Origin of the sequence: Pseudomonas danubii, assembly GCF_042980055.1 — a bacterium.
Classification (GTDB): Bacteria; Pseudomonadota; Gammaproteobacteria; order Pseudomonadales; family Pseudomonadaceae; genus Aquipseudomonas; species Aquipseudomonas danubii.
The window spans coordinates 2,235,515-2,290,229 of record NZ_CP116502.1 but is presented as its reverse complement, the minus strand read 5'-3'; the positions used below and the strand labels follow the sequence as shown (position 1 = coordinate 2,290,229).

The window sequence follows — 54,715 nt, the reverse complement described above, 5'->3', positions numbered from 1 at the left end:
CTGCAAAAGATGATCAACGCCTCCAACGACGGGATTGTGGTCGCGGAACAGGAAGGCGAAGACAACATCGTGATTTACGTGAACCCGGCTTTCGAGCGACTGACCGGCTACAGCGCCGACGAAGTGCTGTATCAGGATTGTCGTTTCCTGCAGTCCGGAGACCGTGACCAGCCGGGGCTGGAACGGATTCGCCAGGCCCTGAGCCAGGGGCAGCCTTGCCGCGAGGTGCTGCGCAACTATCGCAAGGACGGCAGCCACTTCTGGAACGAACTGTCGATCACCCCGGTATTCAACGACAGCGATCAACTGACCTATTTCATTGGCGTGCAGAAAGACGTCAGTGTGCAGATCAAGGCGCAGCAACGCTTGCTCCAGCTGGAGCAGCAACTGGCCGCAGTGCAAGCCGAGCTCGCGGCCCTCAAGGCGACCGACGGCTCTAATAAGTCGCAGATTTAGTGGTCTGTAGGGATATTCCCCACCGATTTGTCCTTCACCCTTCGAGCAACATCATGCAGCGTGACGCTCTCCTCACCCAGGATGAACTGGACTTCATCCAAACCATGCAGCACAACCCGCAGCTCAATGTGCGCGATGCCACATCGAGCCTGCTGGTCAATGGCGGCTCGCAGATCCGTGACCTGCTGACCCGTCTGGCTGCCAATGAAAAGGTCACCATCCAGGCCCATTTCGACAACCAGCAGATGACCTTCCCCCTGCATCTGGTGGAAGATGAATTCCATGCCCTGCATCTACGCCTGGGGGTGCCGAGCATCTTCGAGGACGGCCCCATGATCCGGCCCTGGCGCCTGACGCTGGAAGAGCCGGTGGCCCTGGAAAACTCCAGGGGCCAGCCTGGACGCCTGTGGGTGCGGGAGGTGTCGTTCAAGGGCGTATTGCTGGAGATCCGCAACCGGACCCGGCCCCCCAAGCAGTTCGCCCAGTGGTTCAGCCCTTCGGGATATGAACGGATTGCCCTGCACGGGCGCTTCGAGCGCCAGACCGAAGCCGGTTTCTATGCCTATCGCCTGGATCAGAGTGACGCGGAAGAAACCGAACGCCTGCGCCAGTTCATCCTCCAGCAGCACCGCCATACCCATCCGGCCCTGCACGCCTGAAGCTGACCGAGAGCCGTTTCAGGTATCCAGGCGACCGCTGAGGAACTGCCGCAGGCGCTTCTGCATCAGACGCCCCTCATTTCCCAGGCACGCCACCGGCGAACCGCTGAAGCTTTCCTGAGCCAGGTCCGCCGCATCTCCGGCAAGCATCAATGGACAGTCCAGAGTCAGCGCCAGACGCTTGAGGCGCTTGGGCAACTCCGCCGTCGGCGCGTGATTGGAGAACACCACCAGGGCCACAGGCTTGAGTTTTTCGCAGACCAGGGTCAGTTCATCCAGCGGTGCTCCCGGCCCCAGCAGGCGGACACCGACCTGGTCATGCCCGAGCATCAGTGCCGCCACCAGCAGCTCCAGTTCGCGGCACTGCGGGCTGAGCGCCGTCAGCAGCAGTTGCCGGTTCTGAGTGGCACGCTGCAACAACAGCCTTTGCGTGATCCGCGCCCGCAAAAAACCATCCAGAAACAACCACTCGCTGGTCTGACCGAAAGTCTCCCGGTCCTGCAGCAGTTGCTTCCAGAACGGCAGGAAAATGTCCTGGAACACCACCGGCAAGGCGTAGCTGGAGAAGACCTGGCCGTAGAGACGCTCCAGTTGCTCTTCATCGAAAGCGCTCACCGCCAGCTTCAACTGATCGCGCCACTGGCCATATTCACCTTGCAGGCCGTCGTCCACCGACACCTTGGCCTGAGCCTGGTCTGCCCGGCTCTTGGCCAGAATCTTGCCGACCTTGCTTACCGCCACACCGCGCTCGATCCAACCCAGAATCTCCCGCACCGCCTCAACATCGTGCATGGAATACAGGCGATGCCCGCTTTCGGTGCGCGTCGGCTGGATCAGACCGTAGCGTCGTTCCCAGGCCCGCAGGGTCACCGGGTTGATTCCAGTCAGGCGCGCCACTTCACGGATCGGAAACAGCTCATCCTGACGGGCAGGGTCAGGAGCCGGAGCAACAGGGACAGGTTCAGTCATGACGGGCATCTGGGGAGAAAACACCAGTAAACAAAGTGGCGGCCATTCTACTCTCCCCAGGTGCAAATGCTTCAAGCGCGAGAAAAACCGACCGGTGTCATTGGTAGCCTCGCGCCAATCAGGAATAATCCTTGCTTGATTCAGGCGCGGCCCACTACCCCGGTGCCACGTCAGCGACTGCCTTACCCAGGCCGCGCATTGGTTTACGGAGATACATAATGTCTACCTCACCCGTCACCCTGATGGTTGCCCGGCGCGTTGCCGACGGCCGTTACCAGGACCTGATCGCCTGGCTGCGCGAAGGCGAACAACTGGCCACCGACTTTCCCGGCTACCTGGGTTCCGGCGTTCTGGCCCCACCACCTGACGACGACGAATTCCAGATCATCTTCCGCTTCGCCGACGAACAGACCCTGCACACCTGGGAACACTCCGCCTCGCGCACCGCCTGGCTGGCCCGGGGCAGCGACTTGTTTGCCCACCCATCGGAACATCGCGTCAGCGGTATCGATGGCTGGTTCGGCGCAGTCGGACAACGACCACCGCGCTGGAAACAGGCCGCGGCCATCTGGCTGGCGTTCTTCCCGGTGTCGCTGCTGTTCAACTTCGTCTTAGGTCCCCTGCTCAGCGACCTGAGCCTGTTGCCCCGGGTGTTTGTCAGCACCCTGGCGTTGACCCCGTTGATGGTCTACCTCTTCATTCCGATGTCCACCCGCCTGCTGGCTAACTGGCTCAACAGCACACCTGCGCGCCCGCTGCCGACCAGCGCCTCGACGCAGAATCCGTGATTCGCCGGCAAGCCGGCTCCTACATCGCCCTGTAGGAGCTGGCTTGCCAGCGCAGCCCCCGAGCAACAGGCACAACCCATCCCGCCGCTGGTATAGTTTTCCCCTACCCGCGACGCGAGCCCTTCATGAACACCTCCTCCGCTCCGATCCTGATCACTGGTGCCAGCCAGCGTGTCGGCCTGCATTGCGCCCTGCGCCTGCTGGAAGACGGGCAGCCGGTGATCGTCACTTACCGCAGCGACCGCCCGGGCCTGCAGACCTTGCGGGAAAAAGGCGCGATCCTGCTGCATGCCGACTTCTCCAGCGAAGCCGGAATCCTGGCCCTGATCAGCGAGGTGAAACACCACACCGACCGCTTGCGGGCCATCGTCCACAACGCCTCAGAGTGGCTGGAAGAAAGCCCAGGCGAGGAAAGCGCGGCCTTTACCCGGATGTTCAGCGTGCACATGCTCGCGCCCTACCTGATCAACCTGCACTGCGCAGAGTTGCTGCAGCGTTCGAGCCCGGCGGACATCATCCACATCAGCGACGACGTGACCCGCAAGGGCAGCAGCAAGCACATCGCCTACTGCGCCAGCAAAGCCGGGCTGGACAGCCTGACCCTGTCCTTCGCGGCAAAATACGCCCCGGCAATCAAGGTCAACGGCATCGCTCCGGCCCTGCTATTGTTCAACCCCGACGACGACGCGGCGTACCGCGCCAAGACCCTGGCCAAATCCGCCCTGGGCATCGAACCCGGCAGCGAAGTGATCTACCAGAGCCTGCGCTACCTGCTGGACAACCCCTATGTCACCGGCACCACCTTGACCGTCAACGGCGGGCGGCACGTCAAATAAGCCGGCCCCCACGAGGACCTTGCATGAGCCTTTCCCTGCCCCAACACTACCGCGAGATCCTCAAGGGCCTCGGTGAAGACCCCGAGCGCGAAGGTTTGCTCGACACCCCCAAGCGCGCGGCCAAGGCCATGCAGTACCTGTGTCATGGCTACAGCCAGTCGGTGGACGAGATCGTCAATGGCGCACTGTTCGCCTCCGACAGCGACGAAATGGTGATAGTCGCCGACATCGAGCTGTACTCCCTGTGCGAACATCACCTGCTGCCCTTCATCGGCAAGGCCCATGTGGCTTATATTCCTACCGGCAAGGTGCTGGGGCTGTCGAAGATCGCCCGGATCGTCGATATGTTCGCCAGACGCCTGCAGATCCAGGAAAATCTCACCCGGGAAATCGCCGACGCGGTGCAAAGCGTGACCCAGGCCGCGGGCGTCGCGGTGGTGATCGAAGCCAAGCACATGTGCATGATGATGCGCGGCGTCGAGAAACAGAATTCCACCATGCACACCTCGGTGATGCTCGGCGCCTTTCGCGACTCGAGCACCACTCGCCAGGAATTCCTGCAATTGATTGGACGGAGCAAGTAGCAATGCCACAACTTCAGCCAGGAATGGCTCGTATCCGAGTCAAGGACCTGCTCCTGCGGACCTATATCGGAATCAACGAGGAAGAGATCCTCAACAAGCAGGATGTGCTGATCAACCTGACCATCCTGTACCCCGCCCATGATGCGGTGCGCGACAACGACATCGATCACGCGCTGAACTACCGCACCATCACCAAGGCAATCATTGCCCACGTCGAAGGCAATCGCTTCGCCTTGCTGGAGCGCCTGACCCAGGAACTGCTGGACCTGGTGATGTGCAACCTCTCGGTGCAGTACGCCGAAGTCGAAGTCGACAAACCCCACGCCCTGCGCTTTGCCGAATCGGTATCGATCACCCTCGCGGCCAGCCGCGCTGGCTCATAGAGAACAGCCATAGCGGCAAGCGCCTGTCTTGGCGCTTGCCGCTGCATTGGAGAGTCACATGACCGAACAACAACGCCTGGAACTGGAAGCCGCGGCCTTTCGCCGCCTGGTGGCCCACCTGGACAACCGCAAGGACGTGCAGAACATCGACCTGATGAACCTGGCCGGGTTCTGCCGCAACTGCCTGTCCAAGTGGTACAAGGCCGAGGCCGACGAACGCCAGATCGAGGTCAGCCTCGATGACGCCCGTGAAGTGGTGTACGGCATGCCCTACGCCGAATGGAAAAATCTCTACCAGAAAGAAGCCAGCGCCGAGCAGCAAGCGGCGTTCGCCAAAGGAAAGTCCCATGACTGATCTGAACACCCTGCGCGCCAGCCTGAACAGCGGTGAACACGCTTTTGCCGACACCCTGGCCTTTGTCGCCGCCGGTTACGACTACCAGCCTCAGGCCTTCAACAACGGTGGCGTGGAAAACGCCGCCGGGCAGAACGAAGGCTCGTGCAAGACCCTGGGCCTGGCCCTGTTGGAAGGCCTGAGCGACACAGAAGCCCTGCTGGCCTTCGGCGAGCACTACCGCTCGGTACTGGCCACCCCCGAAGGCACTGACCACGGCAATATCCGCGCCCTGATCGCCCACGGCCTGGCCGGGGTCAAGTTCGCCGCCCAGCCGCTGACTCGCCGTTGAACCGTACTCTGTAGGAGCGGGCTCGCCAGCGAAGGCGTCAGCACAGGCGGCGCAAGGCCCGAAGGCCTCTTCGCCGGCAAGCCGGCTCCTACCGTGCAATACCCATAAAAAAACCGGCTTGCGCCGGTTTTTTTATCGCCTGGAAATCAGTGTGCAGCGTTCTGCAGACCGTCCAGGTAACGCTCGGTGTCCAGTGCCGCCATGCAGCCGGCGCCGGCCGAGGTGATGGCCTGACGGTAAACGTGGTCAGCCACGTCGCCAGCGGCAAAGATGCCCTCGACGCTGGTGGCCGTGGCATTGCCGTCACGACCGCCCTGCACCACCAGGTAACCGTCCTTGAGGGTCAACTGGCCTTCGAACAGCGAGGTGTTCGGGGTGTGGCCGATGGCGATGAACACGCCGTCGACTTTCAGCTCGTCGAAGCTGCCGTCGTTGTTCTTCAGGCGCGCACCGGTCACGCCCATGTTGTCGCCCAGGACTTCGTCCAGGTTGGCATTGAGCTTGAGGATGATCTTGCCTTCGGCCACGCGGGCGTTGAGCTTGTCGATCAGGATCTTCTCGGCGCGGAAGGTTTCGCGACGGTGGATCAGGGTCACGGTGCTGGCGATGTTGGCCAGGTACAGGGCTTCTTCGACAGCGGTGTTGCCACCACCGACCACCGCCACCGGTTTGTTGCGATAGAAGAAACCGTCACAGGTAGCGCAGGCCGATACACCCTTGCCCATGAACGCTTCTTCCGAAGGCAGGCCCAGGTAACGGGCGCTGGCGCCGGTGGCGATGATCAGGGCGTCGCAGGTGTAGGTCGCGCTGTCGCCGGTCAGGGTGTAAGGCTTGGCAGCGAAGTCCACGGCATTGATATGGTCGAAGACGATTTCGGTTTCGAAACGCTCGGCGTGCTCGCGCATCCGCTCCATCAGCGCCGGGCCGGTCAGGCCGTGCACGTCGCCAGGCCAGTTGTCGACTTCAGTGGTGGTGGTCAGTTGGCCACCGGCCTGCATACCGGTGATCAGCAGCGGCTTCAGGTTGGCACGGGCGGCATAGACGGCGGCGCTGTAACCGGCAGGGCCGGAACCGAGAATAATCACACGCGAATGGCGTACTTCAGACATGACTCACTCCTATCGACCGGCCCGGGTGCCCTGGCGCGGAACGCCGGATTGCCGGCTGGAATAAAAAAGGACGGCGAAACCTTGGGGAAGGCTTGAACTCGACCGTCCAAAAAATAATGGGTGAAGCGTATAGAGGGGGCGAAGATTAAGGAAATACGGTTTAACAATCCAGCTCATAGGCGGTCTCTATCCTCAGCAGGCCCATTTGAAAGGGTCTTTGTTACCGTTGATGTCGACCTGTTCACGGTGCTTTCGCCCCCCGGGCAAAGCCGGTAAGGTCGGCGCGTTTTCCATCTGCTCGGAGCGTTCTATGCCCGCCCCCGTACTGTCAGGCCCGCAATACCTGCGTGAAGGCCTGAAGCTGGTCCTCAGTCCCGGCCTGCGCCTGTTCGTGCTACTGCCCCTGGTGATCAACCTGGTGTTGTTCGTCGGATTGATCTATTTCGCCGGCCACCAGTTCAGCCTGTGGATCGACACCCTGATGCCGACCCTGCCGCAATGGCTGAGCTTTCTGAGCTACATCCTCTGGCCGCTGTTCATGGTGCTGGTGGTGTTGATGGTGTTTTTCACCTTCACCATGCTGGCCAATATCATTGCCGCCCCCTTCAACGGCTTTCTATCGGAAAAAGTCGAGATCGTGGTCCGTGGCACCGACGATTTCCCGCCCTTCAGCTGGGGCGAACTGATCGCCATGATCCCCCGCACCCTGTCCCGGGAAATGCGCAAGCTCGGCTACTTCCTGCCCCGGGCCATCGGCCTGTTCATCCTGTCGCTGATCCCGGTGGTCAACCTGATTGCCGCGCCGCTGTGGCTGCTGTTCGGCGTCTGGATGATGGCCATCCAGTACATCGACTACCCGGCGGATAACAACAAGATGAGCTGGCAGGAGATGATCGTCTGGCTGCGGCAGAAGCGCTGGCAGAGCCTGGGTTTTGGCGGCATCGTCTACCTGGCGCTGATGATCCCCTTCGTCAACATCCTGATGATGCCGGCCGCCGTGGCCGGGGCGACGCTGTTCTGGGTGCGTGAGCGCGGGATGGAGAACCTGCCGGCCAAATAAGGCTGGCGTGTCATAAATCCATCATCCAGGCGTCACAATGACGACATGGCCTCAGTCGACACTGAGGTCATGACGACAGCTCTGCACATCACCCTCATCACTGAAACCTTCCCACCGGAAATCAATGGCGTGGCCAATACCCTTGGCCGCCTGTGTGATGGCCTGCGTGCCCGTGGGCATCAGGTGGAACTGGTGCGTCCGCGCCAGGGTTGTGATCAGAGCCGCCCCAGCGACGAGGCCCTGATGCTGTGCCGCGGCTGGCCACTGCCGGGATACCCGGGGCTGCAATGGGGCCAGTCGTCGATGCACAAACTGCTGCGACGCTGGAAACGCCAACGCCCGGACGTGCTCTACATCGCCACCGAGGGCCCGCTGGGGCTGTCCGCGCTGCGGGCGGCGAAACGTCTGGGGATCTCGGTGGTCAGTGGCTTCCATACCAACTTCCAACAGTATTCCAGCCAGTACGGCCTGGGTTTGCTGACGCGCTTGCTGACCCATTACCTGCGCTGGTTCCACAACCGTTCGAAGCTGACCCTGGTGCCCAGCGCCAGTCAGCGCCTGGAGCTGGAGCGTCGGCACTTCGAACGCCTGGCACTGCTGTCCCGGGGCGTCGACAGCCAACTGTTCCATCCGGCCAAACGCCTCAATGAGCTGCGCACCCGCTGGGGCCTGGGCAACGATGATCTGGCGGTGATCCATGTCGGGCGCCTGGCCCCGGAGAAGAACCTGAGCCTGCTCAAGCGCTGCTTCGAGCAACTCAAGGCCACTTATCCACAGCGGAAGATGAAACTGATCGTGGTGGGTGACGGCCCACAACGCGCCGCCCTGGAAAAAAGCCTGCCCGAGGCCCTGTTCTGTGGCAGTCAGCGGGGTGAAGCCCTGGCGGCCCATTACGCTTCGGGGGATGTGTTCCTGTTTCCCAGCCTCACGGAAACCTTCGGCAATGTGGTGCTGGAAGCCCTGGCTTCCGGGCTGGCGGTGGTGGCCTACGATCAGGCCGCTGCAGCCCAGCATATCCGCCATGGCTACAACGGCGTGCTGGCCATGCCCGGGGATGAAGGCGCGTTCTGTGAGGCCGCCGGCTGGCTGCTGGAGGAAGCGGAAACCCTGCGCCGGGTACGTCTCAACGCCCGGCAACACGCCAGCCGCCAGGGCTGGCCGGCCGTGATCGCACAGTTTGAGGATCAGTTGCGCAGTGTCTGCCAGCCAGCACCGGTCGTGGATTACGAAGGGATGATCGAAGCGGCGCTGGAACCACGCAGCGCCACAGAGACACTTGGTGCGGCAAGGAGGCTGCCCCCCTCATCGCCCGGGGCCAGAAGTTAAACCAGGGTCGTCAGTGCTTCACGGCTGAACGGCAGGATGTCCTGCTCACGGCCTTCACGGACTTTCTGCGCCCAATCCGGGTCCACCAACAGTGCCCGACCCACGGCCACTAGATCGAACTCGTCGTTGTTCAAGCGCTGCAGCAGGTTTTCCAGGCTGGCCGGCTGCGCCACCTTGTCGGTGTTGACCATGAACTGCAGGAACTCGCCGTCCAGGCCGACGCTGCCCACGGTGATGGTGGGTTTGCCGGTGAGCTTGCGGGTCCAGCCTGCCAGGTTCAGGTCCGAGCCTTCGAACTCCGGCTCCCAGAAGCGTCGCGTCGAGCAGTGGAAGATATCCACACCTGCATCTGCCAACGGCTTGAGGAAGGCGCCCAGAGCTTCCGGGGTCTGCACCAGACGCGCGCTGTAATCCTGCTGCTTCCACTGGGAGAAACGCAGGATGATCGGGAAATCCGGGCCGACGGCAGCCCGTACCGCCTGGATCAACTCGATGGCGAAACGCGAGCGCTGCGCCAGGTCGCCGCCGTATTCGTCGGTGCGCTGGTTGGTGCCCTCCCAGAAGAACTGGTCCACCAGGTAACCGTGGGCACCATGGATTTCCACACCGTCCATGCCGATGCTCTGGGCATCCTTGGCGGCCTGGGCAAAGGCTGCGATCACTTCCTGGATGTCCTGGTGGGTCATGCCATGCACCAGCACCTTGCCGTCCTTGAGCTTCTCGGTCGGGCCATAGCCGGGCACGCTGGCGTCCGGCTCGGTGCCCAGGCGCCGCACATTACCCACATGCCACAGTTGCGGAACGATCTTGCCACCTTCGGCGTGGACCGCATCCACCACCTTCTTCCACCCGGCCAGGGCCGCCTCGCCATGGAACTGCGGCACATTGGGGTAACCGTTGGCGGCCTGGTGCCCCACCGTGGTGCCCTCGGTGATGATCAGGCCGACACCCGCAGCAGCGCGGCGACGGTAATACTCGATGACCTTGGCGTTGGGCACGCCACCCGGAGAAAACGAACGGGTCATCGGCGCCATCACTACGCGGCTCGGCAGCTCCAGCGCGCCGAGTTGAAAGGGTTTGAACAAGGCTTGAACAGGCATGCTGCACTCCGACAAAAAGGCTCGAGTCGATACTCGACGCACAAGACTGCGCCGGGTACCTGCCCCGGCGCACTTATGATGAGGATAATATGGCCCCCTCACAGTGCTGCACAGCATTATTGATTTGAGTGATCTAGATGCAAAAACGCCGCATTGCAGCGGCGTGAAAGAGGGGCCCGGCAGTCCTTAGCTCAGGGCTTTTTCGATGGCCTGGACCACAGTCGGATCATCCGGAGCGGTACGGGGCGAGAAACGCGCCAGTACCCGACCGTCCTTGCCCAACAGGAATTTCTCGAAGTTCCAGGTGATATCCCCGGGAAACTCCGCGCCCTCGCCCGCCAGCAAACGGTACAGCTGATGACGTTCGGGACCGTTCACGTCCAGTTTGCTGCTCAAGGGAAAAGTCACCCCGTAGTTGAGGCTGCAAAACTCCTGGATCTCCTGCTCGGTGCCCGGTTCCTGCCCGGCGAACTGGTTGCAGGGCAACCCCAGCACGCTGAATCCCTGGGCCTTGTATTGCTGGTAGAGATTCTCCAACGCCGCATATTGTGGTGTCAGACCACATTTGGAGGCGACGTTGACCACCAGCACGACTTGCCCCTTGAAGGGCGCGAGCGGCAGCTCCTGACCATCCAGGGCTTTCAATTTAAGGTCGTGAAAAGCACTCATGACGAACTCCAAATTCCTGTGTTCTTACAGAAAAACAGCCTCTCGACAGTACAGCCAAAAGCCGCGGACTAAAAAGGCGCCCTCGGGCGCCTCTCCAGTAAGCTTGAGCTTAGCGCAGAAAATCAGTGGTGATGGCCACCTTCGCCATGGACGTGACCATGAGCAACTTCTTCCTGGCTGGCATCACGGATGGCAACGATCTTGACCTGGAAGTTCAGGCGCTGACCGGCCAACGGGTGGTTGCCGTCTACGGTCACGTCGTCACCGTCCAGATCACGGATGGTCACGATCTGCATCTGGCCGTCCGGAGCGGACGCGTGGAACTGCATGCCCACTTCCAGTTCGTCGACGCCTTCGAACATGCTGCGGCTCAGGGTGCTGACCAGTTCGGCAGCGTATTCGCCGTAGGCATCTTCAGGTTCCACGGAGACGTTCAGTTCGTCACCGACTTGCTTGCCTTCCAGAGCCTTTTCCAGACCAGGAATGATGTTACCTGCGCCTTGCAGGTAAACCAGCGGGGCGCCGCCGGCAGAGCTGTCGATGACCTCACCAGCATCGTTGGTGAGGGTATAGTCGATGGAGACAGCCTTATTGGCGGCGATCAGCATGGGGCGGGACCTTTTGCATAAGAATGAAGAACGGGCAAGTTTAGCGAAGCAATCGCTCGAAAGCGAACGGAACCCGGACCAACGGAACGTGAAAAATCACTCGACAATCTGCGGTTTCCATCAGGACGAAGAGGGTCATTGGGTGGCCGAACTGTCCTGTGGGCATACCCAGCACCTGCGTCACTTGCCGCCCTGGCAATCCCGGGCCTGGGTACTGGACCCGCAGTTGCGGGCGGAAAAAATAGGCCAGCGCTTTGACTGCGGCTGGTGTGCTCAAGCACCGGATAACGATAACCTTAGCGCCTGACGACCAGGCAGACGGCTGCAGACCGTCGCCTTTGCCATGCACCTTCTGAGAACTCGCATGCAAACTTTTTTTATCGCGCCCACCGATTTTGGTGTGGGTCTGACCTCCATCAGCCTCGGGCTGGTGCGTACCTTGGAACGGGCCGGCCTCAAGGTCGGCTTTTTCAAGCCCATTGCCCAGCCCCACCCCGGTGATACCGGCCCCGAGCGCTCCACCGAGCTGGTAGCCCGGACCCACGGCCTGAAGCCGCCACAACCCCTGGGCCTGGCCCATGTGGAGCGAATGCTCGGCGACGGCCAGCTGGATGAATTGCTAGAGGAAATCATCACCCTCTACCAGCAGGCCGCCATCGGCAAGGACGTGCTGATCGTCGAAGGCATGGTACCGACCCGCAGCGCCAGCTACGCCGCCCGGGTCAACCTGCACCTGGCCAAAAGCCTGGATGCCGAAGTGATCCTGGTCTCTGCTCCGGAAAACGAAGTGCTCACCGAGCTGTCGGGACGGGTCGAGTTGCAGGCGCAGTTGTTCGGCGGCCCGCGAGACCCGAAAGTGCTGGGGGTGATCCTCAACAAAGTGCGTACCGACGAAAGCATGGAGGCGTTCTCCGCCCGTTTGAAGGAGCACTCGCCCTTGCTGCGCAGCGGCGACTTCCGCCTGCTGGGCTGCATTCCCTTCCAGCCGGAACTGAACGCACCGCGCACCCGCGACGTAGCCGACCTGATGGGCGCCCAGGTGCTCAATGCCGGGGACTATGAAACCCGGCGCATGACCAAGATCATCATTTGCGCCCGCACCATGCGCAACACCGTGGAACTGCTCAAGCCCGGCGTACTGGTGGTGACCCCGGGGGATCGCGACGACATCATCCTCGCCGTGAGTCTCGCGGCGATCAACGGTGTGCCCCTGGCCGGCCTGCTGCTGACCAGCGACACCCTGCCCGACCCGCGCATCATGGATCTGTGCCGTGGTGCCCTGAACGCCGGCCTGCCGGTGCTGTCGGTCAGCACCGGGTCCTACGACACCGCCAACCAGCTCAATGGCCTGAACAAGGAAATCCCCATCGATGACCGCGAGCGCGCGGAAATCATCACCGACTTCGTCGCCAGCCACCTGGACGCCAACTGGCTGCACCAGCGCTGCGGCACTCCGCGGGAAATGCGCCTGTCGCCGGCGGTGTTCCGCTATCAGTTGATCCAGCGGGCACAGGACGCCAACAAGCGTATCGTCCTGCCCGAAGGCAGCGAACCCTTGACCGTGCAGGCCGCCGCCATCTGCCAGGCCCGGGGCATCGCCCGTTGTGTACTGCTGGCCAAGCCAGAGGAAGTGCATGCGGTCGCCCGGGCCCAGGGCATCGAGTTGCCCGAAGGCCTGGAGATTCTCGACCCGGACCTGATTCGCGAGCGCTACGTGGAGCCCATGGTGGCCTTGCGCAAGAGCAAGAGCCTCAACGCACCCATGGCCGAGCAGCAACTGGAGGACCCGGTGGTGATCGGCACCGTGATGCTGGCCCTGGATGAGGTGGATGGCCTGGTATCGGGGGTCATCCATTCCACCGCCAACACCATTCGCCCGGCCCTGCAACTGATCAAGACCGCCCCGGGCTGCACCCTGGTGTCCTCGGTATTCTTCATGCTGTTCCCCGAGCAGGTGCTGGTCTACGGCGACTGCGTGATGAACCCGCACCCCAGCGCCAGCGAACTGGCGGAGATCGCCTTGCAGAGTGCCGACTCGGCGGCGGCGTTCGGCATTACTCCAAGAGTGGCCATGATCAGCTACTCCAGCGGCGACTCGGCCAGCGGCGAAGAAGTGGAGAAAGTCCGCGAGGCGACCCTGCTGGCCCATGAAGCCCAGCGTTCGCTGTTGATCGACGGCCCGCTGCAATACGATGCCGCGGCCAACGAAAACGTCGCCCGGCAACTGGCCCCCAACAGCCAGGTGGCAGGCAAGGCCACGGTTTTCGTGTTCCCCGACCTGAACACCGGCAACACCACCCACAAGGCCGTGCAACGCAGTGCCGATTGCGTGAGCCTGGGGCCGATGCTGCAAGGCCTGCGCAAGCCTGTGAACGACCTGCCCCGGGGCGCCCAGGTGGATGACATCGTCTACACCATCGCCCTGACCGCGATTCAAGCCGCCAACCGACCCATGGATGCCTAAATGCTGGAATTTCTACCTGCCGCCGTGCGCGGGATCATCGCCTCGATCCTGCTGGCGCTGAACACCATCCTGCTGTGCTCGTTCCTGTTCTGCGTGGCGATCTGCAAGGCCCTGCCCTTCGCCCTCACCCAGCGCTTCACCCACTGGCTGATGAACCACACCCACGAAGCCTGGATCAGCAACAACAAGGCCTGGATGCAGCTGGTGTGCCGCACTCGCTGGCACCTTCAGGGCCTTGAAGGCCTGGATTACCAGCACTCCTATCTGGTCACCAGCAACCACCAGAGCTGGGTCGACATCATGGTGCTGCAGTACGTGCTCAACCGCCGCATCCGCCCGCTGAAGTTCTTCCTCAAGCAGGAGCTGATCTGGGTGCCGGTGATTGGCCTCGCCTGGTGGGCCCTGGGCTTTCCGTTCATGAAGCGCTACTCCAAGGCCTACCTGGAAAAGCATCCGGAGAAAAAGGGCAAGGACCTGGAAACCACCCGCAAGACCTGCGCGAAGTTCCGCAACAACCCGGTGGGGATCTTCAACTTCGTCGAAGGCACGCGCTTCACCGAAGGCAAGCATGCCCAGCAACAGTCGCCGTTCCGCTACCTGCTCAAGCCCAAGGCCGGCGGCATCGCCTTTGTCCTGGATGCCATGGGCGAGCAATTGCAATCGATCATCGATGTGACCATCCACTACCCCGCTGGCCGGCCCGGTTTCTGGGACCTGCTGTGCGGCAGGGTCAAGGAGGTGGTGGTGCGCTTTGAGGAAGTGCAGATTCCACCGCAGTTCATTGGCAAGAACTACGAGCAGGACACGACCTATCGCCAGGCATTCCAGGGCTGGATCAACCAGCAGTGGCTGGACAAGGACGCGCTGCTGGAAGAACTGCATCGCGAGTATCCGGCAAAGCCCTGAGGGCCTGTTCGCTGGCAGGCCAGCGCCTGCGTAGCTGCACCGTCCTGGCCGGCTGACGCTATCTGCAGCGCACAAAAAAGCCCGCAGCCGATCACTCGACTGCGGGCTTTTGGCTACGGCTTAGATCGCGCCGCGGCTACGCAACAGGTCCAGCACCTGCTTGACGCTCTCTTCCACCGACAGCGCCTGGGTGTCGATCACCAGATCGGCATTGAGCGGCACGTCATAGGGGAAGGACTCGCCCGGGATGTTGTCCCCAGCGGCAGCGTACAGGCCTTGAGGATCACGCTCAGCGCACACCGCAGGCGATGCCTGGACGTAAACCGTCAGCAGACGATCCTTGCCGATCAGGTCCTTGGCCTGCTCGCGCCCTTCGGCACTCGGCGCCACGAACGCGGCCAGGGTCAGCAGGCCAGCTTCGTTGAACTGACGGGCCACGTGAGCCGCACGGCGCCAGTTCTCGGTACGCCCGGCACGATCCTGTGGCAGACCCTTGTTCAGGTCGTGACGCAGGTTCTGACCATCGAGCACATACACCGCACGGCCCATGTCGAACAGCTTGCGCTCCACCGCATAAGCCAGGGTGCTCTTGCCAGCGCCCGACAGGCCGCTGAACAGCACGGTGGCCGGTTGCTGGCCGAAACGCAGGGCACGCTCCTCAGTGGCCACATGGGCCAGCTTGCCGTGATGGGTGACGCTGCCATGGGCCACTGGCTGGGCGATGATCATGCCGGCGCCGACGGTGCCGTTGGTCAAGCGGTCGATAACGATGAAAGCACCGGTGGTGCGGTTGCTTTCGTAGCCATCCAGGGCAATCGGCGCGTCGAGGCTGATCTTGACCTTGCCGATCTCGTTCAGTTGCAGCGCGCTGGCCGCGCCCTCCTCCAGGGTGTTCACATCAACCTTGTGAGTGATGCTGGCAATCGAACCCGGCACGTAGCTGGTGGCGCGCTTGATGTCGTATTTCTTGCCCGGCAGCATCGGCTCTTCGGCCATCCACACCAGCATGGCTTCGAAGCTGTCGGTGACCGGCGGCACGTTGTCGGCATGCACCAGCAGGTCGCCACGGGAGATGTCGATCTCGTCTTCCATGGTCAGGGTCACGGCCTGGCCTGGACCTGCCTGCTCCAGCTCGCCCTCGAAGGTGACGATGGACTTGACCCGGCTGCTCTTGCCCGACGGCAGCACCACGACTTCGTCGCCCTTGTGCACGATGCCGCTGGCCAGGGTGCCGGCAAAACCACGGAAGTTCAGGTTCGGACGGTTGACGTACTGCACCGGGAAACGCAGGTCGGTGAAGTTACGGTCACCCGCCACTTCCACAGTCTCGAGAATTTCCATCAGCGACTGGCCGGTGTACCAGGGCGAACGCTCGCTCTTGTTCACCACGTTGTCGCCCTTGAGGGCCGACATTGGCACGAAGTGCAGGCTGGTGGGCTGGATCTTCAAACCCTGGGCAAACTTCAGGTAGTCGGCCTTGATCGACTCGAACACGCCCTGGTCGAAGTCCTTGAGGTCCATCTTGTTGATGGCCACGACGATGTGCTTGATGCCCAGCAGGGAGGCGATGAAGCTGTGACGACGGGTCTGGGTCTGCACACCGTAGCGGGCGTCCACCAGTATGATCGCCAGGTCACAGGTGGAAGCACCGGTGGCCATGTTGCGGGTGTACTGCTCATGGCCGGGGGTGTCGGCGATGATGAACTTGCGCTTGGCGGTGGAGAAATAACGATAGGCGACATCGATGGTGATGCCCTGCTCGCGCTCGGCCTGCAAGCCATCGACCAGCAACGCCAGGTCGATGTCGTCACCGGTGGTGCCGACCTTCTTCGAATCCCGGGTGATGGCTTCCAGATGGTCTTCGTAGATCATCTTCGAGTCGTGCAGCAGACGCCCGATCAGGGTGCTCTTGCCGTCGTCGACGTTACCGCAGGTGAGAAAGCGCAGCAGCTCTTTGCGTTCGTGCTGGCCCAGGTAAGCGAGGATGTCCTCGCTGATCAAATCAGATTGATGCGACATGACAGCCCCTTAGAAATAACCCTGACGTTTTTTATCTTCCATCGAGCCGGCGCCATCGTGGTCGATGACCCGACCCTGGCGCTCGGAAGTTCGCGTCAGGAGCATTTCCTGGATGATGTCCGTCAGGCTCTCGGCCTCGGACTCCACCGCGCCCGTCAACGGGTAGCAGCCAAGGGTACGGAAACGCACTTTCTTCTTGACGATGCGGGCTTTCTCTTCATCGGACAGATGCTCGAGGATGCGCTGGTCATCGATCATGATCAGGGTGCCGTTCTTCTCGATCACTTCACGTTCGGCGGCGAAGTACAGCGGCACGATCGGGATGCCTTCCAGGTAGATGTACTGCCAGATGTCCAGCTCGGTCCAGTTGGACAGCGGGAACACGCGGATCGACTCGCCCTTGTTGACCTTGCCGTTGTAGACGTTCCACAGCTCGGGGCGCTGGTTCTTCGGATCCCAGCGGTGCTTGCTGTCGCGGAACGAGTAGACGCGCTCCTTGGCGCGGGACTTCTCTTCATCGCGACGGGCACCGCCGAATGCGGCGTCGAAACCGTACTTGTCCAGAGCCTGCTTGAGGCCCTCGGTCTTCATGATGTCGGTGTGCTTGGCACTGCCGTGGGTGAACGGGTTGATGCCCTGGGCCACGCCATCCGGGTTGACGTGGGTGATCAGGTCCAGCCCCAGCTCCTCGACCATGCGATCGCGGAACTTGTACATTTCCTGGAATTTCCACTGGGTATCGACGTGCATCACCGGGAACGGCAGCTTGCCGGGGAAGAACGCCTTGCGGGCCAGATGCAACATCACGGCGGAGTCTTTACCGATGGAGTACAGCATCACCGGGTTGTCGAACTCGGCGGCCACCTCGCGGATGATGTGGATGCTTTCCGCCTCCAGCTGTTTCAGATGCGTCAGTTTGTCGACCATGGCTACTCACGAAAGCTTTCTTATGGACGGCCAGCGGGCCGTGTTCGAGCGGGGCATGCTAGCACAGCGACCTGCTTCTAATCAGGACGCCAACTAGAACGAAACGGTATATGAATATACCGCTCCGTTAGCCCCCAAACGCCCCTCTGTAGGAGCTGGCTTGCCAGCGAAGGCACTTTCAAGCGCACCTCAGGGCTGAAGATCTTTTTGCCGGCAAGCCGGCTCCTGCACGGGGTCAGATCGGGTTGGGGCAGTCGATGAACAGGTGCTCCAGGGCAAAGCGCCGGGCCAGGTAGTCGCCCAGGGCCTGGACGCCATAACGCTCGGTGGCGTGGTGACCGGCAGCAATGAAGCTGATGTCGTTTTCCCGGGCGCTGTGGAAGGTCTGTTCCGAAGCCTCACCACTCAGGTACAGGTCAACGCCGGCCTGGACCGCCTGGTCGATGTAGCCCTGGCCGCCGCCGGTGCACCAGCCGACCCGGCGGATCATCTCGCTGCCTTCGATCAGCAAGGGTTCGCGGCCCATCACTTCTTGCACCCGCCGGGCAAAGTCCCGCGCCGTCATGGGTTCGCTGAGGGAACCGACCAGACCGACGACCTTGGGGTTCTCCGGGTCCAATGGGCCTTCCACGGTGATATCCAACTGCCGGGCCAACTGCACGTTGTTGCCCACCTCCGAGTGCAGATCCAGGGGCAGGTGATAGGCCAAGAGGCTGATGTCGTGCCTGAGCAGGGTTTTCAACCTACGCTGCTTCATTCCGGTGATGCAGGGGTTCTCGCCTTTCCAGAAGTAGCCGTGATGCACCAGCACCAGATCGGCCTTGGCCTCCACGGCTGCGTCCAGCAACGCCTGGCTGGCGGTCACGCCACTGACGATGCGCATCACCTGCGGGCGTCCTTCGACTTGCAAGCCATTGGGGCAATAGTCGGCGATGCGTGAACTGCCCAGGTAGCGGTCCGCTTCTTCCACCAGTGTGCTCAGGGCAACGGCCATAAAAGACTCCTAAATATCCCGTTCAGAGGCGCGCGCGGCCTCGTATAATGCGCGACATTATGGGCCGTGCGCAGCCCTTCGTAACCACCCAGGACTTGCTCAATGCTCAAGGCTCTGCGTTTTTTTGGCTGGCCGCTACTGGCCGGCGTGCTTATCGCGTTGTTGATTATTCAGCGTTATCCGCAATGGGTCGGGCTACCCAGCCTGGACGTCAACCTGCAGCAAGCTCCGCAAACCACCAGCACCCAGCAGGGGCCAGTCTCCTACGCCGATGCGGTACTGATTGCCGCGCCCGCGGTGGTCAACCTGTACACCACCAAAGTGATCAACAAACCCGCGCATCCGCTGTTTGAAGACCCGCAGTTCCGGCGTTTCTTCGGCGACAACCTGCCCAAGCAGCAGCGCATGGAGTCAAGCCTGGGTTCCGGGGTGATCATGAGCCCCGAAGGCTACCTGCTGACCAACAACCACGTGACTTCCGGCGCCGAGCAGATCGTGGTGGCGCTCAAGGATGGCCGTGAAACCCTGGCAAGGGTCATCGGCAGCGATCCGGAAACCGATCTGGCGGTACTCAAGATCGACTTGAAAAAACTGCCTTCGATCACCGTCGGCCGCTCGGAAAACGTCCGTGTCGGTGACGTCGCCCTGGCCATCGGCAACCCGTTCGGGGTCGGCCAGACCGTGACCATGGGCATCATCAGCGCCACCGGGCGCAACCAGCTGGGCCTGAACAACTACGAAGACTTCATCCAGACCGATGCCGCGATCAACCCAGGCAACTCTGGTGGTGCATTGGTAGACGCCAACGGCAACCTGACCGGGATCAACACCGCCATCTTCTCCAAGTCCGGCGGTTCCCAGGGCATCGGCTTCGCGATCCCGATCAAACTGGCCATGGAGGTGATGAAATCGATCATCGAGCATGGCCAGGTGATCCGTGGCTGGCTGGGCATCGAAGTGCAGCCGCTGACCCAGGAGCTGGCAGAGTCCTTCGGCCTGGCCGGGCGGCCTGGAATCGTGGTGGCCGGGATCTTCCGCGACGGTCCGGCGCAGAAGGCCGGTATGCAGCTGGGTGATGTGATCCTCAGCATCGACGGCGAACCCGCCGGCGATGGTCGTCGTTCGATGAATCAGGTGGCGCGAATCAAACCGACGGACAAAGTCTCGATCCAGGTCATGCGCAACGGCAAGGAACTCAAGCTGACCGCAGAAATCGGCCTGCGTCCGCCGCCCGCACCGGTCAAAGAAGAAGAGTGAATGTGCGCCCGGCCATGCCGGGCTAACAACATACATTCTCATCAGTCATGTTATATTGTTTCAATATTGCTATTGGAACAGCCCGATGACGTCCCGAAAAATCCTCCCCTTGGCAGGCCTGACCCTAGGCCTGCTGGCAGACCCGCTGCTTGCCGAAGAACCGCAGTCGCTGGAACTTGAAACCACCCGCATCACCACCGAATACGAGTCTGCCAGCGGCCCGGTCAAAGGTTACCGGGCCACTCGCTCGGCCAGCGCCACCAAGACTGACACGGCAATCCGCGATATCCCGCAGTCCATCAGCGTGATCCCCGCCAGCGTGCTCAAGGACCTGGGCAGCAGTAACGTCGAGCGGGCCCTGGAGTTCGCCGGAGGGGTCTCCAAGCAGAACAACTTCGGCGGCCTGACCCTGTATGAATACAGCGTGCGCGGCTTCACCACCTCGGAGTTCTACAAGGACGGTTTCAGCGCCAATCGCGGTTATCCCAGCACCCCGGATGCGGCCAATATCGAGCGCATCGAAGTGCTCAAGGGACCGGCGGCCAGCCTTTATGGCCGGGGCGATCCCGGCGGTACGGTGAACATCGTCACCAAGAAACCTCAGCCCGAAGCCTTCGCCACCCTGCAGACCAGCGCCGGCAGCTGGGACCGCTACCGCACCGCCCTGGACCTCAACACCCCGCTGGATGACCAGGGCAACCTGCTGTCCCGGGTCAACCTGGCGGTGGAGGACAACCACAGCTTCCGCGACCATGTGAACAGCCGCCGGTTGTTCGTCGCCCCTTCCTTCAGTTGGCAGCTGAACCCGGACACCAGCCTGCTGGTGGAGAGCGAGTTCGTGCGCCACAGCTCGACCTTCGACCGCGGCATCGTCGCGCCCAACAATCGCTGGAGCGGCGTCTCGCGCTCGACCTTCCTCGGTGAACCCAACGACGGCAACATCGACAACCACAACACCATGCTCCAGGCCGCCCTGGAACATCACCTCAACGACAGCTGGAAGCTGCGCCTGGCCAGCCACTACAAGGAAGGCAAGTTGTGGGGCTTCGCCTCGGAAACCCGCCCGCTGAATGCCGACCAGCACACCGTCAACCGGCGCTATCGCGAGCGCGACAACAACTGGCACGACAGCATCACCCAACTGGAACTGCGCGGCCTGTTCGACATCGGCAGTTGGCAGCACGAGTTGCTGATCGGCAGCGAATACGAGAACTACCGCAAGAACGAGCGGGTCACCACCATCGCCGGCGGCGCCTACGCTGTCGACATCTACGACCCGATCTACGGCCAGGCCAAGCCCAACGGCAAACGTTCCGGCACGGACTTTTTCGAACATGTCGAAAGCCAGGCCCTCAACCTGCAGGACCAGATTGTCTTCAACGACCGCCTGCGCGGCATGCTCGGCGCCCGCTTCGAACATTTCGAGCAACGGATCGACGACCACACCACCGGCAAGCGCAGCCGCCAGAGCCACGACGCCCTGACCCAGCGCGCCGGCCTGCTGTATCAACTGACTCCGCAGTTGGGGCTGTTCGCCAACGCCTCCACCTCGTTCAAGCCCAACAACGGACTGGATGCGGCCGGCAAGACCTTCAAGCCCGAGGAAGGGGTCGGTTATGAAGTGGGGATCAAGAGCGAGCTGTTCGACGAACGCCTGAGCGCCACCCTCGCCGCCTTCCATATCGACAAGGAAAACGTCCTGGCCCTGGACCCCGGCACCGACTCCAGCCGCGCCGTGGGCAAGGCCCGCAGCCAGGGCTTCGACGTGCAAGTGACCGGCCAGTTGACCGATGCGGTGCGGGTGATTGGTGCCTATGCGCTGATCGATGCCGAGGTCACCAAGGGCGATCGGGCGATCCCCGCCGGCAGTCGCATACTCGGCGTGGCCAAGCACAGTGGCAGCCTGTTGGGCGTCTATGAGTTCCAGGACGGACGACTCAAAGGCTCGGACGTCGGCGCCGCCCTGACCTACGTCGGCGATCGCTCAGGCGAGGCCGGAGGCCGCTTCGAGTTGCCCGCCTACCGCACCCTGGACCTGCTGGCCCACTACAAGGCCAGCGACAACCTGACCCTGGGCCTGAACCTGAACAACCTGTTCGACGAGAAGTACTACGAGCGCTCCTACAGCAACTACTGGGTCAACCCCGGCGAGCCGCGCAACTTCACCGTCAGCCTGACACTCAACCTGTAGCCGGAAATCGCCATGCACAACCTCAAATCAATCGCCCTGCTGGGCCTGCTCGCCACCCTGGGTACAACCCAGGCCTCGGCCCACGGTCTGTGGACCGAACAGCGCCGCGGCAATATCGAAGTGATCTACGGCCACGGCGCCGAAGACGACGCCTTCAAGGCCAAGAAGGTCAGTGGTGCCTGGGCCTACGACGCAGCAGCCAGAATGATTCCGGTGAGCGTGCAACGCCTGGCCGACCACGCGCGCCTGCAACCACTCAAGCCACCGGCGGTGCTGGCTGTGGCGCTGGACAACGGTCCGTGGTCGCAAACGGCGGACAAACGCTGGGTCAACCAGGGGCGCAGCAAAGTCCCGGGGGCCATCGCCTCGACCCACACCTTCAAGTACAGCCTGGCGATCTATCAAGCGGGGGCGAAGCTGCCCAAGCTGGAACAGCTCAAGCTGCTGATCCTGCCGGAAGTCGACCCGCTGACCGTGGGCCAGGGCAACAGCCTGCCGGTGCGGGTACTGCTGGATGGGCAGCCCGTGGCTGGGGTCAAGTTGATCGCCGATTACCGCAATGCACCGAGCACCCTGAGCACCGAAACCGATGCCCAGGGACGCGCTCAAGTGTTGGTGAGAAATGAAGGCTTGAACGTGATTGCCGCAGAGCTTGAAGTGCCGCTCAAGGACGATCCGGATGTGGCTTCACGCGGCCTGTTCAGCTCCCTGACCTTCCTCGGCGAGCCGCACCACGAGTGAGAGCAGCCGGGGGCTGCAGCTACAAGCGGCAAGCTTGTAGCTGCAAGCGAGAGGCTCCAAGCATTGGCTCTGGGCTTCTAACTTAAAGCTGCCCCAATCCGTCGATCAGCGCCTGGTTCTGCTCCGGCGTGCCGATGCTGATGCGCAGGAATTGGGCGATCCGTTCCTGCTTGAAGTGACGCACTATCACCCCTTGCTCACGCAGCTTGGCCGCCAGGCCGGCTGCGTCGTGCTGGGGGTGGCGGGCAAAGATGAAGTTGGCCGCCGACGGCAATACTTCAAAACCCTTGGCCTGCAACTGCGCCACCACCCACTCACGACTGTCGATCACCCGTTGGCAGGTCTTGGCAAAGTACTCGCGGTCCTCGAAGGCCGCCGCTGCACCCACAATGGCCAGGCGATCCAGAGGGTAGGAGTTGAAGCTGTTCTTGATCCGCTCCAGGGCCTCGATCAGGTCCGGATGCCCCACCGCCAGGCCCACCCGCAGGCCGGCCAGGGAGCGCGACTTGGACAGAGTCTGGGTCACCAGCAGGTTGGGGTAGCGGTCTACCAGACTGATGGCAGTCTGGCCACCGAAGTCGATATAGGCTTCGTCCACGACCACCACCGAATCCGGGCTGGCCTGGAGGATCTGCTCCACCGCGTCCAGGGCCAGCAAGCAGCCGGTGGGCGCATTCGGGTTGGGGAAGATGATCCCGCCGTTGGGCTGGGCGTAGTCGGCCACACGGATCTGGAACTGTTCATCCAGGGGCACCGCCTGGTAGTCGATGCCGTATAGACCGCAGTACACCGGGTAGAAGCTGTAGCTGATGTCCGGGAACAGCAGCGGCTTATCCTGCTGCAGCAGGCCATGGAAAATGTGCGCCAGGACTTCGTCGGAACCGTTGCCGAGGAATACCTGATTGCCCTGCACCCCGTAATAGCGGGCCACCGCCTGCTTGAGCAGGTCGCTGTTGGGGTCGGGATACAGGCGCAGGTTGTCATTGAGCTCGGCCTGCATCGCCGCCAGGGCCTTGGGCGACGGGCCATAGGGGTTTTCGTTGGTGTTGAGCTTGACCAGCTTGGTCAGCTTGGGTTGTTCGCCCGGCACGTAAGGCACCAGGTTCTTGACGAACGGACTCCAGAATTTGCTCATGTTCATTGCCCCTGATCTTGGTCGTCGACGATGCGGTATTCGGCGCTGCGGGCGTGGGCGGTCAGCGACTCGCCACGGGCCAGCACCGAGGCGGTCCGCCCCAGCTCGGACGCGCCCTGCTCGGAGCAGAAAATGATCGACGAGCGTTTCTGGAAGTCATACACCCCCAGCGGTGAGGAGAAACGCGCAGTACCGGACGTCGGCAGCACGTGGTTCGGCCCGGCGCAGTAATCGCCCAGCGCCTCGGAGGTGTGACGGCCCATGAAGATCGCCCCGGCGTGGCGGATCTGCGGCAGCCAGGCTTGCGGGTCGGCCACCGACAACTCCAGGTGCTCGGGGGCAATGCGGTTGGCCACGTCCATGGCTTGCTGCATGTCGCGAACCTGGATCAGCGCGCCACGGCCGTTGATCGAGGTGTTGATGATTTCTGCGCGCTCCATGGTCGGCAGCAGCTTGGCGATGCTCGCCGCCACCTTGTCGAGGAACTCGGCGTCCGGGCTGACCAGGATTGCCTGGGCGTCTTCGTCGTGCTCAGCCTGGGAAAACAGGTCCATGGCGATCCAGTCCGGATCGGTCTGGCCGTCACAAACCACAAGGATCTCCGAAGGACCGGCGATCATGTCGATCCCGACCTGGCCAAACACGTGGCGCTTGGCGGTGGCCACATAGATGTTGCCCGGTCCGACCACCTTGTCCACCTGGGGCACGCTTTCGGTGCCGTAGGCCAGCGCGGCCACGGCCTGGGCGCCACCGATGGTGAACACCCGGTCGACCCCGGCGATGCAGGCAGCGGCCAGTACCAGCTCGTTGACTTCACCACGGGGGGTCGGCACCACCATCACCACCTCGGTCACGCCCGCCACCTTGGCCGGGATCGCGTTCATCAGCACCGATGACGGGTAAGACGCCTTGCCCCCCGGCACGTATAGGCCGGCGCGGTCCAGCGGCGTAACCTTCTGGCCCAGCACCGTGCCGTCGGCTTCGGTGTAGCTCCAGGAGTCCTGCTTCTGCTTCTCGTGGTAGCTGCGCACCCGCGCCGCGGCCTTTTCCAGGGCTTCGCGCTGGGCCACGGTGATTCGGGTCAGGGCCAGCTCCAGGCGCTCGCGAGGCAGGATCAGGTCGGCCATGGAGGCCACTTGCAGGCCGTCGAAACGCTGGGTGAATTCCACCAGCGCCGCATCGCCGCGCTCGCGCACGGCCTTGATGATGTCCAGCACCCGCTGATTGACCGAATCGTCAGAGACACTTTCCCAGCTCAGCAGATGATCCAGATGACGGGCGAAATCCGGGTCGGCAGCGTTGAGTCGGCGAATTGCAGTCGGAGCGGTCATAGCGAAGGCCTCAATGATTGGCGAGTGCACAAAAGGGCAAGCTTGGATTTGCAAAGCTCAGGCGCCGCAAGACTACCAAGCCATCCGCGTGGGCACCTGAGCATTCTGGCTATGACGCGGATAGATGGGCGCGGCTCAAGGCCACGCATGTGAATCAGCCGCGGTGTCGCGATTCCACTGCCTTGCGCAGGGTATCGATCAACGCCTGGATACGGGCGTGCTGCATCTTCATCGATGCCTTGTTGACCACCAGGCGGGAGCTGATGGTGGCGATCAGTTCCTGGGGCTCCAGACCGTTGGCCCGCAGGGTGTTGCCGGTGTCGACCACGTCGATGATCTTGTCCGCCAGACCGATCAGCGGCGCCAGCTCCATCGAGCCGTAAAGCTTGATGATGTCGACCTGACGGCCCTGCTCGGCGTAATAACGCTTGGCGACGTTGACGAACTTGGTGGCCACGCGCAGGCGCCCCTTGGGTTCGACGGCGCCAATCGCACCGGCGGTCATCAGCTTGCACTGGGCAATCTGCAGGTCCAGCGGTTCGTACAAGCCCTGGCCGGAGTACTCCATCAGGACGTCCTTGCCGGCCACCCCGAGGTCGGCGGCGCCATGTTCGACATAGGTCGGTACGTCAGTGGCACGCACGATCAGCAGGCGAACGTCGTCCTGGGTCGTGGGGATGATCAGTTTGCGGCTCTTGTCCGGATTCTCGGTTGGCACGATGCCCGCTTCAGCCAGAAGCGGCAGCGTGTCGTCGAGGATACGGCCCTTGGACAGTGCGATGGTCAACATGAGTAACGTAAGTCCTTATGCGGCGACTGATGCCCGGACGCAAACGGCGCCAGACATGCGTCGAGCCTGAAGACAGGCTCGACGTGGAACTGATTCAGCGTTGGGCACCTCCCTGTGCCCGTCATGCAACTAGCCCGGTACGCGGCGGATCTTGGCGCCGAGCATCTGCAGCTTCTCTTCGATGCACTCGTAACCACGGTCGATGTGGTAGATGCGGTCGATCAGGGTGTCGCCTTCGGCCATCAGGGCCGAGATCACCAGGCTGGCCGAGGCCCGCAGGTCGGTGGCCATCACTGGCGCGCCCTTGAGGATCTCGGTGCCGGTAACGATCGCGGTGTTGCCTTCGACCTGGATCTTGGCGCCCATGCGGTGCAGCTCGTACACGTGCATGAAGCGGTTTTCGAAAATGGTCTCGATGACCGCCCCCGTGCCTTCGGCAATCGCGTTCAGGGAAATGAACTGCGCTTGCATGTCGGTCGGGAACGCCGGATACGGAGCAGTACGCACGTTGACCGCCTTGGGGCGCTTGCCATGCATGTTGAGCTCGATCCAGTCGCTGCCGGTGGTGACTTCGGCGCCCGCTTCCTTGAGCTTTTCCAGAACGGCTTCAAGGATGGTCGGATCGGTGTCCTTGACCTTGACCCGGCCGCCGGTGACGGCTGCGGCCACCAGGTAGGTACCGGTTTCGATACGGTCAGGCATCACTTTGTAGATCGCCGAATGCAGACGCTCGACGCCATCGATGGTGATGGTGTCGGTGCCAGCACCGGAAATCTTCGCACCCATGGCGATCAGGAAGTTCGCCAGGTCGACGACTTCAGGTTCGCGGGCGGCGTTCTGCAGCACGCTGCGGCCCTTGGCCAGGGCAGCGGCCATCATGATGTTCTCGGTACCGGTCACACTCACGGTATCGAAGAAGAAGTTGGCACCGCGCAGGCCGCCTTCAGGCGCCTTGGCCTTGATGTAGCCGCCCTCGACATCGATCACCGCGCCCATGGCTTCCAGGCCGCGAATGTGCAGGTCCACTGGACGCGAACCGATGGCGCAACCGCCTGGCAGGGCCACTTCGGCTTCGCCGAAACGGGCAACCATCGGGCCCAGTACCAGGATCGAGGCGCGCATGGTTTTCACCAGCTCGTATGGCGCCACCAGGGTCTTGATGGTGCGTGGATCGATTTCGACGCTCAGTTTCTCGTCGATCACCGGCTCGATGCCCATGCGACCGAACAGTTCGATCATGGTGGTGATGTCGTGCAGGTGCGGGAGGTTGGCCACGGTGACCGGGCCATCGCACAGCAGGGTTGCTGCCAGAATCGGCAGCGCGGAGTTCTTGGCCCCGGAAATGCGGATCTCGCCATCAAGGCGAACGCCGCCGGTAATAATCAATTTATCCATAACAGTCTCGACGCCCTTGGGCTCAGGTGCGCTCGGCCCAGGCCGCGCGGCTGAAAAATTTCATAGTGATCGCGTGGATGCTGCCATCGGCAATCCATGGATTCAAATGGGCATAGATGCTCTGCTGACGCTTCACCGGGCTCAAGGCCGACAGTTCGTCGCTAATCACGTTCAGCTGAAAGTTGCAGCCTTCGCCCTCAACTTCTACCTGAGCTCCGGGCAGCTTTCCCTCAAGAAAGCTCTTCACTTCGTTGGCCTGCATGCTCAACCTCAATCGGCGCCCTGTGCGCGCGGGTCGGACATCATACAAAAAAGCCCCGCGCCTGCGAACCCCGCATAGCAGGACTCTGACGGGGGGCTTCTATATAGATGTGGGTTACTACGGATGGAGAAGGATCTCGGTGACCCCGGATACTTCGGCAATTTCTCGCATGTCTTCGGGCAAGGCACGAACACTCACTGCCTTGCCCAGGTCCTGGGCATCACGCATGAAGGCCAGCAGCAGGGCCAGGCCGACACTGCTGGACTTTTCCACCGCCGAGCAATCCAGCACCAACGCCGCAGCGGTGCTGGACTTGATCAATGCCTGGCCCTGCTTGCGCAGACCCGGACCGCTGCGGTAATCCAGCACACCGCTGATCAGCAACTCCCCGGCGTCCCCGAGGCGTACGGCGGACTCGCTCATTGCGCAACCTTATCTGCGGCGTCTTCGGTCACTTCCTTGGCCTTGGCCACTTCGCCGGCCCAGCCGTCGATGGTCTTGTCCAGGTTGTTGCCGTTACGCTGCATGGCATCGGCGAACTGATCACGGAACAGCTTGCCGATATTGATGCCGTTGATAATCACGTTACGCACTTTCCACTCGTCGTTGATCTTCTCCAGGGTGTAGGACACCGGGTAGATCGCGCCGTTGTTGCCTTTGACCTGCATATCCACGCTGGTACGGGTACCGCTTTCATCCTTGGCAGGAGAAACAGTGATGCCCTGGTTGTTGTACTCCAGCAAGGCATTGCCATAGAACTGCATCAGGCTGCGCTTGAAGTTTTCCTGGAAGCGCGCCATCTGCTCAGGGGTGGCCTTGCGCGAATACTTCACGGTCATGATGCTGCGGGAGATGCCATCGGCGTCCACCACCGGACCGACAATACCGTTCAAGGCGTTGTAGAAGTCGTTCGGGCTTTGCTTGTACTTCTCTTTATTGGCCGCCAGATCCGCCAGCAGCCGGGTGGTCGTGTCCTGCACCAGATCATGCGCGGAAGGCGTGCTTGCCGCATTGGCCAGCAACGGCAAAGCCGCCAGCAGGACCAACAAGCCACGTCGCAAGATAGAGATCATCGAAAAACTCCTCATTTGGCGTCTTTGCTAACGGTATTGAGCAGGAATTTACCGATCAGGTCCTCCAGCACCAGCGACGACTGGGTGTCGTGGATGGTTCCACCATCCTTGAGCAAGGCTTCTTCCCCGCCCACGCTGATACCGATGTACTTCTCACCCAACAGGCCAGCCGTCAGGATAGATGCAGTGGAGTCGGTCGGCAGATTATCCACACGCTTTTCCAGTTGCATCGTCACCCGGCCGGTGAAGCTGTCACGGTCCAGATCGATCGCTGTAACCTTGCCGATGGTCACACCGGCCATGGTCACCTTAGCTCTGACCGTCAAACCGGCGATATTGTCGAAGTAGGCGTAAAGTTTATAGGTATCGGTGCTCGCAGTCGGAGACAAGCCACTGACCCGCAGGGCAAGCAACAGCAAAGCCAGGATGCCGGCCAGCAGAAAAAGGCCGACACCGATTTCCAGGGTGCGGTTTTGCATCAGAAATCTCCAAACATCAAGGCGGTCAGAATAAAGTCCAAGCCGAGTACGGCCAACGAGGCATACACCACGGTCTTGGTAGTGGCACGGCTGATCCCTTCTGAAGTGGGCTCACAGTCGTAGCCTTGGAATACGGCGATCCAGGTCACTACAAACGCAAAAACAATACTTTTGATCACACCGTTGAGCACGTCACCGGTGAAGGTCACGCTGTTCTGCATGTTCGCCCAGTAGGAACCGTCATAGACGCCCAGCCAGTCGACAGCCACCCAGGAACCACCCCAGATTCCCACCACGCTGAAAATCATCGCCAGCAACGGCAGGGAAATGAAGCCGGCCCACAGGCGCGGCGCAATGATGTACTTGAGTGGATCGACCCCGATCATCTCCAGGCTGGAGAGTTGCTCGGTGGACTTCATGTTGCCGATTTCCGCGGTCAGCGCCGACCCGGCACGACCGGCGAACAGCAACGCAGTCACCACCGGGCCCAACTCCCGCAGCAAGGTCAGGGCAACCATTTGCCCGACGGCCTGCTCCGAACCGTAGCTGGACAGAATGTTGAAGCCCTGCAGCGCCAGCACCATGCCGATGAAGATCCCGGACACGACGATGATCACCAGGGACATCACGCCCACCGAATGCAGTTGCTTGACCAGCAGGCCAAAGCTGCCGCCAATGCCGCCGCGCCCCAGCAACGCATGAAACAGAAACAGCGTGGAGCGCCCCAGTACCGCCAGGACATCGATGCCTGAGCGACCGAAGAGGCGAACCCTCTCGATTAGCGATATTTTGCGCATCAGCGCTTCCCCAGAAGATCTGCGCGGTAATCCGTCGCTGGAAAGTGAAACGGCACTGGGCCGTCGGGATCGCCCTTCATGAATTGACGGATACGCGGATTGTCGGAGTCCATCAGTTCGTCAGGAGTTCCCTGCCCCAATACCTGGCCATCGCCGACCACATAGAGGTAATCGGCAATGCTCGCGGTTTCCGCAAGATCGTGGGACACCACGATGCTGGTAATGCCCAGGGCATCGTTGAGCAGGCGAATCAAGCGCACCAGGACGCCCATGGCAATCGGGTCCTGGCCCACGAAAGGCTCGTCGTACATGAGAATCTGCGGGTCCAGGGCGATGGCCCGGGCCAGGGCGACCCGACGCTTCATGCCGCCGGACAGCTCGTCGGGCATCAGGTCGACGGCACCGCGCAGGCCCACCGCCTGTAGCTTGAGCAGCACGATGTCACGAATCATTTCGTCCGGCAGCTCGGTATGTACCCGCAGCGGAAAGGCCACGTTCTCGAACACGTCCAGGTCGGTGAACAGCGCGCCGCTCTGGAACAGAACGCCCATTTGCTTGCGTGCATCGAACAGATCGCTGCGCGAGAGGGTAGGCAGATTCTGGCCGTTGACCCACACTTCGCCGCTGCTGGGCCGCAATTGCATGCCCATCAAGCGCAACAGGGTGGTTTTTCCGCAGCCTGAAGGCCCCATGATGCCGGTGACCTTGCCCCGCGGAATACGGATATCCACGTTATTGAAAATGCTGCGCGTACCGCGCTTGAAGGACAGTCCCTTCAGCTCGACCGCGTAGGCGTTATCGGCACTCATCTAAACTCCTTGCGATGCAGCCTATCACTCGGACGCTTGGCTCCCTGCCGGGAGTACGTGCCCCTGGGCAGGCCGAACTGGCGGCGAACTATATCACTGCTGATACGGAGCCCCCAAGGCCGAAGCCGTGAACGTTCAGGTCCAAGACAGGCAAAATCGGAGGAATCCTAATACCGGCCAGATAAAGGCTGACGAACTTGCGTGAGGGATTTGTTCATTACCGCTATAATCGCCGCCTTTTCATCGGGCTATACGATTTCAGACATGAGCCAATCCAGCGACCTGATTCAATCAGCACAACGCACCATCCGCCTCGAACTTCAGGCCGTAGAAGGCTTGCTGCCCCATATCGATGCAGATTTCGTACGCGCTTGCGAGATGATTCTGGCCAGTAAAGGCCGCGTGGTAGTGGTCGGCATGGGCAAGTCCGGGCACGTCGGCAACAAGATCGCCGCCACCCTGGCCAGCACCGGCACCACGGCTTTCTTTGTCCACCCGGCTGAAGCCAGTCATGGCGACATGGGCATGATCACTCGCGACGACGTGATCCTGGCCCTCTCCAACTCCGGCTCCACCAACGAAATCGTCACCCTGCTGCCCTTGATCAAGCGCCTGGGCATCCAGTTGATCAGCCTGACCGGCAACCCTGACTCGCCGCTGGCCAAGGCCGCCGACGTCAACCTCAATGTGCATGTCGAACACGAGGCCTGCCCGCTGAACCTGGCGCCGACCTCCTCGACCACTGCCGCCCTGGTCATGGGCGATGCCCTGGCCGTGGCCCTGCTGGAAGCTCGCGGGTTCACCGCCGAAGACTTCGCTTTCTCCCATCCCGGAGGCGCCCTGGGCCGCCGTCTGCTGCTCAAGGTGGAGAATGTGATGCATGAAGGCACCGAGTTGCCACACGTGCAAAGGGGCACCCTGCTCAAGGACGCGCTCATGGAGATGACCCGCAAGGGCCTGGGCATGACCGTGATCCTGGAGGCCGATGGCCGCCTGGCCGGGATCTTCACCGACGGCGACTTGCGCCGCACCCTGGATCGCGCCATCGATATTCATCACGCCACCATCGACTCGGTCATGACCCCTCACGGCAAGACGGCACGCGCCGATATGCTGGCAGCCGAAGCCCTGAAGATCATGGAAGACCATAAAATCAGCGCCCTGGTGGTGGTGGACAAGGAAGACCGGCCGATCGGCGCCTTGAACATGCACGATCTGCTGCGCGCGGGAGTGATGTAATGAGTGCCGACCTGCTGCAACGCGGTAAAAACATCAAGCTGGCGGTTTTCGACGTCGACGGCGTACTGACCGACGGTCGCCTGTACTTCCTTGAGGACGGCAGCGAGTTCAAGACGTTCAATACCCTCGACGGCCAAGGCATCAAGATGCTCATGGCCGCCGGGGTGCAGACGGCGATCATCAGCGGGCGCAAGACCCCTGTGGTGGAGCGCCGGGCCAAGAACCTGGGGATTCCCCACCTCTACCAGGGTCGTGAAGACAAGCTGGTGGTGCTGGACGAACTTCTTGCCCAACTGGGCCTAAGCTATGAACAGGTCGCCTATCTGGGCGACGACCTGCCCGACCTGCCGGTGATCCGCCGTGTCGGCCTGGGCATGGCGGTGGCCAACGCAGCCGGCTTTGTCCGCGAACACGCCCATGGCATCACTGTAGCCCGCGGTGGCGAAGGCGCTGCCCGGGAGTTCTGCGAGCTGATCCTGCAAGCCCAGGACCGCCTTGAAGCAGCCAACGCCGCTTATTTATAGAGCCCTCCCATGCTGAGTAAAAAGATTCGCAACATCCTGATATTCGGGATCATCGCCCTGCTGTTCGCGGCGGTCGGTTACTGGAACATCAGCCCTGAGCGCTTCCTCGACAAGCCGGTAGTGCAGGTCGACGACAACGCCATCGACTATTACGTGATCAACGCTCGCAGCGTGCAGTACCTTCCTGACGGCAAGCTGCAGTACGAAATGACCTCGGACAAAGTGGAGCACGTCAAGGCCAGCGAAGTGACGCTGCTGACCAAGCCGGACCTGCAGATGTACCGCGGCACCACTTTCCCCTGGCACGTCCAGAGCGAGCGCGGCGAAGTCAATCCGGACGGCACCGAGGTCGAGCTGATCGATTCGGTACGGGTTTCCCGCACTGATGAGCGCAACCGCAACCTGCTGATCACCACCAGCCGCATGACAGTATTCCCGCAGAAGCAATATGCGCAGACCGAGCAAGCCGTTAGAATCGACGGCGCCGGCGGCGTGACTACGGCCAAGGGAATGAAAGCGTATTTGAAAGACGGCAGGATGAACCTGCTATCGAACGTAAGAGGACAGTATGAGGCTCGTTAAAACCCTCCCTATTTTGCTCAGTCTGGGCGCAGCACTGGGAAGCGTGAGCGCCTGGGCTCTGCCGAACGATAGCCAACAGCCAATCCGCATCCAGGCCGACGACGCCCAGTTGGACGATAAGAACGGCGTAGCCACCTACAAGGGCGATGTGATCATCACCCAGGGTTCGATGAAGATCACTGGCAACACCGTGACCATCACCCGAGCCCAGAGCGGCGAAATCGACGTAGTGACGTCGGTGGGCAACCTCGCCTACTTCGAGCAGCTGCAGAAGCAGACCGACCCGAAACCGGTTCAGGCCTACGCCGTGACCATCCAGTACCACGCTCAGCAGAATCGCATCGTGCTGATCGACAAAGCCAAGGTCATCAACGACGGCAACACCACCGAAGGCGAGAAGATCGTCTACGACACCGTCAAGCAAGTGGCTAACGCCGGTCGCGCCAATGGCAGCTCGGTCACCGCGCCACGTCCGCGGATCGACATGGTCATCCAGCCGAAAAAGAAAACCGACGAGCAAAAGGCCCAGTAATGGCAACTCTGAAAGCTCAGCACCTGGCCAAGAGCTACAAGAGCCGTCAGGTCGTGCGTGATGTCAGCCTGTCCATCGACAGCGGCCAGATCGTCGGCCTGCTCGGCCCCAACGGCGCCGGCAAGACCACCTGTTTCTACATGATCGTCGGCCTGGTCCAGGCCGACCAGGGCCGCGTCCTGATCGACGACCTGGATGTCAGCCACCAACCGATGCACGGTCGCGCCCGCGCCGGCATCGGCTACCTGCCACAGGAAGCCTCGATCTTCCGCAAGCTGTCGGTGGCCGACAACATCATGGCCATCCTCGAGACCCGCAAGGAACTCGACAAGGCCGGCCGTCGCCAGGAACTGGAAAGCCTGCTGCAGGAGTTCCACATCAACCATATCCGCGACAACCTCGGCATGAGCCTGTCCGGTGGTGAGCGCCGTCGCGTGGAAATCGCCCGCGCCCTGGCCACCGCGCCCAAGTTCATCCTGCTGGACGAACCCTTCGCCGGCGTGGACCCGATCTCGGTCGGCGATATCAAGCAGATCATCCACCACCTGAAGGCCAAGGGCATCGGGGTGCTGATCACCGACCACAATGTCCGCGAAACCCTGGACATCTGTGAAACCGCCTATATCGTCAATGACGGGCAACTGATTGCCGAAGGCGACTCCGAGACCATCCTGGCCAACGAATTGGTCAAGGAAGTCTACCTGGGCCATGAGTTCCGCCTGTAAAGGCTGAGGTGTCGGGCTAGATGCCAGAGCGCCAGGAACAATAAATCCCTACTGATTTTATTGTTACAGCGCTCTAGGCAAACACTTCAGTTTCAGGCATATAATTTGCTTATGTTTGGCGCTCCGGCGCCCTGTAGTGGATGGCGCATGTGCGCCGGCAAATAAGGTGTTAAGCCCCTGCCATGAAACCATCGCTAGTCCTGAGAATGGGCCAGCAGCTGACGATGACACCGCAGCTGCAACAGGCCATCCGCCTGCTCCAATTGTCGACCCTGGACCTGCAACAGGAAATCCAGGAGGCCCTGGAGTCCAACCCGATGCTCGAACGCCAGGAAGATGGCGAAGACTTCGACAACAGCGACCCCTTGGCCGACAACACCGAGTCCAAACCCAACACCGAGATTCAGGAACCCTCCTACCAGGAAACCGCCCCCACGGTGGATAACCTCGAGGAAGGCGAATGGAACGAACGCATCCCCAACGAGCTACCGGTGGACACCGCGTGGGAAGACGTCTACCAGACCAGCGCCAGCAGCCTGCCCAGCAGTGATGATGATGAATGGGACTTCACCACTCGCACATCGGCCGGCGAGAGCCTGCAAAGCCACCTGCTCTGGCAACTGAACCTGGCGCCAATGTCGGATACCGACCGCCTGATCGCCGTGACCCTGATCGATTGCATCAACAATCAGGGTTACCTGGACGAAACCCTTGAAGAGATTCTCGAGGCCTTCGATCCGGAGTTGGACATCGAGCTGGACGAGATCGAAGCCGTCCTGCACCGCATCCAGCAATTCGAGCCAGCCGGCATCGGCGCCCGCAACCTGGGTGAATGCCTGCTGCTGCAACTGCGCCAACTGCCAGCGAAAACTCCCTGGCTGAGCGAAGCCCAGCGCCTGGTCAGTGACTACATCGACCTCCTGGGCAGTCGCGACTACAGCCAGCTGATGCGCCGCATGAAGCTCAAGGAAGACGAGCTGCGCCAGGTCATCGAACTGGTGCAAAGCCTCAACCCGCGCCCGGGCTCACAGATCGAATCCAGCGAAGCCGAATACGTGGTCCCGGACGTCATCGTGCGCAAGGACAACGAGCGCTGGCTGGTGGAGCTGAATCAGGAGTCCGTGCCACGCCTGCGGGTCAACGCACAGTACGCCGGCTTTGTTCGCCGCGCCGACACCAGTGCCGACAACACCTTCATGCGCAATCAGTTGCAGGAAGCTCGCTGGTTCATCAAGAGCCTGCAGAGCCGCAACGAAACCCTGATGAAAGTCGCCACTCAGATCGTCGAGCACCAACGAGGCTTCCTGGAGTACGGCGACGAAGCCATGAAACCTCTGGTTCTGCATGACATCGCTGAAGCTGTGGGCATGCACGAATCGACCATTTCCCGTGTAACCACGCAAAAATTCATGCATACCCCCCGGGGCATATATGAACTGAAATACTTTTTCTCCAGCCACGTCAGCACCTCCGAAGGCGGCGAATGCTCGTCCACGGCGATCCGCGCGATCATCAAAAAACTGGTGGCTGCGGAAAATCAGAAAAAGCCGTTGAGTGACAGCAAGATCGCTGGTTTACTGGAGGCACAAGGCATTCAGGTAGCCCGTCGTACCGTCGCCAAGTACCGCGAATCCCTTGGGATCGCGCCTTCCAGCGAACGGAAGCGGTTGATGTAGCCGCAGGGCTGGCCACAGCGTTTCAGAGTGTGTTTGAAACAGGCCGAAAGTCGGTTTCAAACGCGGTCTAGGTGGCAGGCAACCCAGCCTGTCGCGTTATGCACTGGCAACGAAGGAGAAGCTGTATGCAAGTCAACATCAGTGGACACCAACTCGAAGTGACTGAACCTCTGCGCGCTTACATCGGCGAGAAACTCGACCGGCTGGAGCGGCACTTCGACAAGATTACCAATGTGCAGGTCACCATGGCTGTCGAGAAGCTGAAGCAGAAAATCGAAGCCACCCTGCACATCCACGGTGGGGAGGTCGTCGCCAATGCAGAACATGACGATATGTATGCCGCAATCGACCTGCTCACGGACAAGCTTGACCGCCAACTGAAAAAGCATAAGGAAAAGCAACTCCACCTTCTCCAAGGCACGGGTCGCTAACACTCCCCTCTCATGATCCGACTTGAAAGCATCCTGACCCCCGGCCGTTCCCTGGTGAACGTGCCGGGCGGCAGTAAAAAACGCGCCCTCGAACAAATTGCCAACCTGATCAGCCGCGAAGTGCCTGATCTGGAGATGCAGGATGTCTTCGAGAGCCTGATCGCCCGTGAAAAACTCGGTTCCACCGGTTTTGGCAACGGCATCGCCATTCCCCACTGCCGCCTCAAAGGCTGTGAGTCGCCTATCAGTGCATTGATGCACCTGGACGCTCCGATCGATTTCGACGCCATCGACGGTGCACCCGTGGATCTGCTGTTCGTCCTCCTGGTTCCGGAAGCCGCTACCGACGCACACCTGGAACTGCTCCGGCAGATCGCCAGCATGCTCGATCGCAAGGAAGTCCGTGACCGGCTGCGCAGTGCCACCAGCAATGAAGCCTTGTATCAGGTTGTCCTGGACGAGCAAAACGGTCAGTAACCATGCGCTTGATCATTGTCAGCGGCCGCTCCGGCTCAGGTAAAAGCACCGCCCTCGATGTTCTTGAGGACCACGGCTACTACTGCATCGACAACCTTCCCGCCGGCTTGCTGCCCGAGCTGGCCGAGCGCGCGTTGATTCACACGGAACTGGCACAACCTCTGGTAGCGGTTTCCATCGACGCCCGAAACCTGCCCAGCCATCTGTCGCGCTTCCCCGAGTTGCTGGAAGAAGTGCGCAGCCGGCATATCCAGTGCGACGTGCTCTATCTGGACGCCGATGAGGAAACCCTGCTCAAGCGTTTCTCGGAAACCCGGCGGCGCCACCCGCTGAGCAGTGCCAATCGCTCGCTGGCTGAAGCCATCCACGATGAGACTCAACTGCTGGGGCCGATCGTCGATCTGGCCGACCTCAAGGTCAACACCACCAATCTGAACCTCTACCAGTTGCGGGACACCATCAAGCTGCGCCTGCTGAACCAACCCGAACCCGGGACCGCGTTCCTGGTGGAGTCTTTCGGTTTCAAGCGCGGCATGCCGGTGGACGCCGACCTGGTGTTTGACGTGCGCTGCCTGCCCAATCCGTACTGGAAGCCCGAACTGCGCGCCCAATCCGGTCTGGACGCTCCCGTGGCCGAATACCTGGCCGCACAGCCCGATGTCGAAGAAATGTTCCAGGACATCGAAAGCTATCTGCTCAAGTGGCTGCCACGCTTCGCTGCCAGCAACCGCGCCTACGTGACCATTGCCATTGGCTGCACCGGCGGACATCACCGCTCCGTGTACCTGACCGAGCGCCTGGGCAAGGTGTTGCAAAAAACCCTGAAGAACGTCCAGGTTCGCCACCGCGACCTTAGCTGAAAGGATCTACCCCGCGATGCCAGCTCTGGAAATCGAGATCATCAACAAACTGGGTTTGCACGCCCGCGCCTCAGCCAAATTCGTCGGTGTAGCGGGACAGTTCCCCTGCCAGATCCGCGCCGGCAGGAGCCCGGAGTCAATGGTGGACGGCAAAAGCATCATGGCCATGATGATGCTCGCCGCAGGCAAGGGCACCAAGATCCATCTGAAGACCGAAGGCGAGCAAGAACAGGAAGCGCTGAATGCGCTGGTGGCATTGATCAACAACTACTTCGACGAGGGCGAGTAAGCCCCTGCGGGCCACTCGCCAAACGGCCCTCAGGCGAGCGCCGTATCCATCACCATCATCAGGCAAAAGCCGATGCACAATCCGAGGCTGGCAAGCTTTTCGTGACCATTGCGACGGGACTCGGGAATGACTTCATGAGTCACCACCAGCAACATGGCTCCCGCCGCCAGGGCCAAACCCAGCGGCAGCAGCACCTGCGCCAGACTGACCAACCAGGCACAGAGCAAGGCAAAGACCGGCTCCACCAAGCCTGAAGCGGCGCCAATCAGAAATGCCCTGACCCGCGACATCCCCGCCCCCGCCAGCACCAGAGCGATCACCAACCCCTCCGGCACATCCTGCAGGGCAATACCCATGGCCAAGCTGTCCGCATCCGCCATGCCGCCCCCTGCCGACACCCCCACCGCCATGCCTTCCGGAATGTTGTGGGCAATGATGGCAAAGACAAACAGCCAGATGCGTGGCGCAATCACCGGATGCTCCGCCGTACCTACCAGCACTTCGGGGCTGGCTCCCGACACCTTGCGATCCACCAGGAACAAGCCAAAAGCCCCCAGCATGATGCCGGCGCAAACCAGGCCACTGGAGCCCCAGGCAGACAAGCCCAAGTCTTGAGCAGCGGCAATACCGGGAACAATCAGCGAAAACGCCGTCGCCGCCAGCATCACCCCAGCGCCAAAACCCAGCAACGTATCGCTCACGGCCATCGGCATTCTGCGGATCACCAGCACCGGGACCGCCCCCAGTGCCGTGCCCAACGCGCAGATCGAGCCACCCTGCAAGGCGCGCAACAACCTTGGTTCCAGATCCAGCCAGCTCAGCCCTTGAGCCACCAGCAGCGCAGTGCCCGCCAACAGCAACAGCGAACCGAAGGCATAACGAAACATCCGTCCGCTGCTGATCGCCAGTGTTTCAGTGCCCATAGTCGGCCTTAGGTCTTGTTATGAAAGGAGGTATCAGGCCATCGCGGCCTGATAGCGTTGAGCGACTTCCGGCCAATTGATCACGTTGTAGAACGCATTGATGTATTCCGGCCGACGGTTCTGATAACGCAGGTAGTAGGCGTGCTCCCACACGTCCAGACCGAGAATCGGCGTGTTGCCATTCATCAGCGGGCTGTCCTGGTTACCGCTGCTTTCCACCAGCAGCTTTTTCTCCGGAGTCACGCTGAGCCAGGCCCAGCCACTGCCGAAACGGGTCAGCGCAGCCTTGGTGAACGCCTCCTTGAAGCGCTCGAAACCACCCAGTTGCTGTTCGATTGCCTGAGCCAGGGCACCCTCGGGCTTACCGCCGCCGGCCGGGGTCATCACCGCCCAGAACAGCGAATGGTTGGCGTGGCCGCCCCCTTGGTTGATCACCGCGGCCCGAAGTTTTTCCGGCAGTTGCTGGACGCTGGCCACCAGTTTTTCGACTTCCCAGCCCGCCCATTCAGTGCCTTCTACAGCGGCATTGAGATTGTTGATGTAGGTCTGGTGGTGCTTGCTGTAGTGAATCTCCATGGTCTGCGCATCGATGTGCGGCTCCAGGGCGTCGTAGGCATAAGGCAGTGCAGGCAAGGTAAAGGACATATCAATGGGCTCCGTAAGAGGGGCTGTCGGCTAGCGGGCTGTCGGCTGACAGGCCCGCGACGTTGCTGTCCAGCAAGCGATGAGTACGGGGGTACTCACCGTGATCACCGATGAAATTCAGCAGCTCGACGTAGGTCTTGCTGCTCTGGCGCAAAGCCGCTTCGCGCAAGGCAGGGCTGAGGCGGCTGTCCTGCATGGTCTGCAGCAGGCGCTGGTGGATCGCGCAGAGGTACTCCGCGCTCTCCTCCGGCTGGTTCAGGCGCAAATGCAGGTCCGCCAGGTTGTGATGGGAAATCACACAGGCTGCCACCGCCTCGTCGGCATCCCCCCAGCGCTCGAACAACACCTGGGCCAAGGCCAGTGCCTGCAGGTAGAACTCGCGAGCATCCACCAGTTCGCCCTGCATAAAGAGGCGATTGGCCCTTTCGATCGTGCGTTTCCAGTGCTCCATGGTGAGCCTCCAAAGCGGTGTTGGGGTTACACGCCGCCTGCGGTGAGTTTTTCCGGGTCCAGCAGGACCTCAAGCTGGCTGCGTGGCAGATCAGTGAGTTCAAGTGCCACGTCGATCACCGGGCGACCTTGCCTGTAGGCGGTCTTGGCAATTTCAGCGGCCTTCTGATACCCGATGATCGGGTTCAGAGCAGTCACCAGGATCGGGTTGCGTGACAGTGCTTCCTTGAGCTTGGGCTCGTTGACCTTGAAGCTGGCAATGGCCTTGTCCGCCAACAGGCGACTGGAGTTGGCCAGCAGCTCAATGCTACCGAGCAGGTTCTGGGCAATGATCGGCAGCATCACGTTGAGCTCGAAGTTGCCCGATTGCCCGGCCACGGTGATGGTGCTGTCGTTACCAATGACTTGGGCCGCGACCATCGCCACGGCTTCCGGAATCACCGGATTGACCTTGCCCGGCATGATCGACGAGCCCGGCTGCAGCCCCTCCAGCTCGATCTCGCCAAGCCCCGCCAGTGGACCGGAGTTCATCCAGCGCAGGTCGTTGGCGATCTTCATCAACGACACCGCAGTGGCCTTGAGCTGGCCGGACACCGTGACCGCCGTGTCCTGTGAGCCGATCAGGGCGAACAGGTTCTTGCCCGGGGTGAACTGCACCTGGGTCAGCTTGCTCAACTGCCGGCTGAAGCGCGCAGCGAACTCGGGGTGAGCGTTGATTCCAGTCCCCACGGCGGTGCCGCCCTGAGCCAGGGCCTGCAGGCTCGGCAGCAGGTCCTGCAAGTGAGCGATATTGGCCTTGAGCTGCTGCGCCCAACCGTCCAGCACCTGGCTCATTCGCACCGGCATGGCATCCATCAGGTGGGTACGACCGGTCTTGATGAAGGGATGCACCTGCACCGCCTTGCGCTCAATGACCTCCACCAGATGCACCAGTGCCGGCAGCAGTTGCTCATGCAGGGTCAGGGCTGCGCTGACGTGAATGGTGGTGGGAATGATGTCGTTGCTGCTCTGGCCACAGTTGACGTGGTCATTGGGGTTGACCGGCTCGCCCAACAGGCGGCTGGCCAGGGTCGCCAGCACTTCGTTGGCGTTCATGTTGGAACTGGTACCGGAGCCGGTCTGGAAGATGTCCACCGGAAAGTGCTGCATGTAGTCGCCTTCCAACAGCCCCTGGGCGGCATCGACAATGGCCTTGCCCTGGGACGCGCTGAGCTGCCCAAGCTCGACGTTGGCCTCGGCCGCTGCAGCCTTGGCCAGAATCAGGGCACGAATGAAGGCTGCCGGCATGCGTTGCCCGCTGATGGGAAAGTTATCCACCGCGCGCTGAGTCTGCGCGCCATACAAGGCCTGCTCCGGGACCTGCAGTTCGCCCATGCTGTCGCGTTCGATACGGGTATTACTCATCGGGAAATCCTTGCACCAGTTCAATCAGAGGAATGGAAGGCAGCAGCGAACAGGTCGCCAGTTGCCAGGCATGGCTTTGCCAGCGCTTGAGCCGGCACTTGCACAAAGACAACCGCTCCATGTCACGCAATGGCCGCCAGGCCTGATCCAGGCACAGGCTGCGCCAGTGCCAGGGCAGCGCAGTATCGGTAGCGGTATCGATCAACAAACGGAAGGAGGTTTCAGCGACGGTCCAGGCCGACATCGCGGTGCAGCACGCCAGGTAGCGGCCCTCGGCGAGGTAATGCTCGATCAGACGCGGTTCGTCCGGTTCCAGTGCGCAACGGATCTGGCGACTCATCCAGCGCCAGCTTTCGAGGTAGGGCTGCTCGTGCAAGGCAGAACTCATGACCTGGGCTCATTGAATAATGATTTTCATTATTAAATGATATTGAGAATCAAATCAATCTGACTTGTACGAATTTTACCCAACCCTTGTAGGAGCCGACTTGGCGGCGAATGAGCCCTTGTGCCGGGTATCGAGCGTCAGGACGCCTTCGCTGGCAAGCCAGCTTAGAAAGCGCCAGGCATAAAAAAACGCGCCACCCGGGGAGGTGGCGCGTTTGGATGACCCAGGAGGGCGGTCAGCTACCAGCGACAGTCATGCGTTCGATCAGCACCGAGCCGGTGCGGATGTTGCTGCGCAGTTCCAGGTCGTTACCCACGGCAATGATCTGCTTGAACATGTCCCGCAAATTACCGGCAATGGTGACTTCCTGCACCGCGAACTGGATCTCGCCATTCTCGACCCAGAAACCCGCCGCACCACGGGAGTAATCCCCAGTGACCATGTTCAGGCCATGCCCCATCAACTCGGTCACCAACAGGCCACGCCCCATGCGCCGCAGCAGCGCCGCCTGGTCTTCATCGCCATGGGTGACGAACAGATTGTGCACGCCACCGGCGTTGGCGGTACTCGGCATGCCCAGCTTGCGTCCCGAGTAGGTGCCCAGCACATAGGACACCAACTCCCCGTCCTTGACGAAAGGCTTGGCGTAAGTGGCCAGGCCGTCACCATCGAACGCCGAACTGCCCATGGCGCGCATCAGGTGCGGACGCTCATCGATGGTCAGCCACTGGGGAAACAGCTGTTGGCCCAAGGCGCCTTCAAGGAAGGATGACTTGCGATACAGATTGCCGCCGGAAATCGCGCCGAGAAAACTGCCGAACAGGCCGCCGGCCAGTTCCGCAGAAAACAGCACCGGCACTTCGCAGGTCGGCACCGGGCGGGCGCCAAGTCGACTGGCCGCGCGTTGGGCAGCACGCTGACCAATGCTCGCAGGGTCGGCCAGCAACTGGCCCTGGCGATTGACGTCATACCAGTAGTCGCGCTGCATCTGGCCGTCAGCCTCGGCAATCATCACGCAGCTCAGACTGTGGCGAGTGGAGGCATAACCACCGATAAAACCGTGACTGTTGCCATACACCCGACAGCCCTGATGGGTGCTCAGGGTGGTGCCGTCGGCATTCTTGATCCGGCTGTCGGCGGCAAAGGCCGCAGCTTCACAGGCCAGGGCCTGCTCGATGGCCTGCTCTGGGGTGATGTCCCAGGCATGGAACAGGTCGAAGTCCTGCAGGTCCTTGGCCATCAAGGATGCATCGGCCAGCCCCGAGGCTTCGTCTTCGGAGGTGTGCTTGGCGATTGCCAGGGCCGCGGCCACGGTTTCACGAATGGCCTCGGGGCCGCTGGCAGAGGTGCTGGCCGAACCCTTGCGCTGACCCACATAGAGGGTGATGCCAAAGCCCTGGTCGCGGTTGAACTCCACGGTTTCCACTTCCCGCTGGCGCACCGAAGTCGACAGGCCCTGCTCCAGAGACACCGCTACTTCGCAGGCACTGGCCCCCTGGCGCTTGGCCTCGGCAACGATCTGCTCGACTTGCTCCTGCAGGGCCGGCAAAGCCTGTGGGCCGACGCTTTGTGCTGCACTCATGCTGTTCTCCACTCAAATTCTGCTTTCGATTAAGGCCGGCGAGCGACCGGGCCGGACAAGCGGCCCTCGACTGGTTATCATGGCGGCGTTTCTTTGCGGACTGCCACCATGGTTGATTCTTACGACGACTCCCTCGATGGGGAGAAAAGCAAATCCCAGGTCAAACGCGAGCTGCATGCTCTGGTTGATCTCGGCGAGCGCCTTACCACTCTCAAGCCTGACTTGCTGAACAAACTGCCGTTGACCGACGCCTTGCGCCGGGCCCTGGCGGATGCGCCCAAGCACGTCGCCCATATCGCCCGAAAGCGCCACCTGCAATTCATCGGCAAGCTGATGCGTGACCAGGACACCGACGCGATTCTGCAACTGCTCGACCAACTCGACGCCTCCACCCGGCAGTACAACGAACGTTTCCATAACCTGGAACGTTGGCGTGACCGCCTGATCGGCGGCGGCGATGACGTTCTGGAAAAGTTCGTCAGTGAATACCCGGACGCCGATCGCCAGCAACTGCGCTCCCTGATTCGTCAGGCCCAGCACGAGGTGGCCCATAACAAGGCGCCGGCCTCCAGCCGTAAAATCTTCAAGTACATCCGCGAGCTGGACGAGACCCAACGCGGTCTGCGTTGAGTCCTCCACGGGTGAGCTGCCCAGCAGTTCACCCGGCGCCCTCTTCTCTTATGCCCCTGTGCCACCCACGGTGATCGCATCGATCTTCAAGGTCGGCTGACCGACGCCTACCGGCACTGATTGCCCGTCCTTGCCACAAGTGCCAACGCCGCTGTCCAGGGACAAATCGTTGCCCACCATCGACACTCGGCTCATCGCTTCAGGACCGTTGCCAATCAGGGTCGCGCCCTTGACCGGTGCGGTGATCTTGCCGTCTTCGATCAGATACGCCTCGCTGGTGGAAAACACGAACTTGCCGCTGGTGATGTCCACCTGGCCGCCGCCAAGGTTGGCGCAGTAGATACCCTTCTTCACCGAGGCGATGATTTCCGCCGGATCGCTTTCGCCAGCCAGCATGTAGGTGTTGGTCATGCGCGGCATCGGCAAGTGCGCGTAGGACTCACGACGCCCGTTGCCAGTGCGGGCCACGCCCATCAGGCGGGCATTGAGTTTGTCCTGCATATAGCCCTTGAGCACACCGTTCTCGATCAGGGTGGTGCATTCGGTCGGGGTGCCTTCGTCGTCCACGCTCAGGGAACCGCGGCGACCGGCCAGGGTGCCGTCGTCGACGATGGTGCAGAGCTTGGAGGCCACCCTCTCGCCCATGCGGCCGCTGTAGGCCGAGCTGCCCTTGCGGTTGAAGTCGCCTTCCAGGCCGTGGCCCACGGCTTCGTGCAGCAGCACACCGGACCAGCCGGAGCCGAGTACCACCGGCAAGGTGCCCGCCGGTGCCGGAATGGCTTCGAGATTGACCAGGGCCTGACGCAGCGCTTCACGGGCATAGCCCATGGCCCGATCTTCAGTGAGGAAATAGCGGTAATCGGTACGCCCGCCGCCACCGTGACCACCGCGCTCGCGGCGGCCATTCTGCTCGACGATGACGCTGACGTTGAAGCGCACCAACGGCCGCACATCCGCCGCCAGGCCGCCGTCCGTCGAGGCCACCAGAATCCGCTCCCAGACCCCGGCCATGCTCACGCTGACCTGCTGGATACGCGGGTCCAGAGCGCGAGTCGCCGCGTCCACTCGCTTGAGCAGTTCGACTTTCTCGGCCCGGCTGATGACTTCCAGAGGATTGTCCGGCGCATACAGTTGCGCCACGTCCTGGCTGGTGAATGCCTGCACGGTACCGTTCTGTCCGGCCCGGGAGATCGATCGCGCAGCACGGGCCGCCAGACCCAGGGCTTCCAGGGTGATGGCGTTGCTGTAGGCAAAGCCGGTCTTCTCCCCGGACTGCGCACGCACACCCACCCCTTGGTCGAGGTTGAAACTGCCTTCCTTGACGATCCCGTCTTCCAGGGACCAGGACTCGGAAATCTGCCCCTGGAAATACAGGTCGGCGGCATCGATGCCCGGGCCGGCCAGATCCCCCAGCACGCCCTGCAAGCTTTCGATGGTCACGCCGCCAGGGGCTAGAAGATGTTCACTGACTGAGGACAACAACCCGCTCATATGCTTTGGCCTTAAATTCGTCGTACTTATGCAAGCCGTTGAACGCCTTGCGAGAAAATGCGCCGGTGACTGACCACCGGCATCCGCGCCCGGATGGACGCCTGTTCACTGCTGTCGCGCTCGGCCAACAGCACGCCCTCACCTTGATCCTGCTCCGCCAACACGCGTCCCCATGGGTCGACGATGGCCGCGTGGCCGTAGGTTTCCCGTGGGCCGGGATGCACGCCACCCTGGGCCGCCGCCAGCAGGTAGCACTGGGTTTCAATGGCCCGGGCCCGGATCAGCACCTCCCAATGGGCGGCGCCGGTCACCGCGGTAAAAGCCGAAGGCGCAGTAATCAATTCAGCGCCGGCGGCGCGCAATTCGCTGTACAGCTCGGGAAAGCGCAGGTCATAACAAACCGTCAGCCCCAACCGACCCACCGGCGTATCCGCCACTACCACGCGGTCTCCATGAGCATAGTCATCGGATTCGCGATAGCGTCCGCGATTGTCCGCCACGTCGACATCGAACAGATGCAGCTTGTCGTAGCGCGCCACAATCTGTCCCTGATCGTCCACCAACAAAGAACAGGCGTTGGCCTTGGCCTCGGGCTGATCCTCGGGGGGCAGCGGCAAGGTGCCGGCCACTATCCATAACCTGAGGTCGCGGGCGGTCTGTTTCAACCATGGCAGGATCGGACCTTCGCCCAGGGCTTCGGCGCGACCGATGGCCGCCATGTCGCGGCGGCCCATGGCGGCGAAGTTTTCCGGCAGCACGGCCAGCTTGGCGCCAGCAACGGCGGCTTGCTCAAGCAGGCTCCGAGCCTGGTTCAGATTGGCCAGCACATCGCTCTGGCTGACCATTTGAATCACCGCAAGAGACATGGCGAACTCCTTGTAGGGTAGGCCGCCATGCTACTCCATAGGCACGAATCGAGGATTCTCAAAACGGCTTGTCGAAGGTGATTTGGGGATCTTTCCACGGGCCTTTGACGTTGTATTTGACGCTGGCAAAGCGCGCCACGCGGTCTCCGATCAGTTTGTCGATCAGGAACAACGCCCCACCCACCGCAGGCGCCCCGACGATCAGCGCGGCAATCGGCAGGTTGTTGGTGACCGGCAGGGTCACCAGCAGCTTGGCGTCCACCTGATCGGCCACCATATCCAGGGTGCCATTGAGCTCCAGATTGCTCGACGGCCCCGTGAGGGTGATCGGCTCGCGAGTGACATACACGCCATTGCTCGCCGCCAGCACGCCCTTGACCCGGTCATAGCTCAAGCCCTTGCCGAACAGGTCGGAGAAGTCCAGGCGCAGGCGCCGGCCGATGGAGTTGAAGTTGAGCAGGCCGAATACCCGCAGGGCCTGGGCCCCGCCTTCGACTTCAACGAACTGCCCCTTGCGCAGGGTGGCGTCCAGGCTGCCGGAGAAGCGCTTCAAGCCCACCCAGGCCGGTGAGCCCGGCCAGCGGCCATCGACATCCAGGTGAAAGTCTTCACTGGTCACGGTCGGTGCGAAGCCCCAGCCCTTGAGCACATCCGCCAGGTTCTTGCCACCAATACGGCCACGGTACCAACTGCTGCTGGCACCGGCCTGACCTTCCCAGCCACCCTCGCCTTGCAACTGCATGCCCTTGAGGCCCAGGTTCAGGCCATTGAAGACCATGCCCTTGGCCGTCGGCCGAACCTTGAGCGCCCAGCGACCGATCAGGTCCTGGCCCTGGAACAATTGGGCAATGGATATATCCAGTGGCGGAACGTTCTTCGGGTCCACCGAAGCCAAAGGATCAGGTGCATTTTCATCGGTCTGGGCCGTCGGGTCGGCGGCCGGCAGGCGCACATACGCCATGTCGATGACCATTGGCGCCACCTTGGCATCGGGAATCCCGACTTTGCCCTTGGCCTGTTGACTGTCGATCTGCAGCTCCCAGGCAGTGGGCTTGCGGCTCAGCAGCAGGTTGACCTGATCCAGCGAGGTGCCGAAGGCGCTGAGCTTGCCGACCTTGAAGTCCGCACTGCTGAGCAACTGCTTGGCGCTGCCCCCCGGGTCCTTTCCGGCATAGCGATCCACCAGAGCCTTCCACGGTTCCACATCCAGCTCGGAGAGAATCCCCCGTACCCGCAGCCCTTTGCCAGGAGGCAGCAAGGCCGCACCATCGCCGAGGAACAGTTCGCCCCGACCCTCGGCGAGCTTGCCGCTGGGCGCCGCGAAAGTGAAGTCGGCCAACTCGCCGTATTTGAACCAGTAGCGCCGCTCGGCCCCTTGCAGGGTCATGCGAAACACACTGTTGCGCCCGGTGCTGGCAGCCATGCCAAACGGCGCCGGCAGGTCCACCGCCATGCCCTTGAGGCTGGAGTTGACCATCAATTGACTGTCGGCACCGTCAAGGTTCAGTTGCAACTGAAAGGGCACTTCGCCGGACACCGGCAACGGCTGGCTGACTTTCAACCAGTCGGTGAGTTTCTTCACCGTAACCTGACCCTTGGCAACCACTCGGGTATTGGGCTTGCCTGGCTTGCCATCGGCAAAAATCTGCGCCGTGACCGGCCGATCGAAAGCCTGGGCGCTGATCCCTGAGCCACTCAGGCCCCTGGCACTGTCAAAGCGGAAGTCGCCCTTGAGCTGGGTCAGTTCCAACTCGGGTTCACTGAGTTTGAGGCGCGCCTTGTCAGTCTTGAAGTCCACCAGGATCTTCGGTTCCTCGCCCTTAACCAGGGGGATGTCCAGGTTCAGCTTGCCTTGCAGGTCGCCCTCGCCCTGCCAGCCGGCAAAGGTCGATGCGGTGCCGATCGGCGCTTCCTGCAGAATCTTCACCCCGTCACCCAGGCCGCCGGCAAAACTGCCGTCGATGAACATGTGGCTGCTCTGACCGGCAACGGAATGGGGAATGTTGACGAAAACATCCCGCACCTTGGTATCCAACAGCTGCCCCTTGCTGGCGACGATGCGTACGCCGCTGTCTTCGACAAACACATCGCCGCTGATCTTGCTCAGGTGCGGCCAGCCCGGCTGGAACGCCAGTTCGGCGTCATGCACCTTGAAGAACAGGCTGATGCTGCGAGCCGCCTCGATAGCGTCATGGTTCAGCGAACCCTGGTATTGGAAGAAGCCCTCATCCACCGCGCCCTTGAGGATCGCCGTGCGCAGCCATTCATCCAGCGCCGGACTGAGCACCTGGGGCAGGTACTTGGCGGTGTAGCGCCCATCGCCGTCCACCAGGCCGACCCGCAGGTCCATGTAGTCTTCCTGACTGTGGTCGAAGTGCAGCCGGATCAGGAAATCGCCGGCAATCTTGCCCTCTTCCCCCAGCACCTTGAGGTAGGGCGCGATCAGGGTGAAACCTTGTTTGTCGAGTTTCCAGGTCAGGGTGGCGTTGGCCTGGATGTACTGCCAGGGCTTGGCGAAGATCGGGTACAGGTGCAGGGAGAAATCCTTGCTGTCCATGCGCAGCTCGCCCTTACCCAGGTCGCCGCTGATGCTGCCACTGACGTTTCGCGCCGCCGGAGCGCCGTGATAGGCGTCGAAGCCGACCCGATCAAGGTTGGCGGCAAAGCTCAGCCGCTGGTCGCCGGTGTTCTGGGGGCGATAGTCGAGCAGCACATTGCGCAGCCCGCCGCTAACCTTCAAGCGCTCGATGGTGGTGGCCAGGCCTTGCGGCAAAGGTGCCAGGGCATTGAGGATCGGCGTGAGCGGCGTCAGGTCCAGGCGGTCGGCTTGCAGATGCCAGAGTTCTTCACGGTTATCGCCGGCCTGGGTTTGCTGCAGTTGCAGGCGCGATTCCCAACGGGTTTCGCCAAGGCTCAGCGCCAGGGAATCGAGTTGTACCTGCAGGCCCTGATCGCTGCGCTGGAAGAAGGCATTCAACGCCAGATTCTTCAGGGTGACTGGCGTGCGCTCGGCATAGGCGCCGGTTAGCTGTGGCGCATTCAAGCGCAGCGCCGCGCTCTGCACTGTGCCCTTGGCCCAGGTCAGCCACAGCTCGCCACCGGCCTTGAGTTCGGAGAGTTTCCATTGCTGAGTGACACGGGCCGGCAGCCAGCGCGACCAGTCACTTTGCGGCAGGCTCAGGTACAGCTCGGCCCGGGCGTCGCGCCATGCATCCGCCTGGATGCGTGTGCGCAGGTTGACGGCCAGGGGCTGCCCGTCCGGCAGGGTCAGGCGCAGGTCCAGGCGCTGGCGGCTGGGACCGGTGCGCAGATTGAGTCCGACATAGGTCAGGGCCAGCGGCGAATGATCCTGCGGCAGCAAAGTGACTTGGCTGTCCAACAGGGAGAGTTCCGCAACTTGCTGCAAGCGAGTCAGCAGTTGTCCCGGATCCATGGGTTGGTCCTGCTGCATTGGCAGGCCTTGCAATTGCCATTGGCCGTCCGCGCCCTCCTTGAGGCTCAGACTCAGACCGCTGAGCTCCAGGCGCCCTATGCGCAGGTCACGGGCCAACAGGCTGCCGAGCATGTCCGGGGCCACGCTGACCTGGTCCAGGCGCAGGGCGTTGGCCCCCTCGCCCACCATCACATCGTGTGCCAGGAGAATCGGCGACAGTCCGCTCCAACGCCCCTCCAGGCTACCGATATGCACCGGCAGCCCCACGGCCTGCTGCACCTTGGCTTCGACCTCGGCCTGGTACTCAGCCACCAGCGGAGTCAGTTCCCGACCCAGGCTGACGTACAAGGCCGTCACCACCAGCAGCAACGCGCAGGAGCCCAGCCCCCAGCGAATCAGCGTGGTGAACAAGCGGATCAGCCGCTCCATCTCAGTTGGCTCCCATGGCAAAAGTCATGCAAAAAGCTGAAGCCAGCCGTTTCCAGTGGTGTAAAACACGGGAAATCAGAGCAGCACCACGTCGTATTGTTCCTGGGAGTACATGGTTTCGACCTGGAACCTGATGGTACGGCCGATAAAACCTTCCAACTCCGCCACATTGCCCGACTCTTCGTCCAGCAGACGATCCACCACTTTCTGATTGGCCAGCACTCGATACCCTTCTGCCTGATAAGCCCGGGCCTCACGGAGGATTTCACGGAATATTTCGTAACAGATGGTTTCCGGGGTCTTCAGCTTGCCCCGTCCCTGACAACTGCTGCAGGGCTCGCAGAGCACCTGCTCCAGACTCTCGCGCGTGCGTTTGCGGGTCATCTGCACCAGGCCCAGTTCGGTGATGCCGATGATGTTGGTCTTGGCGTGATCGCGCTCCAGCTGCTTCTCCAGGGTCCGCAGTACCTGACGCTGATGCTCCTCGTCTTCCATGTCGATGAAGTCGATGATGATGATCCCGCCCAGGTTGCGCAGGCGCAGCTGCCGGGCAATGGCGGTAGCGGCTTCGAGGTTGGTCTTGAAGATGGTTTCCTCAAGATTGCGATGACCGACGAAGGCCCCGGTGTTGACGTCGATGGTGGTCATGGCTTCCGCCGGGTCCACCACCAGATAACCACCGGACTTGAGTGGCACCTTGCGCTCCAGGGCCTTCTGGATTTCATCCTCGACGCCGTACAGGTCGAAGATCGGCCGCTCACCGGGGTAGTGCTCCAGGCGATCGGCGATTTCCGGCATCAGCTCGGCAACGAACTGAGTGGTCTTCTGGAAGGTTTCCCGGGAGTCGATGCGGATTTTCTCGATTTTCGGACTCACCAGATCCCGCAGGGTACGCAGCGCCAGGCCCAGGTCTTCGTAGATCACATTGGGCGCGCCAATGGTCTTGATCTGAACACCGATCTGATCCCAGAGCCGACGCAGGTAGCGAATGTCCATCAGGATCTCATCGGCACCGGCGCCCTCGGCGGCAGTACGCAGGATGAACCCGCCCGCCTCCTTGATGCCTTCCTGGGCCACGCAGTCGCTGACCACCTGCTTCAAGCGCTCACGCTCGGCTTCATCCTCGATCTTCAGCGAGATGCCGACATGGGCGGTACGGGGCATGTACACCAGATAACGTGAAGGAATCGACAACTGGGTGGTCAGTCGGGCGCCCTTGGTGCCGATGGGGTCCTTGGTGACTTGCACCACCAGGCTCTGCCCTTCATGCACCAGGGCACTGATGCTTTCCACCGCCGTACCTTCACGGGTGGAGATTTCCGCAGCATGAATAAACGCTGCGCGGTCCAGGCCAATATCGACGAAAGCGGCCTGCATGCCGGGCAATACCCGCACCACCTTGCCTTTATAGATGTTGCCAACGATACCGCGGCGCTGGGTCCGTTCGACGTGAACCTCTTGCAGCACTCCGTTTTCGACCACCGCCACCCGTGATTCCATCGGCGTGATGTTGATCAGAATCTCTTCACTCATGGCAGTGTCTCGTTCAGGCGTGTTCATAGAAGGCCGCAGCAGTCGGGTACGGCGCTTTAGCGCACTGGAAGGTTTTGCCAACAGGGTATGCCGAAATGGCCAAGCAGTTCTGCGGTTTCGCACACCGGCAAGCCAACCACAGCGGAGTAACTGCCATTGAGCCCTGACACAAACACCGCCGCAAGCCCCTGGATTGCATAACCGCCGGCCTTGTCCCGAGGCTCGCCGCTGGCCCAGTAGATGCTCGCTTCCTCAGGGGAGATGGCGCGAAACCGCACCAGGCTGCGCACCACTCTCGACTCGCAGCGCTCTCCGTCGAGCAAGGCAATGGCGGTCAATACTTCGTGCTCGCGCCCGGCCAGCGCCATGAGCATCGCCAGGGCGTCGGCCTGGTCCAGCGGTTTGCCGAGGATCCGCCCATCCAGCACCACGGCCGTATCGGCTCCCAGCACACAGGCCGGGGCCCGGGATTCGCTGCTGGTGATCAGGGCGCGCCCGGCCGCCGCCTTGCCACGGGCAAGACGCTCGACATAAGCCGCAGGGGATTCATCAGCCAGCGGAGTTTCATCGATGTCCGCGCTGATGGCGGTGAAGGGCACACCGATCTGGGTGAGCAGCTCACGCCGACGGGGCGAACCGGAAGCGAGGTAAAGCGGATTCATCAAGACATCTCCCTGTCGAGGTGCGGGCCAATGCCTGACCGAATTAATTGATTTTGAAACGTCGGCGCAACCCACGCAGGCCAAAGCTAACCCACGGCCACAACAGCGCACTGACCAGGGCTGGCAGGACCAGCGCCAGGGTCGGCTGGCGATTACCGGTCAGGGCGCTGAGCCAGAGTTGGACCAACTGCGCCAAGCCAAAGATCACCAGGATCACCAAACTCTGCTGCCACATCGGGAACATCCGCAGACGCTGTTGCAGGGATAGCACGAGGAAGGTGATCAGAGTCAGGATCAAGGCGTTCTGCCCCAGGAGCGTGCCGTAAAGCACATCCTCCGCCAGCCCAAGGCACCAAGCCGTGACCATACCCACCTTGTGCGGCAGGGCCAGGGCCCAAAAGGCCAGTAGCAGGGCCAGCCATAGCGGGCGCAGGATTTCCATGAACTGAGGCAAAGGCGACACACTCAGCAGCATGCCGATCAGAAACGTCAGCCAGACGATCCAGCCGTTTTGCGAATAGGTGCTACCCGCCATTATTCTCTTCCTCCGGTGGTGGCCGGTGCCGCAGCCGGAGGCTGGGCCGCCGGTTTCACCACAGGTTTATTGACCGGCTTGGCCGGCGCATGGGCGGCCGGCTTGACCGGAGTCGCCGGTGCAGCAGTGGGGGCAGTGGCAGGCGCGGCAGTGGCAGCTGGAGTCACCGCAGGCTTGGGCACCGTGGCCGGCACCGCCGGGGTGGTATTGCCACCCTGCTGGTCCTGGGCTTCCTGAGCCTGGGCCGCATCATTGGCCCGCTCTTCGGCCGTGCGCGGATCACTGAATACCAGTAACAGGTAACGGCTGCGGTTCAGCGCGGCAGTGGGCACCGCTCGCACAATGGCGAATGGCTGACCGGAATCGTGGATCACTTCCTTGACCGTGGCCACCGGATATCCAGCGGGGAAACGCTGGCCAAGGCCCGAACTGACCAGCAAATCGCCTTCCTTGACATCGGCGGTGTCGGCCACGTGGCGCAACTCCAGGCGCTCCGGGTTGCCAGTGCCACTGGCAATGGCCCGCAGGCCGTTGCGATTGACCTGCACCGGAATGCTGTGGGTGGTGTCGGTCAGCAACAGGACGCGCGAGGTATAAGGCATCAACTCCACCACCTGCCCCATCAAGCCACGGGCATCGAGCACCGGCTGGCCGAGGAACACGCCGTCACGCTCACCTTTATTGATGATAATGCGATGGGTAAAGGGGTTGGGGTCCATGCCGATCAACTCGGCCACTTCAACCTTCTCGTTGACCAGTGCCGAAGAGTTGAGCAATTCGCGCAGACGCACGTTCTGCTCGGTCAGGGCTGCGAGCTTTTGCATGCGCCCCTGCAGCAGCAGGTTTTCGGTCTTGAGTTTTTCGTTTTCAGCGACCAGCTCGGTGCGACTGCCGAACTGACTGGCCACGCCCTGCCATAGCCGCTGCGGCAGGTCGGTGATCCAGTAGGACTGCATCAACACCAGCGACATCTGGCTACGCACTGGCTTGAGCAGTGTGAAGCGGGCATCGACCACCATCAGTGCGACCGACAGTACGACCAGCACCAGGAGGCGCACGCCCAATGAGGGGCCTTTGGCGAAAAGCGGTTTAATAAGCCGCTCCTCCCAGGCAAATGTTGTGTTTATTCATACGGCATCAAACCGGCCTGGATGCAGATTGACAGAAGATAAACGCCACAGGCAGCACTGCAAAGTGCTGCCTGTGAGCGCAACAGCATAGATGCAACCGGCGTAGTTACTCGCTGGAGAGCAGGTCCATGGTGTGTTTGTCCATCATTTCCAATGCACGGCCACCGCCGCGAGCAACACAGGTCAGCGGATCTTCGGCAACGATCACCGGCAGACCGGTTTCCTGGGCCAACAGCTTGTCCAGATCACGCAGCAGAGCGCCACCACCGGTCAGCACCAGGCCGCGCTCGGCGATGTCCGAAGCCAGTTCCGGAGGCGATTGCTCCAGGGCACTTTTCACCGCCTGAACGATGGTTGCCAGGGACTCCTGCAGAGCCTCCAGCACTTCATTGGAGTTCAGGGTGAAGGCACGTGGCACACCTTCAGCCAGGTTACGGCCGCGTACGTCGACTTCACGTACTTCGCCGCCTGGGTAG

Annotated in this window: 59 protein-coding genes (2 of these 59 cut by a window edge); 27 read left to right on the top strand and 32 right to left on the bottom strand. The window is 61.7% G+C overall.

All coding sequences use genetic code 11. The features are described from left to right. Positions 1–456 carry the 3' portion of a PAS domain-containing protein gene (locus PFZ56_RS10625; RefSeq protein ID WP_102861182.1) on the top strand. 18 nt of this gene lie to the left of the window's left edge, so 456 of the gene's 474 nt are visible here — the last part of the coding sequence; its start codon lies beyond the left edge, outside the window; the stop codon is at positions 454–456. A gap of 53 nt (positions 457–509) precedes the next feature. Continuing rightward, on the top strand, positions 510–1,115 hold the full coding sequence (locus PFZ56_RS10620; protein ID WP_102861181.1) for a hypothetical protein: 606 nt from the start codon (positions 510–512) through the stop codon (positions 1,113–1,115). An 18-nt stretch (positions 1,116–1,133) separates the two neighbouring features. Here PFZ56_RS10620 and PFZ56_RS10615 read toward each other — a convergent pair whose 3' ends face one another. After that, positions 1,134–2,093: a MerR family transcriptional regulator gene (locus PFZ56_RS10615; protein WP_110596028.1), complete on the bottom strand. Its 960-nt coding sequence runs from the start codon at positions 2,091–2,093 to the stop codon at positions 1,134–1,136. A 209-nt stretch (positions 2,094–2,302) separates the two neighbouring features. On the opposite strand from PFZ56_RS10615, the gene PFZ56_RS10610 reads away from it, so the two are divergent. The 6 genes from PFZ56_RS10610 (at position 2,303) to PFZ56_RS10585 (ending at position 5,361) form a co-directional block, all read left to right on the top strand. Beyond that, positions 2,303–2,872: an antibiotic biosynthesis monooxygenase gene (locus PFZ56_RS10610; protein ID WP_170001146.1), complete on the top strand. Its 570-nt coding sequence runs from the start codon at positions 2,303–2,305 to the stop codon at positions 2,870–2,872. Between the two features lie 125 nt (positions 2,873–2,997). Beyond that, complete coding sequence (folM, locus tag PFZ56_RS10605) at positions 2,998–3,708, top strand: dihydromonapterin reductase (protein ID WP_110596027.1); 711 nt, start codon at positions 2,998–3,000, stop codon at positions 3,706–3,708. 23 nt (positions 3,709–3,731) lie between these two features. Beyond that, positions 3,732–4,292 (top strand): GTP cyclohydrolase I FolE, encoded by a 561-nt coding sequence (gene folE / locus PFZ56_RS10600; RefSeq protein WP_102861177.1) that lies wholly within the window; start codon positions 3,732–3,734, stop codon positions 4,290–4,292. A 2-nt stretch (positions 4,293–4,294) separates the two neighbouring features. Then, positions 4,295–4,675 carry a dihydroneopterin triphosphate 2'-epimerase gene (gene folX / locus PFZ56_RS10595; RefSeq protein WP_102878391.1) on the top strand — a complete coding sequence of 127 codons (381 nt, stop codon included), beginning with the start codon at positions 4,295–4,297 and terminating at the stop codon, positions 4,673–4,675. A gap of 58 nt (positions 4,676–4,733) precedes the next feature. Beyond that, the gene (locus PFZ56_RS10590) at positions 4,734–5,030 is read left to right on the top strand and encodes a DUF1244 domain-containing protein (protein ID WP_110596025.1); all 297 of its coding nucleotides are present in this window, start codon (positions 4,734–4,736) and stop codon (positions 5,028–5,030) included. Beyond that, entirely contained in the window at positions 5,023–5,361 is a 339-nt protein-coding gene (locus tag PFZ56_RS10585; RefSeq protein ID WP_102861174.1) for a HopJ type III effector protein, read from the top strand. The genes PFZ56_RS10590 and PFZ56_RS10585 overlap by 8 nt, the downstream gene beginning before the upstream one ends. A gap of 146 nt (positions 5,362–5,507) precedes the next feature. Here PFZ56_RS10585 and trxB read toward each other — a convergent pair whose 3' ends face one another. Beyond that, positions 5,508–6,470 carry a thioredoxin-disulfide reductase gene (gene trxB / locus PFZ56_RS10580; protein ID WP_060837566.1) on the bottom strand — a complete coding sequence of 321 codons (963 nt, stop codon included), beginning with the start codon at positions 6,468–6,470 and terminating at the stop codon, positions 5,508–5,510. 310 nt (positions 6,471–6,780) lie between these two features. On the opposite strand from trxB, the gene cysZ reads away from it, so the two are divergent. Further along, positions 6,781–7,530, top strand: a complete 750-nt coding sequence (cysZ, locus tag PFZ56_RS10575) for a sulfate transporter CysZ (RefSeq protein ID WP_102878389.1) — start codon at positions 6,781–6,783, stop codon at positions 7,528–7,530. A gap of 45 nt (positions 7,531–7,575) precedes the next feature. After that, entirely contained in the window at positions 7,576–8,856 is a 1,281-nt protein-coding gene (locus PFZ56_RS10570) for a glycosyltransferase family 1 protein (RefSeq protein ID WP_102878388.1), read from the top strand. On the opposite strand, the gene PFZ56_RS10565 is transcribed toward PFZ56_RS10570, so the two are convergent. The 3 genes from PFZ56_RS10565 to PFZ56_RS10555 form a co-directional block, all read right to left on the bottom strand. Continuing rightward, a complete protein-coding gene (locus PFZ56_RS10565; RefSeq protein WP_102861171.1) occupies positions 8,853–9,956 on the bottom strand; it encodes an NADH:flavin oxidoreductase in 1,104 nt (367 codons plus the stop codon). The genes PFZ56_RS10570 and PFZ56_RS10565 overlap by 4 nt on opposite strands. Before the next feature lie 186 nt (positions 9,957–10,142). After that, positions 10,143–10,625: a glutathione peroxidase gene (locus PFZ56_RS10560; RefSeq protein ID WP_102861170.1), complete on the bottom strand. Its 483-nt coding sequence runs from the start codon at positions 10,623–10,625 to the stop codon at positions 10,143–10,145. Positions 10,626–10,747: 122 nt separating this feature from the next. Then, the gene (locus PFZ56_RS10555) at positions 10,748–11,233 is read right to left on the bottom strand and encodes a peptidylprolyl isomerase (protein WP_102861169.1); all 486 of its coding nucleotides are present in this window, start codon (positions 11,231–11,233) and stop codon (positions 10,748–10,750) included. Between PFZ56_RS10555 and PFZ56_RS10550 the strand changes: the two genes are divergently transcribed. Genes PFZ56_RS10550 through PFZ56_RS10540 form a run of 3 tightly spaced genes read left to right on the top strand, consistent with a single transcriptional unit; the run spans position 11,202 to position 14,603 of the window. Then, the gene (locus tag PFZ56_RS10550) at positions 11,202–11,540 is read left to right on the top strand and encodes a DUF3565 domain-containing protein (protein ID WP_102861709.1); all 339 of its coding nucleotides are present in this window, start codon (positions 11,202–11,204) and stop codon (positions 11,538–11,540) included. The two genes, PFZ56_RS10555 and PFZ56_RS10550, sit on opposite strands and share 32 nt — an antisense overlap. A gap of 57 nt (positions 11,541–11,597) precedes the next feature. Continuing rightward, positions 11,598–13,697 carry a phosphate acetyltransferase gene (gene pta, locus PFZ56_RS10545; protein WP_102878385.1) on the top strand — a complete coding sequence of 700 codons (2,100 nt, stop codon included), beginning with the start codon at positions 11,598–11,600 and terminating at the stop codon, positions 13,695–13,697. After that, a complete protein-coding gene (locus tag PFZ56_RS10540; RefSeq protein WP_102878384.1) occupies positions 13,698–14,603 on the top strand; it encodes an acyltransferase in 906 nt (301 codons plus the stop codon). It begins immediately after the preceding gene. A gap of 120 nt (positions 14,604–14,723) precedes the next feature. Here the strand turns inward: PFZ56_RS10540 and cysN are convergent, their stop codons facing one another. The 3 genes from cysN to PFZ56_RS10525 all read right to left on the bottom strand — a co-directional run bounded on the left by cysN (position 14,724) and on the right by PFZ56_RS10525 (position 18,543). Then, on the bottom strand, positions 14,724–16,622 hold the full coding sequence (gene cysN / locus PFZ56_RS10535; protein WP_110653379.1) for a sulfate adenylyltransferase subunit CysN: 1,899 nt from the start codon (positions 16,620–16,622) through the stop codon (positions 14,724–14,726). Between the two features lie 9 nt (positions 16,623–16,631). Continuing rightward, positions 16,632–17,549: a sulfate adenylyltransferase subunit CysD gene (gene cysD, locus PFZ56_RS10530; protein WP_102861165.1), complete on the bottom strand. Its 918-nt coding sequence runs from the start codon at positions 17,547–17,549 to the stop codon at positions 16,632–16,634. Positions 17,550–17,784: 235 nt separating this feature from the next. Beyond that, entirely contained in the window at positions 17,785–18,543 is a 759-nt protein-coding gene (locus PFZ56_RS10525; RefSeq protein ID WP_170001147.1) for a Nif3-like dinuclear metal center hexameric protein, read from the bottom strand. 102 nt (positions 18,544–18,645) lie between these two features. On the opposite strand from PFZ56_RS10525, the gene algW reads away from it, so the two are divergent. The 3 genes from algW (at position 18,646) to PFZ56_RS10510 (ending at position 22,732) form a co-directional block, all read left to right on the top strand. Further along, complete coding sequence (gene algW / locus PFZ56_RS10520; RefSeq protein WP_102878381.1) at positions 18,646–19,800, top strand: Do family serine endopeptidase AlgW; 1,155 nt, start codon at positions 18,646–18,648, stop codon at positions 19,798–19,800. Positions 19,801–19,885: 85 nt separating this feature from the next. Further along, positions 19,886–21,991 carry a TonB-dependent siderophore receptor gene (locus tag PFZ56_RS10515; RefSeq protein WP_170001148.1) on the top strand — a complete coding sequence of 702 codons (2,106 nt, stop codon included), beginning with the start codon at positions 19,886–19,888 and terminating at the stop codon, positions 21,989–21,991. Between the two features lie 12 nt (positions 21,992–22,003). Continuing rightward, a complete protein-coding gene (locus PFZ56_RS10510; RefSeq protein WP_170001149.1) occupies positions 22,004–22,732 on the top strand; it encodes a DUF4198 domain-containing protein in 729 nt (242 codons plus the stop codon). Positions 22,733–22,814: 82 nt separating this feature from the next. On the opposite strand, the gene hisC is transcribed toward PFZ56_RS10510, so the two are convergent. The 10 genes from hisC to PFZ56_RS10460 form a co-directional block, all read right to left on the bottom strand. Then, the gene (gene hisC / locus PFZ56_RS10505; protein WP_110596057.1) at positions 22,815–23,867 is read right to left on the bottom strand and encodes a histidinol-phosphate transaminase; all 1,053 of its coding nucleotides are present in this window, start codon (positions 23,865–23,867) and stop codon (positions 22,815–22,817) included. A gap of 2 nt (positions 23,868–23,869) precedes the next feature. Then, entirely contained in the window at positions 23,870–25,198 is a 1,329-nt protein-coding gene (gene hisD / locus PFZ56_RS10500) for a histidinol dehydrogenase (RefSeq protein WP_047283941.1), read from the bottom strand. 154 nt (positions 25,199–25,352) lie between these two features. Next, complete coding sequence (hisG, locus tag PFZ56_RS10495) at positions 25,353–25,988, bottom strand: ATP phosphoribosyltransferase (RefSeq protein WP_016968619.1); 636 nt, start codon at positions 25,986–25,988, stop codon at positions 25,353–25,355. A gap of 129 nt (positions 25,989–26,117) precedes the next feature. Continuing rightward, complete coding sequence (murA, locus tag PFZ56_RS10490) at positions 26,118–27,383, bottom strand: UDP-N-acetylglucosamine 1-carboxyvinyltransferase (RefSeq protein ID WP_102861160.1); 1,266 nt, start codon at positions 27,381–27,383, stop codon at positions 26,118–26,120. Positions 27,384–27,405: 22 nt separating this feature from the next. After that, positions 27,406–27,645, bottom strand: coding sequence for a BolA family protein (locus tag PFZ56_RS10485; RefSeq protein WP_011059280.1), 240 nt, complete (start codon positions 27,643–27,645; stop codon positions 27,406–27,408). Between the two features lie 117 nt (positions 27,646–27,762). After that, complete coding sequence (locus tag PFZ56_RS10480; RefSeq protein ID WP_102878377.1) at positions 27,763–28,068, bottom strand: lipid asymmetry maintenance protein MlaB; 306 nt, start codon at positions 28,066–28,068, stop codon at positions 27,763–27,765. Further along, positions 28,065–28,718, bottom strand: a complete 654-nt coding sequence (locus PFZ56_RS10475) for a phospholipid-binding protein MlaC (protein WP_102861158.1) — start codon at positions 28,716–28,718, stop codon at positions 28,065–28,067. Before PFZ56_RS10475 ends, PFZ56_RS10480 begins: the two co-directional genes overlap by 4 nt. A gap of 11 nt (positions 28,719–28,729) precedes the next feature. After that, the gene (gene mlaD, locus PFZ56_RS10470; RefSeq protein WP_011059277.1) at positions 28,730–29,197 is read right to left on the bottom strand and encodes an outer membrane lipid asymmetry maintenance protein MlaD; all 468 of its coding nucleotides are present in this window, start codon (positions 29,195–29,197) and stop codon (positions 28,730–28,732) included. Then, a complete protein-coding gene (gene mlaE, locus PFZ56_RS10465; RefSeq protein WP_102861157.1) occupies positions 29,197–29,994 on the bottom strand; it encodes a lipid asymmetry maintenance ABC transporter permease subunit MlaE in 798 nt (265 codons plus the stop codon). The genes mlaD and mlaE overlap by 1 nt, the downstream gene beginning before the upstream one ends. After that, a complete protein-coding gene (locus tag PFZ56_RS10460) occupies positions 29,994–30,803 on the bottom strand; it encodes an ATP-binding cassette domain-containing protein (RefSeq protein WP_102861156.1) in 810 nt (269 codons plus the stop codon). Before PFZ56_RS10460 ends, mlaE begins: the two co-directional genes overlap by 1 nt. Before the next feature lie 264 nt (positions 30,804–31,067). On the opposite strand from PFZ56_RS10460, the gene PFZ56_RS10455 reads away from it, so the two are divergent. The 10 genes from PFZ56_RS10455 to PFZ56_RS10410 all read left to right on the top strand — a co-directional run bounded on the left by PFZ56_RS10455 (position 31,068) and on the right by PFZ56_RS10410 (position 38,138). Next, on the top strand, positions 31,068–32,042 hold the full coding sequence (locus PFZ56_RS10455; protein WP_102878376.1) for a KpsF/GutQ family sugar-phosphate isomerase: 975 nt from the start codon (positions 31,068–31,070) through the stop codon (positions 32,040–32,042). Next, positions 32,042–32,566, top strand: a complete 525-nt coding sequence (locus PFZ56_RS10450; RefSeq protein ID WP_102861154.1) for an HAD family hydrolase — start codon at positions 32,042–32,044, stop codon at positions 32,564–32,566. The genes PFZ56_RS10455 and PFZ56_RS10450 overlap by 1 nt, the downstream gene beginning before the upstream one ends. Before the next feature lie 9 nt (positions 32,567–32,575). Further along, entirely contained in the window at positions 32,576–33,148 is a 573-nt protein-coding gene (gene lptC, locus PFZ56_RS10445) for an LPS export ABC transporter periplasmic protein LptC (RefSeq protein ID WP_102861153.1), read from the top strand. Beyond that, entirely contained in the window at positions 33,135–33,680 is a 546-nt protein-coding gene (gene lptA / locus PFZ56_RS10440) for a lipopolysaccharide transport periplasmic protein LptA (protein WP_102861152.1), read from the top strand. The genes lptC and lptA overlap by 14 nt, the downstream gene beginning before the upstream one ends. Beyond that, a complete protein-coding gene (gene lptB / locus PFZ56_RS10435; RefSeq protein ID WP_011059270.1) occupies positions 33,680–34,405 on the top strand; it encodes an LPS export ABC transporter ATP-binding protein in 726 nt (241 codons plus the stop codon). The genes lptA and lptB overlap by 1 nt, the downstream gene beginning before the upstream one ends. Before the next feature lie 182 nt (positions 34,406–34,587). Beyond that, entirely contained in the window at positions 34,588–36,081 is a 1,494-nt protein-coding gene (locus PFZ56_RS10430) for an RNA polymerase factor sigma-54 (protein ID WP_102861151.1), read from the top strand. A gap of 125 nt (positions 36,082–36,206) precedes the next feature. Beyond that, entirely contained in the window at positions 36,207–36,512 is a 306-nt protein-coding gene (gene hpf / locus PFZ56_RS10425; RefSeq protein WP_016966642.1) for a ribosome hibernation-promoting factor, HPF/YfiA family, read from the top strand. A 12-nt stretch (positions 36,513–36,524) separates the two neighbouring features. After that, a complete protein-coding gene (ptsN, locus tag PFZ56_RS10420; protein ID WP_011059267.1) occupies positions 36,525–36,989 on the top strand; it encodes a PTS IIA-like nitrogen regulatory protein PtsN in 465 nt (154 codons plus the stop codon). Between the two features lie 2 nt (positions 36,990–36,991). Next, the gene (gene rapZ, locus PFZ56_RS10415) at positions 36,992–37,849 is read left to right on the top strand and encodes an RNase adapter RapZ (RefSeq protein ID WP_016966640.1); all 858 of its coding nucleotides are present in this window, start codon (positions 36,992–36,994) and stop codon (positions 37,847–37,849) included. Between the two features lie 16 nt (positions 37,850–37,865). Beyond that, complete coding sequence (locus PFZ56_RS10410) at positions 37,866–38,138, top strand: HPr family phosphocarrier protein (protein WP_041115979.1); 273 nt, start codon at positions 37,866–37,868, stop codon at positions 38,136–38,138. A 29-nt stretch (positions 38,139–38,167) separates the two neighbouring features. Here the strand turns inward: PFZ56_RS10410 and PFZ56_RS10405 are convergent, their stop codons facing one another. The 6 genes from PFZ56_RS10405 to pmbA all read right to left on the bottom strand — a co-directional run bounded on the left by PFZ56_RS10405 (position 38,168) and on the right by pmbA (position 43,530). Beyond that, a complete protein-coding gene (locus PFZ56_RS10405) occupies positions 38,168–39,061 on the bottom strand; it encodes a ZIP family metal transporter (protein WP_102878375.1) in 894 nt (297 codons plus the stop codon). A gap of 33 nt (positions 39,062–39,094) precedes the next feature. Then, positions 39,095–39,706, bottom strand: a complete 612-nt coding sequence (locus PFZ56_RS10400; protein ID WP_102861149.1) for a superoxide dismutase — start codon at positions 39,704–39,706, stop codon at positions 39,095–39,097. 1 nt (position 39,707) lies between these two features. Continuing rightward, the gene (locus tag PFZ56_RS10395; RefSeq protein ID WP_102861148.1) at positions 39,708–40,157 is read right to left on the bottom strand and encodes a hypothetical protein; all 450 of its coding nucleotides are present in this window, start codon (positions 40,155–40,157) and stop codon (positions 39,708–39,710) included. 26 nt (positions 40,158–40,183) lie between these two features. After that, positions 40,184–41,560: an aspartate ammonia-lyase gene (locus PFZ56_RS10390; RefSeq protein ID WP_102878373.1), complete on the bottom strand. Its 1,377-nt coding sequence runs from the start codon at positions 41,558–41,560 to the stop codon at positions 40,184–40,186. Beyond that, complete coding sequence (locus tag PFZ56_RS10385; protein WP_102861146.1) at positions 41,553–41,948, bottom strand: FagA protein; 396 nt, start codon at positions 41,946–41,948, stop codon at positions 41,553–41,555. Before PFZ56_RS10385 ends, PFZ56_RS10390 begins: the two co-directional genes overlap by 8 nt. Before the next feature lie 235 nt (positions 41,949–42,183). Further along, positions 42,184–43,530: a metalloprotease PmbA gene (gene pmbA, locus PFZ56_RS10380; protein WP_102861145.1), complete on the bottom strand. Its 1,347-nt coding sequence runs from the start codon at positions 43,528–43,530 to the stop codon at positions 42,184–42,186. 108 nt (positions 43,531–43,638) lie between these two features. Between pmbA and yjgA the strand changes: the two genes are divergently transcribed. Further along, positions 43,639–44,160: a ribosome biogenesis factor YjgA gene (yjgA, locus tag PFZ56_RS10375; RefSeq protein WP_102861144.1), complete on the top strand. Its 522-nt coding sequence runs from the start codon at positions 43,639–43,641 to the stop codon at positions 44,158–44,160. A gap of 48 nt (positions 44,161–44,208) precedes the next feature. Here the strand turns inward: yjgA and tldD are convergent, their stop codons facing one another. The 8 genes from tldD to mreB form a co-directional block, all read right to left on the bottom strand. After that, a complete protein-coding gene (gene tldD / locus PFZ56_RS10370; RefSeq protein ID WP_102861143.1) occupies positions 44,209–45,651 on the bottom strand; it encodes a metalloprotease TldD in 1,443 nt (480 codons plus the stop codon). A 26-nt stretch (positions 45,652–45,677) separates the two neighbouring features. After that, on the bottom strand, positions 45,678–46,517 hold the full coding sequence (locus PFZ56_RS10365; protein ID WP_102861142.1) for a carbon-nitrogen hydrolase family protein: 840 nt from the start codon (positions 46,515–46,517) through the stop codon (positions 45,678–45,680). 58 nt (positions 46,518–46,575) lie between these two features. Further along, positions 46,576–50,379 (bottom strand): YhdP family protein, encoded by a 3,804-nt coding sequence (locus tag PFZ56_RS10360; protein ID WP_170001151.1) that lies wholly within the window; start codon positions 50,377–50,379, stop codon positions 46,576–46,578. Positions 50,380–50,454: 75 nt separating this feature from the next. Then, positions 50,455–51,912 carry a ribonuclease G gene (rng, locus tag PFZ56_RS10355; protein ID WP_102861140.1) on the bottom strand — a complete coding sequence of 486 codons (1,458 nt, stop codon included), beginning with the start codon at positions 51,910–51,912 and terminating at the stop codon, positions 50,455–50,457. A 56-nt stretch (positions 51,913–51,968) separates the two neighbouring features. Then, the gene (locus tag PFZ56_RS10350; protein WP_102861139.1) at positions 51,969–52,574 is read right to left on the bottom strand and encodes a nucleoside triphosphate pyrophosphatase; all 606 of its coding nucleotides are present in this window, start codon (positions 52,572–52,574) and stop codon (positions 51,969–51,971) included. A 43-nt stretch (positions 52,575–52,617) separates the two neighbouring features. Next, entirely contained in the window at positions 52,618–53,109 is a 492-nt protein-coding gene (gene mreD, locus PFZ56_RS10345; protein ID WP_102861138.1) for a rod shape-determining protein MreD, read from the bottom strand. Then, positions 53,109–54,167, bottom strand: a complete 1,059-nt coding sequence (gene mreC / locus PFZ56_RS10340) for a rod shape-determining protein MreC (protein WP_253083955.1) — start codon at positions 54,165–54,167, stop codon at positions 53,109–53,111. The genes mreD and mreC overlap by 1 nt, the downstream gene beginning before the upstream one ends. A gap of 178 nt (positions 54,168–54,345) precedes the next feature. Further along, on the bottom strand, positions 54,346–54,715 hold the 3' end of the coding sequence (mreB, locus tag PFZ56_RS10335) for a rod shape-determining protein MreB (protein WP_002555108.1). It continues 668 nt past the right edge of the window; only the last 370 of its 1,038 coding nucleotides appear in the window; its start codon lies beyond the right edge, outside the window; it ends in the stop codon at positions 54,346–54,348.

Coding starts and splice junctions, on each gene's coding strand:
- hisC (WP_110596057.1), bottom strand. CDS start 23,867: ATGAGCAAATTCTGGAGTCCGTTCGTCAAGAACCTGGTGCCTTACGTG.
- algW (WP_102878381.1), top strand. CDS start 18,646: ATGCTCAAGGCTCTGCGTTTTTTTGGCTGGCCGCTACTGGCCGGCGTG.
- PFZ56_RS10560 (WP_102861170.1), bottom strand. CDS start 10,625: ATGAGTGCTTTTCACGACCTTAAATTGAAAGCCCTGGATGGTCAGGAG.
- PFZ56_RS10620 (WP_102861181.1), top strand. CDS start 510: ATGCAGCGTGACGCTCTCCTCACCCAGGATGAACTGGACTTCATCCAA.
- murA (WP_102861160.1), bottom strand. CDS start 27,383: ATGGATAAATTGATTATTACCGGCGGCGTTCGCCTTGATGGCGAGATC.
- trxB (WP_060837566.1), bottom strand. CDS start 6,470: ATGTCTGAAGTACGCCATTCGCGTGTGATTATTCTCGGTTCCGGCCCT.
- PFZ56_RS10525 (WP_170001147.1), bottom strand. CDS start 18,543: ATGGCCGTTGCCCTGAGCACACTGGTGGAAGAAGCGGACCGCTACCTG.
- pmbA (WP_102861145.1), bottom strand. CDS start 43,530: ATGAGTGCAGCACAAAGCGTCGGCCCACAGGCTTTGCCGGCCCTGCAG.
- PFZ56_RS10590 (WP_110596025.1), top strand. CDS start 4,734: ATGACCGAACAACAACGCCTGGAACTGGAAGCCGCGGCCTTTCGCCGC.
- PFZ56_RS10570 (WP_102878388.1), top strand. CDS start 7,576: ATGGCCTCAGTCGACACTGAGGTCATGACGACAGCTCTGCACATCACC.
- PFZ56_RS10410 (WP_041115979.1), top strand. CDS start 37,866: ATGCCAGCTCTGGAAATCGAGATCATCAACAAACTGGGTTTGCACGCC.
- folX (WP_102878391.1), top strand. CDS start 4,295: ATGCCACAACTTCAGCCAGGAATGGCTCGTATCCGAGTCAAGGACCTG.
- PFZ56_RS10350 (WP_102861139.1), bottom strand. CDS start 52,574: ATGAATCCGCTTTACCTCGCTTCCGGTTCGCCCCGTCGGCGTGAGCTG.
- pta (WP_102878385.1), top strand. CDS start 11,598: ATGCAAACTTTTTTTATCGCGCCCACCGATTTTGGTGTGGGTCTGACC.
- lptB (WP_011059270.1), top strand. CDS start 33,680: ATGGCAACTCTGAAAGCTCAGCACCTGGCCAAGAGCTACAAGAGCCGT.
- mlaD (WP_011059277.1), bottom strand. CDS start 29,197: ATGCAAAACCGCACCCTGGAAATCGGTGTCGGCCTTTTTCTGCTGGCC.
- PFZ56_RS10385 (WP_102861146.1), bottom strand. CDS start 41,948: ATGAGTTCTGCCTTGCACGAGCAGCCCTACCTCGAAAGCTGGCGCTGG.
- hpf (WP_016966642.1), top strand. CDS start 36,207: ATGCAAGTCAACATCAGTGGACACCAACTCGAAGTGACTGAACCTCTG.
- yjgA (WP_102861144.1), top strand. CDS start 43,639: ATGGTTGATTCTTACGACGACTCCCTCGATGGGGAGAAAAGCAAATCC.
- rng (WP_102861140.1), bottom strand. CDS start 51,912: ATGAGTGAAGAGATTCTGATCAACATCACGCCGATGGAATCACGGGTG.
- PFZ56_RS10455 (WP_102878376.1), top strand. CDS start 31,068: ATGAGCCAATCCAGCGACCTGATTCAATCAGCACAACGCACCATCCGC.
- PFZ56_RS10450 (WP_102861154.1), top strand. CDS start 32,042: ATGAGTGCCGACCTGCTGCAACGCGGTAAAAACATCAAGCTGGCGGTT.
- lptC (WP_102861153.1), top strand. CDS start 32,576: ATGCTGAGTAAAAAGATTCGCAACATCCTGATATTCGGGATCATCGCC.
- PFZ56_RS10515 (WP_170001148.1), top strand. CDS start 19,886: ATGACGTCCCGAAAAATCCTCCCCTTGGCAGGCCTGACCCTAGGCCTG.
- cysD (WP_102861165.1), bottom strand. CDS start 17,549: ATGGTCGACAAACTGACGCATCTGAAACAGCTGGAGGCGGAAAGCATC.
- tldD (WP_102861143.1), bottom strand. CDS start 45,651: ATGAGCGGGTTGTTGTCCTCAGTCAGTGAACATCTTCTAGCCCCTGGC.
- PFZ56_RS10510 (WP_170001149.1), top strand. CDS start 22,004: ATGCACAACCTCAAATCAATCGCCCTGCTGGGCCTGCTCGCCACCCTG.
- PFZ56_RS10460 (WP_102861156.1), bottom strand. CDS start 30,803: ATGAGTGCCGATAACGCCTACGCGGTCGAGCTGAAGGGACTGTCCTTC.
- PFZ56_RS10565 (WP_102861171.1), bottom strand. CDS start 9,956: ATGCCTGTTCAAGCCTTGTTCAAACCCTTTCAACTCGGCGCGCTGGAG.
- hisG (WP_016968619.1), bottom strand. CDS start 25,988: ATGTTGACCATCGCACTGTCCAAGGGCCGTATCCTCGACGACACGCTG.
- PFZ56_RS10585 (WP_102861174.1), top strand. CDS start 5,023: ATGACTGATCTGAACACCCTGCGCGCCAGCCTGAACAGCGGTGAACAC.
- hisD (WP_047283941.1), bottom strand. CDS start 25,198: ATGACCGCTCCGACTGCAATTCGCCGACTCAACGCTGCCGACCCGGAT.
- mlaE (WP_102861157.1), bottom strand. CDS start 29,994: ATGCGCAAAATATCGCTAATCGAGAGGGTTCGCCTCTTCGGTCGCTCA.
- PFZ56_RS10550 (WP_102861709.1), top strand. CDS start 11,202: ATGGAGACAGCCTTATTGGCGGCGATCAGCATGGGGCGGGACCTTTTG.
- lptA (WP_102861152.1), top strand. CDS start 33,135: ATGAGGCTCGTTAAAACCCTCCCTATTTTGCTCAGTCTGGGCGCAGCA.
- PFZ56_RS10475 (WP_102861158.1), bottom strand. CDS start 28,718: ATGATCTCTATCTTGCGACGTGGCTTGTTGGTCCTGCTGGCGGCTTTG.
- rapZ (WP_016966640.1), top strand. CDS start 36,992: ATGCGCTTGATCATTGTCAGCGGCCGCTCCGGCTCAGGTAAAAGCACC.
- PFZ56_RS10365 (WP_102861142.1), bottom strand. CDS start 46,517: ATGTCTCTTGCGGTGATTCAAATGGTCAGCCAGAGCGATGTGCTGGCC.
- PFZ56_RS10555 (WP_102861169.1), bottom strand. CDS start 11,233: ATGCTGATCGCCGCCAATAAGGCTGTCTCCATCGACTATACCCTCACC.
- cysZ (WP_102878389.1), top strand. CDS start 6,781: ATGCCCGCCCCCGTACTGTCAGGCCCGCAATACCTGCGTGAAGGCCTG.
- PFZ56_RS10615 (WP_110596028.1), bottom strand. CDS start 2,093: ATGCCCGTCATGACTGAACCTGTCCCTGTTGCTCCGGCTCCTGACCCT.
- PFZ56_RS10390 (WP_102878373.1), bottom strand. CDS start 41,560: ATGAGTAATACCCGTATCGAACGCGACAGCATGGGCGAACTGCAGGTC.
- PFZ56_RS10610 (WP_170001146.1), top strand. CDS start 2,303: ATGTCTACCTCACCCGTCACCCTGATGGTTGCCCGGCGCGTTGCCGAC.
- PFZ56_RS10480 (WP_102878377.1), bottom strand. CDS start 28,068: ATGAGCGAGTCCGCCGTACGCCTCGGGGACGCCGGGGAGTTGCTGATC.
- mreD (WP_102861138.1), bottom strand. CDS start 53,109: ATGGCGGGTAGCACCTATTCGCAAAACGGCTGGATCGTCTGGCTGACG.
- ptsN (WP_011059267.1), top strand. CDS start 36,525: ATGATCCGACTTGAAAGCATCCTGACCCCCGGCCGTTCCCTGGTGAAC.
- PFZ56_RS10485 (WP_011059280.1), bottom strand. CDS start 27,645: ATGCAGGCCAACGAAGTGAAGAGCTTTCTTGAGGGAAAGCTGCCCGGA.
- PFZ56_RS10395 (WP_102861148.1), bottom strand. CDS start 40,157: ATGGAGCACTGGAAACGCACGATCGAAAGGGCCAATCGCCTCTTTATG.
- PFZ56_RS10540 (WP_102878384.1), top strand. CDS start 13,698: ATGCTGGAATTTCTACCTGCCGCCGTGCGCGGGATCATCGCCTCGATC.
- PFZ56_RS10405 (WP_102878375.1), bottom strand. CDS start 39,061: ATGGGCACTGAAACACTGGCGATCAGCAGCGGACGGATGTTTCGTTAT.
- folM (WP_110596027.1), top strand. CDS start 2,998: ATGAACACCTCCTCCGCTCCGATCCTGATCACTGGTGCCAGCCAGCGT.
- PFZ56_RS10400 (WP_102861149.1), bottom strand. CDS start 39,706: ATGTCCTTTACCTTGCCTGCACTGCCTTATGCCTACGACGCCCTGGAG.
- folE (WP_102861177.1), top strand. CDS start 3,732: ATGAGCCTTTCCCTGCCCCAACACTACCGCGAGATCCTCAAGGGCCTC.
- PFZ56_RS10360 (WP_170001151.1), bottom strand. CDS start 50,379: ATGGAGCGGCTGATCCGCTTGTTCACCACGCTGATTCGCTGGGGGCTG.
- cysN (WP_110653379.1), bottom strand. CDS start 16,622: ATGTCGCATCAATCTGATTTGATCAGCGAGGACATCCTCGCTTACCTG.
- PFZ56_RS10430 (WP_102861151.1), top strand. CDS start 34,588: ATGAAACCATCGCTAGTCCTGAGAATGGGCCAGCAGCTGACGATGACA.